This window comes from Thalassolituus sp. ST750PaO-4 (genome assembly GCF_020320405.1).
GTDB classification, from domain to species: Bacteria; Pseudomonadota; Gammaproteobacteria; order Pseudomonadales; family Oceanobacteraceae; genus Venatoribacter; species Venatoribacter alkanivorans.
The window spans coordinates 748,639-806,309 of sequence record NZ_JABVCB010000007.1 but is presented as its reverse complement, the minus strand read 5'-3'; the positions used below and the strand labels follow the sequence as shown (position 1 = coordinate 806,309).

Genomic DNA, 57,671 nt, shown 5'->3' with positions numbered 1-57,671 from the left:
GTCAGACCACCGGCAAGAATAATTGGTTTGGTTTGCTGATCAGGTACCAGCGCCCAATCGAAGGTTTCGCCGGTACCGCCGGGAACACCCGGCTTATAGCTGTCTAGCAGAATTGCCAGTGCGCCTGGGAAGCGCAGGCACGCCTCCACCACATCCGACGCTTGCCGGACACGGAGGGCTTTGATGTAGGGACGATTGAATTGACTGCAGAAGTCATGTTCTTCATCACCGTGGAATTGAAGTAGGTCGATTCTAACGCTATCCAGAACCTTTTGCACCTCAGCAGCATCCGGATTCACAAATAACGCCGTCACAGTAACAAAAGCCGGAACCGCTGCCACCACCGCCTGCGCCATGGCGATATCCACCGCGCGCGGGCTGGGCGCATAAAAAACCAGACCAATGGCGTCAGCCCCTGCTGCAACAGCGGCAGCGGCATCTTCGGCACGGGTCAGACCACAGATTTTAATTCGGGTGCGGCGATAGGAGGCAGACATAACGACTTCCGGACGATAAAGCCGGCATGATAGCAAGGCAGGCGCTGACATTCACCACGCCAGCATTGCCCAGAAAGAGGATCAGGTGCGATTCAGACCAGACTCAGAACCGGCTCAAGCAGAACCGGACCATAAGGCTTACAGGGAATATCAAACTGTTCCGGATAATCCACACCGACAAAGTACAGCCCTTCTCCGGGAGCGGTCACACCGGCCTGCTTGCGGTCGCGGGTAGCCAGCACTTCAGCCATCCACTCCACCGGCTTATGCCCCTCCCCGATTGGCAGCAGGACACCAACAATATTGCGCACCATATGATAAAGGAACGCACTGGACTCCAGCTCCAGCATGATGATATTACCCCAGCGCTTCACCTGAATATGATGCATGGTTTTGACCGGTGATTTCGCCTGACAATCTTTGGCACGGAAGGCCGAGAAGTCGTGCTCACCAATCAATGCCTGCGCCGCTTCGTGCATACGTTCCGCATCCAGCGGGTAACGCCACCAGGTCAGCTGATCGTGCTGCAGCGCCTGCTTGGTCGGAGAATTATTAATCAGGTAGCGATAACGGCGGGCGCGGGCTTTGAAACGTGCGTGAAATTCTCCATCAATCGGAGACACCCACTGCAATGCAACACCGTCCGGCAGATTGGTGTTAACCCCCATCAGCCAGCTGTATTCCGTACGCACTGCATGACTGTCGAAATGAATCACCTGACGGGTTGCATGCACACCGGCATCGGTGCGCCCCGCACAGACAATCTCAATCGGGTGGTTAGCAACTTTCGAAATGGCCGCTTCAAGAGCGGCCTGAATGGTGGGTTCGTTGTGGTGTTTTTGCTTCTGCCAACCGTGGAAACGGGCACCGTTATATTCCACGATGGCAGCGTAACGCTGCACACCGGAGGTAAAACCAGACATTAAAAGACTCTATCAGGCCAGATTATCCATCAGACTGCGGGCATCCGCCTTCTGCTGATCCGAGCCTTCCTGAACCACTTCCTGCAGCAGCTCACGGGCACCATCAAAGTCTTCCATGTCGATATAAGCGCGGGCCAGATCCAGCTTGGTTGCACACTCATCGGTGCCAGCCAGGAAGTCGAATTCATCATCCGCAGCCGCCAGCTCATCCAGATCGATGTCACCATCGACACTGATATCGAGATTATCCGGGATACTTGGATCAACACGTTCGTCCTGCGCATCCAGCTGATCATCCACAACCGGGACATCATCAGCATCAAATCCGTCCAACTCAGAATCCAGCTCAGCCAGATCAGCAGAGAAATCCATCGCTTCTTCAGGCTCTGCGGTTTCGGCCGCCAGAGCATTCAGCTCGTCATCGGAGTCGCAGGTATCGAACGAGAAATCATCCTCATCAGCTTCCGCGACTGGCGCAGCTGTCATCTCACCCAGCTCCTGCTCCAGAGCTTTCAGATCATCATCACCATCAGCCTGGGCAAAGCCGGTATTCTCTTCCATATCGAAGGAAAGATCGGACAACTCACCAGAACCTGCAGCATCACCATCCAGCAGGCTTTCCAGATCGGAAAGGTCTGAATCAGCAGCCACCGGAGCAGAATCATCACTGTCAAAATCAAGAGCAAAATCGTCTTCAGCACTGTCTTGCGCAACCGCCGCAGGTTCTGCAGCATCATCTGCCGACAACGAGCCAAGATCGAACTCTAACGAGTCACCCTCATTATCTGCAGCAACAGAAGCCACTTCAGGTTCATCTGCAGCAGGTGTTTCTGCATCGAAATCACCAAGATCGAACTCAAGACTATCGTCCGCGGCAGCAGGCTCAGCAGCGATATCGAAATCGTCCTCGCCTTCAGCTGACTCCGCTTCCAGTTCAGACACGGATTCGTCCAGGTCAAATTCGAGCCCATCATCCAGATCCAGCGTAGGAACTTCTTCCAGACCTGATTCAGCTTCGCCAAGATCCAGGACCGCATCGGCATTGTCTTCCGGCATATTCTCGGAAAGATCCAGTGCATCACCAAAATCAAGGGCATCAGCGAAGTCATCACCCATAGAATCATCCAGGGCCGGAATATCATCATCCAAAGACAAACCTGAATCAGCAGCCGCACCTGCAGCCAGCGCGCTGACAGCAGCAGCCGGTGCAATTGGCGAAGACAGACGATTGCGCAGCTGTTCAGCCTGCTGAGATGCCGCACGGTCGCCCAACTGGTTCAGGCCAGCTTCAGCAACAGCAAAAGCTTCCGCCTCATCCATTTCGACATAGACTTCCAGCAATTTCAGACGCAGGTCAGAACGGCTTGGTTCTTTTTCGATAGCATCAGACAGCAGATCAACCGCCTGCTCAAACTTGCCGTAGGCAATATAGATATCGGATTCGCTGATGACATCTTCAGTCTGAGCAACCGTTTCAAAATGATCGTCGTGGTGCTGGGCATCATCCAGATCATCACCCAGATCGATATCTGCGTGGTCTGCATCCAGATCAACATCCCCGGCAGCCAGTTCATCATCATCGAAATCGAAATCGTCGAGGCTTGATGGATCAGCATCCACATCGGCAAACGCCAGCTCTTCATCAGTAAATTCTTCTTCCTGCTTCGCAGCCTTACGCTGTTTCAGAGTACGGGCAATCAGCAGACCAAGCATAACCAGCACACCAAAACCGGCCAGCGGATACTGCAGATTATTAAGCATCTGATCCAGTAAGGTTGGCTGCGGACGCTGTTGTTCTTCCTGCTGTGCCAGCATGGCAGCAATACGTTCACGGCGAGCTTTCTCTTCTGCAGCTTTCGCAGCCACATCGGCTTCAGATACAGCCTCAGCTCCATCTGCCACAGCAGCGTCGGCAGGCTGGGAATAGTTGAAATCAACAGACTCACCGGCAGGCGCCGCTTCCGGCTCTGCAGCCGGAGCCGTTTCCGCCACTTCAGCAACCGGCTCAGCTACAACGGTTTCCGCCTGCTCTGCTCCGCCGACCTGCATGGTTGCCAGTTGATCGTCTTTCAGTGAAATCAGACGCTGCAGGGTATTGATCTGCTCTTCCAGAGACTCCAGGCGCTCACGCAATTCCTGATTCTCACGGCGGCTTTTATCAACATTTTCCAGCGCAATGGCGAGATCATTTTCCAGTGCCTGCTGACGGCCACTGCCCGCGCCCTGACCAGCGTCACCACTGGCTCCAGCCGATTCAGCATTGTCACTCTGAGCCGACAACAGGCGGACTTCGCCACCGTCTTTTGCTGTTGCTGCTGCCACTGCAGTACCCGCGCGACCTGTCGCATCAATCTGCGCAGCACCGGTATTCAGTGCACGATTCTGACGATCGACTTCAGCAACGGCCTGACCGAAAGACACACGTTTGATAGATTCTGCATCCGGAATACGCAACACCTGATGCGTTTTCAGGCGGTTAATATTACCAGCGATAAAAGCATTCGGATTTTCATTCTGAATCGCCACCATCATCTGCTGCGGCGTTACGCCACTGGCAGGACGGGTTTCAAGAGCAATCTGCCATAAGGTGTCGTTTGGCTGAACTTTATACGTGCCAGGAGCGGCAGGTTCACTTTCCCAGCGATTCACTGCGACTGGCTGTGCCGGAGCAGCAATCGTTGTGGTTTCAGCAGGAGCACTGACCACAGAACTCTGACCTGCTGGAGTTGTTACCAGCGGCTGAATAGATTCTTCCTGGAAGGTTGGTGGATCCAGCAACAGGGTGTACTCGCGCAGTACACGACCCGATGGCCAGTTCAGCTCAACCAGAAAGTTAAGAAAAGGTTCGTTAACCGGCTCACGTGAGGTCAATACCACACGGTCACCTTCAACTTTGAATGTGATTTTGGTCAGGAAATATAAACGGTCAACGCCTGCGCGTTCAAAGTCACTGGCTGATGCCAGAGCCGGTTTAATTTCCCATTGCGATAAGCCATCGGTTTCAACCAGCTCGATTTCTGCCTGCAGAGGCTGATTCAGTGCCGACTTGAGAGTCAGTTCTCCCAAACCCAACGCCAGTAGCTGAGATGAGGCCGTCAATCCTCCGACCAGCATTAAGGTGTTCGCAAGTAGGCGCTTCATTGGTGCTTCCTTGTTGTCATACGGCGATTATTCGCCCCGTATAGTATCGAAAAACAATTTCGTCGAGATATTCCTGACCCAGCTTACTTATAGATTCCGTTCATAAGCGGCATAAGTATCAAATATAAAACGGGATTACGCAATCTTTTGGCCTCTGGCACCAAAACAAATACGATAGGAAAGAACGAGTTAGGTCACACTTTAGAGAAAATAAATGAAAAAACGGGGCCAGAGCCCCGTTTTTAATCAGCCAAATCAGGCACTCTTCAACAGAATGCGCAACATTCTGCGAAGTGGCTCAGCCGCGCCCCACAGCAACTGATCACCCACGGTAAAGGCTGAAATATATTCAGGCCCCATGGTCAGCTTGCGGATACGACCAACCGGAATACTCAGCGTACCGGTCACTTTAGCTGGCGTAAGTTCCTGCATACTGGCTTCACGCTCGTTCGGAATAACCTTCACCCACTCATTATGAGCCGCCAGAATCTGTTCGATTTCAGCAACCGGCAAATCCTGCTTGAGTTTGATGGTAATCGCCTGGCTGTGGCAACGCATCGCACCCACACGAACGCATAAACCATCAACCGGAACAGGCGCAGCGGTTGTGCCCATAATTTTGTTGGCTTCAACCTGCGCCTTCCATTCTTCACGGCTCTGACCGGACTCCAGCTGTGAATCGATGTACGGAATCAGACTGCCCGCCAGCGGCGCACCGAACTGCGCTTTCGGATATTCATCACTGCGGATAAATTCAGCAACCTGCTGATCAATTTCCAGAATGGCCGAAGCCGGGTTATCCAGTTTATCTTTCACATTAGCGTGAATAGCGCCCATCTGACTGATCAGCTCGCGCATATTCTGCGCACCGGCACCCGAGGCTGCCTGATAGGTCTGCGGAGCAACCCACTCCACCAGCCCTTTTTCAAACAGACCGCCCAACGCCAGCAGCATCAGGCTGACGGTACAGTTACCGCCAACATAGGTTTTGATGCCGGTTTTGATGCCGTTTTCAATCACATTCAGATTGACCGGATCAAGTACGATAATGGCGTCATCCGCCATGCGCAGCGAAGAGGCTGCATCAATCCAGTAACCATCCCAGCCCGCAGCACGCAGTTTCGGATAAACTTCCTTGGTGTAATCACCACCCTGACAGGTAATGATCACGTCAAGAGTTTTTAACGTATCAACATCGAATGCGTCTTCCAGCAGACCGCAATCTTTTCCGCCAAATTGCGGCGCGGCCTGCCCTTTTTGCGAGGTGGTAAAAAACACCGGCTGAATCAGGTCAAAGTCACCTTCTTCCTGCATACGTTGCATCAGCACGGAACCCACCATGCCGCGCCAGCCTACCAAACCTACTTTTTGCAAAGCCATTTTTAAACCTCTTGCAGGGCAGCTACCACTGCCTCACCCATTTCTTTGGTACTTACTTTGGTCATGCCTGCGGAGAAAATATCACCGGTACGCAGACCTTTATCGAGTACTTTACTCACTGCCAGTTCAATAGCATCGGCCGCTTCAGCCTGATTCAGAGAATAACGCAGCATCATCGCCGCGGACAGAATCGTCGCCAGCGGGTTAGCGATTCCCTGGCCAGCAATATCCGGAGCAGAACCATGACAAGGCTCATACATACCCTTGTTGTTCTTATCCAGAGACGCCGAAGGCAACATGCCGATCGAACCCGTCAGCATCGCTGCCGCATCCGACAGAATATCACCAAACATGTTGCCGGTGACCATCACATCGAACTGTTTTGGTGCACGCACCAGCTGCATGGCTGCGTTATCAACGTACATATGTGACAGCTCGACATCCGGATAGTCTTTTGCCACTTCGTTCATAACTTCGCGCCACAGCACGGTTACTTCCAGCACGTTGGCTTTATCGACAGAGCACAGTTTTTTACCGCGTTTCTGCGCCGATTCAAACGCGACCTTAGCGATACGGCGGATTTCCGATTCGTTGTACACGTAGGTGTTGTAACCTTCGCGCTCACCGTTTTCCAGCGTGCGGATACCGCGTGGTTTACCGAAGTAAATACCACCGGTCAGTTCACGCACGATCAGAATATCCAGACCGGAAACCACTTCAGGCTTCAGCGATGAAGCATCCGCCAGCTGCGGATACAGAATCGCCGGACGCAGGTTACCGAACAGTTCCAGCCCCGAACGCAGGCCCAGCAGGCCTTTTTCCGGACGCAGCTCACGGTCTTCAAGGTTATCCCACTTAGGACCACCCACCGCCCCCAACAGAATCGCATCTGCGGCGCGGGCTTTATCCATGGTCACATCCGGCAGCGGCGTACCGAACTCATCATAAGCGGCACCGCCCACCAGCGCGTGTTCCATATTCAGGCCCAGATCAAAACGCTGATTAACAACATCCAGCACCTTAACCGCTTCAGCAACAATTTCAGGACCAATGCCGTCGCCCGGCAGAATCAGAATATTTTTAGACATGTCATTTTCCAGAATCAGAAGCCGGGCACTTGCGCACCCGGCAGATAATCAATTTCAGTTTCAGGCACCAAACAGCCAGGGAGCCTGTTGACGACGGTTCTGCTCATAGGCACGGATGTCATCCGCATCCTGCAGCGTCAGGCCAATATCATCCAGACCATTGAGCAGACAGTGTTTACGGAAGGCATCCACCTCGAACGGAATCTCTTCGCCATCCGGGGTAATCACTTTCTGCTGCGCCAGATCGATGGTCAGCTCGTAACCTTCATTCACCGCGACAGCTTTGAATAAACGGTCGACCGTTGCGTCATCAAGTACGATCGGCAACAGGCCATTTTTAAAGCTGTTATTGAAGAAAATATCGGCATAGCTCGGTGCAATAATCGCACGGAAACCGAAGTCTTCCAGCGCCCAGGGAGCGTGTTCACGACTGGAGCCACAACCAAAGTTTTCCCGTGCCAGCAGCACAGACGCACCCTGATAACGCGGCTGATTAAGCACGAAATCCGGATTCAGCGGACGACCGGAGTTATCCGCATCCGGCTGACCTTCGTCCAGATAGCGCAGCTCATCAAACAGATTCGGGCCAAAGCCGCTGCGTTTAATCGACTTCAGAAACTGCTTGGGAATGATCATATCGGTATCGATATTGGCACGATCCATCGGGGCAGCAATACCCTTATGTACGGTAAATGGTTTCATCTTTGCTCCCCTTATAACTCACGCACATCAACAAAGTGACCGGCAATCGCGGCCGCCGCGGCCATCGCCGGACTCACCAGATGAGTACGGCCACCATAGCCCTGACGACCTTCGAAGTTACGGTTCGAAGTAGACGCACAATGCTCACCGTTGCCCAGCTTGTCGGCGTTCATTGCCAGACACATGGAACAACCCGGCTCACGCCATTCGAAACCGGCTTCGATAAAGACTTTATCCAGACCTTCGGCTTCAGCCTGTGCCTTCACCAGACCAGATCCCGGAACCACCAGCGCCTGCTTCACACTGCCAGCCACTTTACGGCCTTTGGCCACATCGGCGGCGGCACGCAGATCTTCGATACGGGAGTTGGTGCAGGAACCGATAAAGACCCGGTCGAGTTTAATATCGGTGATTTTCTGACCCGGTGTCAGACCCATATACTGATACGCACGCTCAAAACCGGAGCGTTGAACCTCATCTGCAGCATCGTCCAGAGTCGGCACAGTACCGTCGATGGTGGTGACCATTTCCGGCGATGTACCCCAGGTAACCTGTGGCTTGATATCTTCCGCACGGATTTCGACCACCTTGTCGAATACCGCGTCATCATCGGATACCAGATCTTTCCAGGCGGCCAGTGCCATCTCCCACTGCTCGCCTTTCGGCGCGTAAGGGCGGCCTTTTACGTATTCAGCGGTAATGTCATCAAAGCCAACCATGCCGACACGGGCACCGGCTTCAATGGCCATGTTACACATGGTCATACGGGCTTCCATACTCAGCGAGCGGATGGCAGAACCACCGAACTCCATCGCCGTGCCATTACCACCAGCAGTACCGATCACACCAATGATGTGCAGCACAACGTCTTTACCGGTGATACCGGCACCCAGTTCACCGTCGACGCGGATCAACAGGTTTTTCATTTTGCGCTGAATCAGACACTGGGTCGCCAGCACGTGCTCAACTTCAGAGGTACCAATACCGTGCGCCAGTGCGGCAAAAGCACCGTGAGTCGCGGTATGGGAATCACCACAGACAACGGTCATACCCGGCAGCGTCGCACCCTGCTCTGGCCCAACCACGTGCACGATGCCCTGACGTTTGTCAGCCATTTTGAATTCGGTGATGCCGAACTCATCGCAGTTTTCGTCCAGTGTTTTCACCTGAATACGGGAGACCGGGTCCTGAATACCGGCAATGCCGGATTCACGCTCAGCCGAGGTAGTCGGTACGTTGTGATCAGGAGTCGCCAGGTTGGCGTCCAGGCGCCATGGCTTACGCCCGGCAATACGCAGGCCCTCAAACGCCTGTGGCGAGGTTACTTCGTGCAGCAACTGACGGTCGATATAGATTAACGCGGTGCCGTCATCACGTTCTTTAACAACGTGCTGCTCCCACAATTTGTCATACAGGGTTTTCCCAGCCATCGGGATGTCCTCTCTCATCAGGGATGTTTTTGGTATTGCCTAAGGATACGCCTTCTGTTAAACAACTCAAATTCATATTATTTCTAGTTTGAATTCCAATTAGGAATTCGAACAGAGCCTACTGCGGACAAAATTTATGGATACCCAGGCACTCAAAGCCTTTCTTGCCGTTGCAGAACAACGTTCGTTCTCGCTCGCCGCCGAACAACTGCACCTGACCCAGTCAGCGGTCAGCAAACGTATCCAGCTACTGGAGCAGCAACTGGGTAACGCTCTGTTTGACCGCCATAACCGCACCATCAGCCTGACCGAAGCCGGTCATGCGCTGCAGCCCAAAGCCCGGCAGATTCTCGACCTGGTGGCCGACACCGAGCTGCGGCTGATGAATCTGGGCGGCGAAGTCAGTGGCGTCTTATCCCTGGCGACCAGCCATCATATCGGCCTGCACCGCTTACCACCGGTACTACGGGAATTTGTCAGCCGCTATCCGTCCGCCCAGTTAAACCTGAGTTTTATGGGCTCGGAACGGGCCTACCAGGCGGTCAACCTGCGTCAGGTCGAGCTGGCCCTGACCACACTGGAAGCCAACAATGATCAGGTTCCGGAGGGTATTGAAGCCCTGCCGCTGTGGCAGGATGACATGGTATGTGTGTGTGCTCCCGGCCACCCGCTGGCAGCCATTGCACAGCTCAGCCTGCAGGATCTGGCACAGGCACCAGCAATTTTACCGGAGCCGGATACCATTACCTTCCAGCTGCTTGAGCGGGTGTTCCGTCAGGCCGGGCTTAATCTGCATGCACCCATGCCAACCAACTATCTGGAGACCATTAAAATGATGGTTTCTGTCGGCATGGGCTGGAGTCTGCTGCCGCACAGCATGCTCGACGAACAACTGGTACGGCTGCCCTGGCCTTCTGCACCTATCCGGCGCCAGCTTGGACTGATCCATCTGCGTCACCGCACCCTCAGTAACGCTGCCCGGGCTTTCATAGACATATTGTCACCTCCGGCAAATGACGAGCTGCAAACACAACACAATATGACCCAAAACAAGGCCGGTGTAAGCGCAAAGCGCTAGTGTTAGGGTATTCCTGTGCCGGACACATTATTTTAAGGAGAAAGTCATGCTGGATATCAATCACATCCTGGTCGTATTGGACAGCGAGCACCCGGAGCAAATTGCGCTTGATCGTGCGCTGTGGCTGGCACGGTCTCTGGAAGCGGACCTGACCCTGCTGACCAGTACTTACGAAGCTTACTGTGAAGATCATTCATCCCTTGATCAGGAAACCCGTACCCGGGTGAAGCAGGCCCTGCTGGATAAATCGGAAAAGTGGATCAACAGCTTCCTGCCTGAAGCTGAAAACAGCATTTCAATCAGTACCGAGGTGCACTGGCAAAAGCATCTGCACGATGCCGTCATCGAGTCCATGCGCCATAAAGATTTCGATCTGGTGATTAAAGGTACACAGCCGCACAACCTGCTTGACCGGATATTCACCCACACCGACTGGAATCTGCTACGCCACTGCCCCGCACCGGTGATGCTGGTAAAATCCGCCAAACCCTGGGCACAGAACCGCGTTCTGGCGTCCGTTGATGCGACCTCCGGCGATACCGGACACCAGATCATCAACGATAATATTCTGTCTTTTGCCGAGCACCTGTCCGATCATTTTGATACCGACCTGCACCTCGCCAACTCATACCCGCTGGTTGCAGTAGCCTTTGCCATGGTGCCCGAAGTTACCGCGCCGGATGACATCCAGAAGTACATTACTGAACAACACGAAGAAGCCTGTACTGCACTGGCGCGCAAATACAATATTCAGCCCGACCATGTGCATATTGGTGAAGGTGATGCTGACAGCGTGATCGCTGGTATTGCCAAAGACATCGATGCCGACGTCGTGGTCGTTGGCACAGTGGGGCGCGAAGGCATTGCCGGTGTATTAATCGGCAACACCGCTGAATTACTGGTCGATAAAGTAGCCTGTGATGTAATTGTCATAAAACCATCCGATGGTGTTAAGCCAGACGCAGACTAAGGACGTGACTATGACCGCTGATCTGATCAGGGAAGAAATATTAACGGCGACCGCCAACCATCCGCACATGCGCCGCTTATTTGAGCGGTCGCTGCTGCGCCCGGCACTGCCAACAGCGGTAGTACACCCGGTCACAGAGGACTCATTAAAAGGCGCCCTCGCGGCTCACCGCCTGGGCATGATGCAGGCCATTCTCGTCGGCCCGGAGCATAAAATCCGTGAGTGCGCAGCCCAGAATGATATCGACCTGTCTGATATTGATATCCGCGACACCGAACACAGCCATGAAGCTGCAGAAGTAGCCGTCAGCCTGGTGCGCAGCGGAGAAGTCCGCGCATTAATGAAGGGCAGCCTGTCGACCGACGAATTACTGGGTGCGGTATTACACAAAACCACGGGGATTCGCAGTGAGCGCCGTATCAGCCATGTGTATTATCTGGATGTGCCGTCTTACCCCAAAGCACTGTTTATCAGCGATGCGGCTATTAATATTCATCCGGACTTGCGGGCGAAAAAAGACATCGTCTGCAATGCCATTCAGATGGCTCAGGCAATGGGCATCAGCCTGCCTAAGGTTGCGATTTTAAGTGCCGTCGAAAAAATCAATCCGGATATCCCCAGCACACTGGATGCTGCGGCACTGTGTAAAATGGCCGACCGCAAACAAATTGTCGGCGGGTTATTAGACGGGCCCCTGGCCTTTGACAATGCCATCAACCTTGAGGCTGCCAACAGCAAGGGCATTGACTCACCCGTTGCTGGCGATGCCGATATTTTAATTGCACCAGACCTGGAGTCCGGCAACATTCTGGCCAAGCAATTAATTTATTTAGGCAATGCTCAGGCAGCCGGAATATTAATGGGAGCACGTGTGCCTATTATGCTGACCAGCCGTGCAGAGAAAATGGCCGGCCGCCTTTTATCCTGTGCGCTGGCACAGGCAGCCGCCCTGCCATTGGTATAGCGCTATCGCTATACTGCCGGGCAACTCAACAGGTTTTATACGATGAAAACACTTTTGATTGTTGCCCACACACCATCCCCCAATACTGAGCGATTATTGCAGGCCTGCAAGACCGGCTTTAAATCAGCAGAAACTGAGAACAGCCAGTTAATCATAAGAACAGCTTTTAAAGCCAACGCGCCCGACACTCTGCAGGCCGACGCTGTTCTTCTGATAACGCCGGAAAATCTCGGCTATATGAGCGGCGCATTAAAGGATTATTTTGATCGTATTTATTATCCTTGTCTGGAAAAAACACAGGGGACACCCTGCGCAGCCATTATCCGCGCGGGGCATGATGGCACAGGAACAAAACGCGCACTGGAAAGTATCACTACCGGCCTGCGCTGGCGCTGGGTCCAGGAGCCACTGATTTTACGCGGTGACTGGCAGGAAGACTTTTTACAACAGTGTGAGGAGTTATGCGCCGCCATAGCCGCCGGGCTCGACAGCGGAATAATCTGAGGAGTTATTAGCGCAAAGCAAAAGCCTGAGGTTCTTCGCTGTAGTTATCCATAAAAGCGATAAAGTCACTGGCAGCCATCGGCTTGGAAATATAGAAACCCTGCAAGGTATCGCAATGCTGTTCCAGCAGAATCTGCCACTGACTGGCCGTCTCCACCCCTTCCGCAACGACCTCCAGATGTAATCGTTTACCCATTGCGATGACCGCACTGGTCAATGCACGATCATGCAGATCGGTGGCAATCTGATCGACAAAAGAGCGGTCTATTTTAATTTCCGTGACCGGTAACTTATGGATATAGGACAGCGACGAATAACCAGTACCGAAATCATCAACCGACACACCGACACCCAGCGCACGCAACTGTGAAACCTGCTGAGCTGCCCGCTCAAAATCATTAAGGACGGCGGTTTCGGTTATTTCCAGCACTAATTGCTGTGGCGCCAGATCATAGCGCCGGATTAATTCAGTCACCTCAGTAATCATCGCAGGGTCAAGCAAGTGCTCCGGAGATAAATTAATGGATATGCGCAATGGCCGGGAAAACTGCTGGGAAATCTGATGAATAAACGCACAGGCTTCTGCCATTACAAAGCGATCTATCTGGCGTACCGCCCCGATAGCTTCCGCGACAGGGATAAATTCAGCCGGACTGACATTGCCCAGAGATTTATTCTTCCAGCGTACCAGAGCCTCAGCACCGATTAATGCTCCGGTGCGGCAATCAACCTGAGGCTGGTAGTGCACCTGCATTTCGTTGCGCTGCCAGCAACCATCCAGCTGACGTTCCAGTTCTTTGCTGCGCCGGCTTAACGCAGCAATATCGTCAGAATAATGAACAATACAGTTACGCCCATCACCTTTCGCCTGATATAAAGCGGCATTGGCTTTACCCAGCAGATCATTAGGATCGATAGCATCCCGGGGGAAATTGGCCACGCCGATACTGGCAGAAACCGAAATAACCCGGTTATGAATTTCGAATTCCTCTTCCAGCGCGGCCTTGATCGCCTGCGTCAGAACATCCCGGCCACGGAAGCTCAGTTCATTACGGAATACGACCAAAAATTCATCGCCCCCCTGCCGTGCCAACCAGTCCCCCGGAGACAAAATACTCTGCAAACGCTGAGGAACCAGTTTTAACAATGCATCGCCGATGGCATGACCATGCTGATCATTAATGCGATTAAAATAATCGAGATCGATAATTAACAGAGAAAACGCGACTTCCGGATCGTCGAGCATGCTTTCTTTCATCAGATGAAGCAGACGCGCACGGTTCAATAACCCGGTCAGCGGATCATGATGAGCCTGAAACAGAAGATTATGCTGATAAAGTTGCTGCTGACGAAGCACAATGCGGTGCACGCCAATACTGCCTAACAGCAAAGCAAGAAAAGCGAGCAGCGCAGGCTCAATACGGTCACGCCAGGCTTGCCAGAGCGAAGACTGCGGCCGCACCACAAGATTAAAAAGGTCATCCCCGATACGGGAATAATGGACACGATAGGTCAGACGACTGCGATCCTGCTTCCAGTCATGAACCAGCCAGCCTTCATCAGACTTCGAGTCTGTGATCTGCTGCATAAGCTCCTGCATGAATGCACGCCCGGCATGACTGTCATAAGCATTAAAGACCGGCACCGCATAACGCGGCACACCATCAGAACTGACGATAACAACCGATGTATCCGTTCCCAGATCGACTCCATCCCAACGAGCCAACCGGTCTTGCAGGCGAACAAGCCCTGTCAGTACGGCTAAAACCTCGCCGTGATAACTGTCGCGAACAGCATAAAACAGCGGCAACATCCATTCGCGACTGCTGTTTTGCCAGACTGGCGGGCCGGTAACAACATCTTCGGAATCCAGCGCTTTACGGAATAAACGGGAAGACTGCTGTTGCAGATTGGGCAGAGTTACAGGATTGGCGTGAGATTCGCGCGGCGTTGTGTACAGAACCATTTGACCATCACTGCGGGCCAAACCAAGACTGACGACACCAGGCATAAAAAAAGCGACTTTTTCCAGCGTATCGCGCCCGGCATCAGGTTGCTGCAGCGCATTCAGAGCCAGCAACTCCTGCCCCAGAAGATTAAAGGATTCACGTCGGGCGATCATAACGGAGCGTGCATTCTGCAGAGCAACACGATTAATGTGCGCAATTTCGTTGTCAAACACACTGCGGCTGACAAACCAGCTCTGCACGGCAAAAGTCAGCAGCAGCAACGTCAGAACAAAAATTGCCAGGGGTAAAACCCAGCCAGAGGCGCGGAAATTTAAGATATTCAGCAAAAGCTAACCCCACCCCTCAAGAACAATGATTTATTAAACAGACGATTCCCAGATAACCACAAAGGTTAGCAGGTGAAGTTACAACTCGACACATGCAAATGGTAACAATTGGCAACAGTTATAGATTCCTCTGTAGCCGGCAGATAAAAACCAGGAACGGATATCGCCGAGAGGAAGCCGCACGTAATAACGGCACAAGGACAGAACGAAGGAAACGGGCACAAACAGCGGGCAAAAAAAACCGGGCTGGAATCGGCCCGGTAAACACCATAATAATCAGAGAGAGAGCAAACTGGCTTTCGCCTGCTCATTCTATGACTGAGCGACCTGACATTAGTTCTCCGGCCGCAGTCCTTTTTTCAGAAGAATCTGTTCAATCTCTCCCAGACAGGCCGGATCATCGATGGTTGACGGTGTCTGGTATTCCTCGTTATTAGCGATATTGCGCAGTACTTTACGCAAAATTTTGCCGGAACGGGTTTTAGGCAAACGCTGCACCACAACCGCATCACGGAAACTGGCCACCGCACCAATCCGGTCACGGACGCGCTGCACCAGCTCAAGCTTCAGCGTTTCTTCATCAATATCAACACCGTCTTTCAGCAGCACCAGCCCCAGAGGCTCTTCACCTTTAAGATCACTGTGACGGCCGATGACCGCACATTCAGCGACCGCCGCATGCCCGGCAACCACTTCTTCCATTTCACCGGTCGACAGACGATGACCGGCAACATTGATGATGTCGTCAGTACGCCCAAGTACAAACAGATAGTTATCATCATCCAGATAACCGCCATCACCGGTAATGTAATACCCTTTGTAAGTACCCAGATAACCGGCGACAAAACGCTCGTGATTGCCCCAGATAGTCGGCAGGCATCCGGGCGGCAATGGCAATTTGATCGCAATACTGCCCTGCTCATTGGCAGCAACCGGACGCCCCTTCGGATCTAAAATCTGCACATTAAATCCGGGTGACGGGCGTGTAACAGAACCCGCTTTCACTTTGGCTGGTTCAAGCCCCATATGATTACCGGCAATCGCCCAGCCGGTTTCGGTCTGCCACCAGTGATCCACAATCGGACGTTTAATATGCTGATCCACCCACTCATAAGTCGGAGGATCTAAACGCTCACCGGCCATAAAAATGGTTGTAAGCTTACTGAGGTCGTATTTTTCCGCCTGCAGGCATTGCGGATCTTCTTTGCGGATCGCGCGGAACGCTGTAGGTGCAGCAAACAATCCTTTGACACCGTACTCGGCACACACCCGCCAGAAAGCACCGGCATCCGGTGTACGTACCGGCTTGCCTTCATAAAAGACCGTAGTGCAGCCTGCAATTAACGGCGCATAAACAATATAAGAATGGCCAACCACCCAGCCGACATCGGAAGCGGCCCAGAACACATCCCCCGGATGCATATCGTAAACAACACTCATGCTGTAACTCATAGCCACCGCATGACCACCATTGTCGCGCACAACTCCCTTAGGCTTTCCGGTGGTACCGGAGGTATAAAGAATGTACAGAGGATCAAGCGCCGACACCGGCGTGCAATCAGCAGGCTGAGCGGCAGCCACGGCCTGTTGCCAGTCAATATCACGCCCTGCGGTCAGCTCACAGCGCTGTTGTTCACGCTGAAAAATGACACAGCGCTCAGGCTTATGCGCCGCCATATCAATGGCAGCATCCAGGATCGGTTTGTATTCAATAATACGGTCGACTTCGATACCACAGGACGCTGACATAATGACCTTAGGTACGGCATCATCAATCCGCACTGCCAGCTCATTCGGAGCAAAGCCACCAAATACCACCGAATGCACAGCACCAATGCGGGCACAGGCCAGCATGGCGATCGCAGCCTCCGGAATCATCGGCATATACACGATCACGCAATCGCCTTTACCAACGCCCTGGCTGACCAGCATACCGGCACAGCGCGCGACGGCTTCGGTCAGCTGGCTGTAAGTATAGGTACGTTTATTTCCGGTCACAGGGGAATCATAGATAAGAGCAAGCTGGTCTCCACGTCCCTGCAGAACGTGATAATCCAGCGCCAGATAGGCGGTATTGAGCTGTCCGTCAGCAAACCAGCGATCAATACCATGTTCATCTTTGCTGAGAATGGCCTTGGGTTCTTTAAACCACTGAATCCGTTGTGACTGTTTTTGCCAGAAGGCTTCAGGCTGTTCGATCGAAGCCTGATATTCCTGTTGGTAACCCATAAAAAATTCCTCCTGTGTGAATGAATACACCTTAGGGGATGTGTGGTTACCGCGACTATTCGACCAAGGGTCATAACACCAAGGTCTAGCCGGCACCGGCCCGAACCTTCATGCGCACTGGTAGTCAGGCACAAAAAAACCCGCCGCAGCGGGTTCTTTTTTATAGCGGTAACACTTACCAGCCGGTTACTTCTTTCAGCGTCTTACCGATATCGGCCAGACTCTGGCAGGTAGCAACACCAGCGTCCTGCAGTGCCGCAAATTTATCGGCCGCAGTACCTTTACCACCGGAGATGATCGCGCCGGCATGACCCATACGCTTACCCGGAGGTGCAGTAACACCCGCGATGTAAGAAACAACAGGCTTGGTCACATTAGCTTTAATGAAAGCCGCTGCTTCCTCTTCTGCAGTACCGCCGATTTCACCGATCATGACGATGGCTTCAGTTGCCGGATCTTCCTGGAACATTTTCAGGATGTCGATAAAGTTGGAGCCCGGAATCGGGTCGCCACCAATACCAACACAGGTAGACTGGCCAAAGCCGTAATCAGTGGTCTGCTTAACCGCTTCATAGGTCAGAGTACCGGAACGGGAAACAATACCGACTTTACCTGGCAGGTGGATGTGACCCGGCATAATACCGATCTTACATTCTCCCGGAGTGATAACACCCGGACAGTTAGGTCCGATCAGGCGAACGCCCAGCTCGTCACACTTAACTTTCGCATCCAGCATATCCAGTGTAGGAATACCTTCAGTAATACAAACGATCAGCTTGATGCCGGCATTAGCGGCTTCAAGGATAGAGTCTTTACAGAAAGGAGCTGGTACGTAAATAACAGAAGCTTCAGCACCGGTTGCAGCAACCGCGTCTTTAACGGTATTGAATACCGGCAGACCCAGGTGTTCAGTGCCACCTTTACCCGGAGTTACACCACCAACCATTTTGGTGCCGTATGCAATCGCCTGTTCAGAGTGGAAAGTACCCTGAGCACCGGTAAAGCCCTGGCAGATCACTTTGGTGTCTTTATTGATTAAAATGCTCATGATTACCCCTTAATTGCCAGCTGCAGCTGCGACCACTTTCTGGGCTGCGCCAGTCAGGTCGGTATCCGCGATAATGTTCAGGCCGCTTTCAGTCAGAACCTTGGCGCCCACTTCAGCGTTGTTACCTTGCAGGCGAACAACCACAGGAACCTTAACACCGACTTCTTTTACAGCGCCGATCACGCCTTCAGCAATCATGTCGCAACGCACGATACCACCAAAAATATTGATGAATACGGCTTTTACTTTTTCGTCAGACAGAATGATTTTGAATGCTTCAACCACACGTTCTTTGGTTGCACCGCCACCTACGTCGAGGAAGTTAGCTGGCTGACCACCGTGCAGTTTCACGATATCCATAGTACCCATCGCCAGACCGGCACCGTTCACCATGCAGCCGATGTTGCCATCCAGTGCTACGTAGTTCAGTTCCCACTCAGCAGCGTGAGCTTCACGTGCATCTTCCTGGGAAGGATCATGCATTTCCTGCAGATCTTTATGACGGTAAACCGCGTTGCTGTCGATGTTGATCTTGGCATCCAGGCAGTGCAGATTGCCTTCGGTGGTGATAACCAGCGGGTTGATTTCCAGCAGCGCCAGATCTTTATCAACAAACAGTTTGGCCAGGCCCAGGAAGATATTGGTGAACTGCTTCACCTGATCACCTTTCAGACCCAGCTGGAATGCCAGTTCACGACCCTGATATGGCTGCGCGCCTACCAGTGGATCAATCGTGGCTTTCAGAATTTTTTCCGGAGTTTCTTCCGCTACCTTTTCAATTTCCACACCGCCCTCAGTTGAGGCCATAAATACCACACGGCGTGAAGAACGGTCGACGACCGCACCCAGATACAGTTCCTGAGCGATATCGGTGCAGCTCTCAACCAGAATACGGCTGACCGGCTGACCCTTTTCATCAGTCTGGTAAGTTACCAGGTTTTTACCCAGCCACTTGTTGGCAAACTCAGAGATTTCTTCTTTGGAAGAAACCAGCTTCACACCACCGGCCTTACCACGGCCACCGGCATGTACCTGAGCTTTAACAACCCAGCGGTCACCGCCAATGGTGTCGGCCGCTGCTGCAGCTTCTTCTGCAGTTTTGGCTGCCACACCTTTCGATACTGGCAGACCATACTGAGCAAAAAGCTGTTTACCCTGATATTCGTGAAGGTTCATCGCTTTCGTCCTGTTTCTCTTATTGAGTCGGGGGTTACCCAACAGCCTGTGTTAACCGGGCAGCCAATCGTGTCGGCAGTACTTATTCAGCACTCTCGCCCGGCCATAAAGCGAGGCCCGGAACTCCGGGCCAACGTATTACTTTTTCGCTTTGGTCTTACGATTCGCTTTGTGAATCGCATTATTGTTAACGGCCAAAGCTGCTTCATGCACCGCTTCAGAAACGGTTGGGTGTGCAAACACCATCATGCCCACATCTTCAGCGCTTGAACCAAACTCCATTGCCACAACAATCTGCTGACACAGATCACCGGCATTCGGGCCAATCACACTGGCACCAAGAATACGGTCAGTTTCTGCATGGGCGATGATTTTCACAAAACCATCGGTATCCGCAGCGGCCATTGCACGGCCATTAGCTGCAAACGGGAACATACCAACGTTGTATGGTTCACCATCTGCTTTAATTTGCTCTTCTGTTTTACCAACCCAGGCAATTTCCGGGTGGGTGTAAATGACAGAAGGAATCACATCGTAATTCAGCTGTGCTTTATGACCGGCGATACGCTCGGCAACCATCACACCTTCCTCAGATGCTTTGTGTGCCAGCATAGGACCACGCACCACATCACCAACAGCCCAAACGCCAGGAGCATCAGTGCTGCAGGTTTCGTCGACGTGAATGAAACCACGCTCGTCCATATTCACACCGCAGTCGCCACTCATCAGGCCTTCGGTGTAAGGACGACGACCAACCGCAACGATCAGCTTGTCGAAGACTTCTTTCTTCTCACCTTCGGCATCCTGATAGGTCACAGTTACCTGCTTACCTTTTACCTCAGTACCGGTGACACGGGCACCCAGACGAATGGTCATACCCTGTTTGGTGAACAGTTTCTGCGCTTCTTTGGCAACGGTCTGGTCAACCAGATGCAGGAATTTGTCCTGCGCTTCCAGTACAACCACTTCCGCACCCAGACGGCCCCAGACACTGCCCAGCTCCAGACCAATGACACCTGCGCCAATAACGCCCAGACGTTTTGGCACTTCGCTGAATTCCAGCGCGCCGGTGGAATCGACAATAACGCCTTCGGTCAGTGGTGCTGGCGGAATATTCACCGGCACAGAACCTGTGGCAATGATCACATGCTCAGCTTCGAGGATTTCAGCAGTTCCGGCGTGACTGGTAAATTCGACCTTTTTACCAGCCAGCAATTTACCGGTGCCTTCAAATGGCGTTACACCATTGGCTTTGAACAGCGTCGCAACACCCATAGTCAGGTTTTTAACGATCTGATCTTTGCGCTTCAGCATCGCGGCGATATCGATATTGACTTCGCCAACGCTGATGCCATGCAGAGACAGTTTCTCTTTGGCGTCTTCGTACTTGTGCGAAGTATCCAGCAAGGCTTTGGAAGGAATACAGCCCACATTCAGGCAGGTTCCGCCAAACACAGCCTTACCATCTTTGCTCAGCCATTTATCGATACAGGCAGTGTTCAGGCCCAGTTGTGCACAACGGATAGCTGCGACATAACCGGCAGGACCACCACCGATAACGACGACATCAAACTTCTTACTCATCTTTATTTCCTTAACTATCCGATTAAATGTCTAACAGCAGACGGGCAGGATCTTCCAGAAGATCTTTGATCGCCACCAGGAACTGCACAGCCTCTTTACCATCGATCATACGGTGATCGTATGACAGTGCGAGGTACATCATTGGCAGAATCACAACCTGACCGTTCACAGCCATCGGGCGTTCCTGAATCTTGTGCATGCCCATAATGGCCGTTTGCGGTGGATTCAGAATTGGTGTGGACATCAGAGAACCGAAAGTACCGCCATTGGTAATAGTGAAAGTACCGCCCTGCATTTCATCAATGCCCAGCTTGCCGTCACGGGCACGGCCGGCGTAATCGCCGATGGTGCTTTCAATTTCAGCCAGACCCATGCCATCGGTATCACGCAGAATAGGTACAACCAGACCACGCTCGGTAGAAACCGCAACACCGATATCCTGATAGCCATGGTAAACCATGTCATTACCATCAATAGAGGCATTCACTGCCGGGAAGCGTTTCAGTGCTTCTGTTGCCGCCTTCACAAAGAACGACATAAAGCCCAGTTTAACGCCGTGTACTTTCTCAAACTGATCTTTGTACTTGGCACGCAGATCCATAACCGGCTTCATGTTGACTTCGTTATAGGTCGTCAGCATTGCGGCATTCTGTTGTGCTTCAACCAGGCGGCGGGCAATAGTGGCACGCAGACGGGTCATAGGCACGCGCTTCTCAATACGGTCGCCTTCCGGAATCACCGGAGCTTTGGCCGCTGGTGCAGCCGCTTTGGCCGGAGCCGCCGCTGGTGCTGATTTCGGAGCCGACTTCAGATGGTTAACCACATCTTCTTTGGTCACACGACCATCTTTACCGGTCGCGGCAATCGCCGAAGCAGCTACGCCGTTTTCTTCCGCAATTTTACGGGCCGCAGGGCTCATAATTACGTCGCCGGCAGCAGCAGGCTCAGCTGCCGCAGGTGCTGAAGCTTCTGCCGCAGGAGCAGCCGCAACTTCACCAGCAACGAAGACCGCAAGAACTTCGTCACTCAGTACAACATCACCCTCTTCTTTGAGCACATTTTTCAGTGTGCCATCTGCCGGAGCAACAACCTCCAGCACGACTTTATCGGTTTCAATATCCACCAACAGCTCATCACGCTGCACAGGTTCACCAGGCTTCTTATGCCAGGTAGCAACCGTGCCGTCAGCGACAGACTCAGGAAAAGTGGGTGCCTTAATTTCAATGCTCATTATGTTTTCCTTAATATTCCTGCGGTTACCTAGCCCTGGAGTCCCAGAGCGTCACGAATTAATTTTTCTTGCTGTTCAAGGTGCAGTGCCATATAGCCTGCAGCCGGAGAAGCGGAAGCGGCACGGCCGGCATACTGCAAATGCAGATCCGGATTCAGCTGCGACAACGCACGGCGCATATGGTGCTGACTGCTGTACCAGGCGCCCATGTTCATTGGCTCTTCCTGAGTCCAGACAACTTCTTCGACATTGCTGTATTTAGACAGCACTTTGGCAAGCTGCTTGGCCGGGAACGGATACAACTGTTCTATACGAACAATGGCAACATCCTTAATCTCTTCCGCACGGCGACGTTCCAGCAGGTCGTAATAAACCTTACCTGAACACAGAAGCACCCGGCGTACTGCCGCTGCTTCCAGCTCATCAACCTCATCAATCACTGTGTAGAAGCGACCGCCTGCCAGCTCTTCCAGAGTACTGATAGCCAGTTTATGACGCAGCAGACTCTTCGGTGACATAACCACCAGCGGCTTACGCAGCGGACGAATCACCTGACGACGCAACATGTGGTAAACCTGAGCCGGGGTGGACGGCACACAGATCTGTACGTTGTGTTCAGCACAGAGCTGCAGATAACGCTCCAGACGGGCTGAAGAGTGCTCTGGTCCCTGACCTTCATAGCCATGCGGCAGCAGCATAGTCAGACCGCACAGGCGACCCCACTTGTGTTCACCGGAAGAAATAAACTGGTCGAATACGACCTGCGCACCGTTGGCGAAATCACCGAACTGGGCTTCCCAGATAACCAGTGCTCCCGGAGTGGTCGTGGCGTAGCCATATTCAAACGCCAGTACCGCCTCTTCTGACAACAGAGAGTCGTACAGATCAAAGGCTGGCTGTCCTTCTTTAACATGCTTAAGCGGAATGTAGCTGGAGCCGTCTTTCTGGTTATGCAGAACCGCATGACGGTGAGAGAAGGTTCCACGCCCTACGTCCTGACCAGTGATACGGATCTGATGACCTTCATGCAACAAGGTTGCATAAGCCATGGTTTCCGCAAAGCCCCAGTTAATTGGCATAGCGCCCGCAGCCATACGACCACGGTCTTCAAGAATTTTGCCGACCTGACGCTGCACCGAGAAACCTTCCGGTACTTCCAGCAGTTTATTCGCCAGTTCCTGCAGCTGTTTCAGATCAAAGCGGGTATCCGCACGCGCGGTCCACTCATGTCCGAGGTACGGAGTCCAGTCAACGAACAGTTCGGTATTCGGCTCTTTTACCAGACTCTTGGCAACGTGATGACCGTTATCCAGCGCCTTACGGTAGTCCTCTTCCAGCTCTTTACTGCTTTCTGCGGTCAGAACGCCTGCGGCAATCAGCTTATCGGAATAGAGTTCACGGGTGGTCTTCTGCGCTTTGATTTTTGCATACATCAAAGGCTGAGTGCCGGACGGTTCATCCGCTTCGTTATGACCACGACGGCGGTAACACACGAGGTCAATCACCACGTCTTTCTTGAATTCATTGCGGTAATCAACGGCCAGCTGAGTAACGAACAATACGGCTTCCGGATCATCGCCATTAACATGCAGAATCGGCGCTTCAACAATTTTGGCAACATCGGTGCAGTATTCGGTCGAGCGAACGTCTTCGCGCTTGGACGTGGTGAAACCAACCTGGTTGTTAATCACAATATGAATGGTGCCGCCGGTTTTGTAAGCGCGGGTCTGTGACATCTGGAAGGTTTCCATCACCACACCCTGACCTGCAAACGCGGAGTCACCGTGCATAATAACCGGAACAACTTTTTCACCGGTCTGATCATTACGACGATCCTGACGGGCACGTACCGAACCTTCAACCACCGGAGAAACAATCTCCAGGTGAGATGGGTTGAAAGCAAGCGCGAGGTGAACTTCACCACCGGATGTCATTACGTTGGATGAGAAGCCCTGGTGATACTTCACGTCACCGTGGGATTCGTAATGCACCTTACCGTCGAATTCATCAAACAGATCGGAAGTCTTTTTACCCAGGGTATTAATCAGCGTATTCAGTCGGCCACGGTGTGCCATACCGATAACAATTTCTTTGGCGCCGTAGGTACCACTGCGCTGGATCAGTTCGTCCATCAGCGGAATAAGACTTTCACCACCTTCCAGACCAAAACGCTTAACCCCCGGATAACGGGAACCCAGATATTTTTCCAGACCTTCGGCAGCCGTTAAACGCTCGAGCAGATGGAGTTTAACTTCACTGCCGAATTTAGGATGGGCGCGAACACTTTCCAGTCGTTGCTGAAACCAGCGCTGTTCTGCGGTGTTCACGATGTGCATATATTCGGCACCGACGGTACCGCAATAGGTCATATCCAGCGCCGCAAGAATATCATTCAGCGAGGCTTCATCCTGACCAATAAACAAAGAGCCGGTCTGGAAAACAGTATCCAGATCGGCCCGGGATAAACCATGAAATGCAAGATCAAGATCCGGGACTTTCTGACGTTCCATCAGATCGAGCGGATCCAGCTTGGCATGCTGATGACCACGACCGCGGTAGGCATTGATTAACTGCAATACCTGAACCTGCTTACGTTCATGATCAGAGCTGACAGCTCCCTGGGATACAGGACGGGAACGACGCTGATTTTTGGAAAGAAGAAGAAACTGTTCCCGAATGGGCTTATGGGGAGTATCTACGGAAGTGTTTTCGTCGACGCGTGGTAACTGATCAAAATAATTGCGCCACTCTTCGGGAACCTCATTGGGGTCTCTGAGGTAGGTTTCGAAGAGCTCCTCCATATAAGCAACATTACCTCCCGCTAATTGAGAGGTGCTCCAAAGTTGCTCCATTGTCTGCTCGTGCATGTACGACCACCCTGTTTTTGAATAAACGAGGGAAATCACCCACAGAGTGTACGCACCGACTCTAGCGCTAGGCAGGATAGAGGGCCGACCGGATAGATCGCAAGGCCTCTGAGGTGAACCGGGGATTCCCCGCTCCCTCAACTAAAAATTCAGCTTAGTTAAAAATAGAACTTTGTGAGGTCTATTTTTGAAAAATTGTCAACGTAAGCGGGCTGTGTGTCCAGCCCACTTACGTCTAATACCACCGGTCGTCAGTGGTGCTTTTCCTATAATTGCTGGGATAACAGCATATTACGGATATGCCCAATGGCGCGCGTTGGATTCAATCCTTTCGGGCACACATTGACACAATTCATGATGCCACGGCAACGGAATACGCTGAATGGATCACTCAATTCCGCCAATCGTTCCTGTGTCATGGTATCGCGACTGTCCGCCAGGAAGCGGTAAGCCTGCAACAGACCTGCCGGACCAACGAATTTGTCCGGATTCCACCAGAAAGACGGGCAGGAAGTAGAACAGCATGCACAGAGAATACACTCGTACAGACCATCCAGTTTTTCACGCTCTTCAGGGCTCTGCAAACGTTCGATAGCCGGAGCTGGTGTGTTGTTCACCAGGTAAGGCTTGATCTTTTCGTACTGCTTGTAGAACAGCGCCATGTCGATGACCAGGTCACGGATCACTGGCATACCTGGCAGAGGACGCAGCACCAGCTTATCCATTTTGCCTTTGGTTGCTTCAGAAATCGGTGTGATACAAGCCAGACCGTTTTTACCGTTGATGTTCATACCATCAGAACCACACACACCTTCACGGCATGAGCGGCGGTAAGCCAGAGTCGGGTCCTGCTCTTTAACCAGAGCCAGCACATCCAGAATCATCACGTCCTTATTGCCAGGTACGTTAATTTCGTAATCCTGCATGTAAGGAGCCTGATCTTTCTCCGGATTGTAGCGATATACACTCACTAACATTTCAATACTCCCCTATTAATAAGTACGGACTTTCGGAGGGAACGCTGCCACAGTTTTAGGAGCAAAGTTCACAGCACGCTTGCCGATGGTCTTGGTTTGCGGGAAGTACAATGAGTGGCACAGCCAGTTCTCATCGTCACGTTCAGTAAAGTCGTTACGGGCATGAGCACCACGTGACTCTTTACGCTCAATTGCAGCAACTGCTGTGGCGTAAGCGGTCTCGAACAGGTTATCCAGTTCCAGCGCTTCGATACGGGCAGTGTTGAATGGACCGCTCTTATCTTCGAGCATGGTGTTCTTAACGCGCTCACCAATTTCGTCGAGCATCGCCAGACCTTTTTCCATGCTTGGGCCTTCACGGAATACACCGAAGTACAGCTGCATGGTTTTCTGCAGATCTGCACGAACAGCAGCCACAGACTCACCGGTAGTCGAGTTATTCAGACGATTCAGACGGGCCATGGCACGTTCGATATCCTCTTCAGAAGCATCAACTGCCTCAAAGCCATCCTTAAAGCTCTTCTCAACCTGCAAACCCACAGCACGACCGAATACCACCAGGTCAAGCAGTGAGTTACCACCCAGACGGTTGGCACCATGCACGGATACACAAGCGATTTCGCCGGCAGCATACAGACCTTCAACAACAACATCGTTGCCGTTTTCGTCCTGGGTCAATGCCTGACCACCGATATTGGTTGGAATACCGCCCATCATATAGTGACAGGTTGGAACAACCGGAATCGGCTCTTTTACCGGGTCAGCATGTGCAAAGGTACGGGACAGTTCAAGAATACCTGGCAGCTTGGCATTCAGGGTTTCTTCACCCAGATGATCCAGCTTCAGGAACACATGATCACCGTCTTCACCACAACCACGGCCTTCCAGAATTTCCAGAACCATAGAACGGGCAACAACGTCACGACCTGCAAGGTCTTTGGCGTTAGGGGCATAACGCTCCATGAAGCGCTCACCGTCTTTGTTTACCAGGTAGCCACCCTCACCACGACAGCCTTCTGTTACCAGAACGCCCGCGCCGGCAATACCGGTTGGGTGGAACTGCCACATTTCCATATCCTGCATCGGCACACCGGCACGGATTGCCATACCAACACCGTCACCGGTATTGATCAGAGCATTGGTTGTGGACTGATAAATACGACCGGCACCGCCGGTAGCAAGAACAGTTGCCTTGGCTTTCAGATACAGGGTTTCACCGCTTTCGATATCAATCGCGATAACACCAGCAACCTGACCTTTGGCATTTTTCACCAGATCAACGGCATACCATTCATTAAGGAAGGTAGTACCGCCCTTCAGGTTACCCTGATACAGAGCATGCAACAGAGCGTGACCGGTACGGTCAGCCGCCGCACAGGTACGGGCTGCCTGAGTCGGGTTATCCGGACCTTTGGACTGGCCACCGAACGGGCGCTGATAAATACGGCCTTCTTCAGTACGGGAGAATGGCAGACCCATATGCTCCAGTTCGAAAACAGCCTGCGGACCTACTGAACACATATATTCAATAGCATCCTGATCACCGATATAGTCTGAACCTTTAACGGTGTCATACATGTGCCAGCGCCAATCATCATTAGGATCCGCTGACGCAATCGCACAGGTGATACCACCCTGCGCTGAAACAGTGTGCGAACGGGTTGGGAAAACCTTGGTCACACATGCGGTCTTGATGCCGGCTTCGGTCAACTGCAGCGCAGCACGCATACCCGCGCCACCACCACCGATTACGATAGCATCGAAGGACATGGTTCTGATTTTAGACATGACTTACACACTCCAGAGAATGTCGATACCCCAAACCAGGTAAACGAACAGGAATCCTGCGCATACCAGCTGGAACGCAAAACGGATTGCGGCGGCTTTGAGATAGTCAGTTGAAATGGTCCACATACCTACCCAGGCATGTGCACAGATTGAGATCAGGGCGGCCAGACTGAATACTTTCATCCAGATGCAGGCAAACAGGCCCTGCCATTGTCCGTATTGCATATCCGGAGAGGCAATCACAAAGCCCAGCAGGAACAGAGTGTAGAGCGCCAGGATAACAGCGGTAACGCGCTGAACAACCCAGTCGTACAGACCACTGCGGCCCAAATTGGTGACACTTGTTACCATACCCAAACTCCCGCCAGAATGATTACGATCACGCCACATACCAAGGTAATGATGGCACCGGTACGACCGCCTTCTTTGGTTTCACCAATTCCCATATCCATCAACAGGTGCTTAACACCCGCTACCAAGTGGTAACCCAATGCAGACAAAATGCCCCAGGTGATGAATTTAACCAAACCGTTATCAAACACCGATTTCAGTTCAGCAAAGCTTTCTGCTGACTCCAGGGATGCCGCCAGCGCGCACAGCATAAAAGCCACAGCGAAGAACAGAATAAAACCGGAGATACGATGAATGATGGAGGCTTTGCCGGGAAGTGGGAGCTCAATAGTAGTCAGATCTAAATTTGTAGGTCTATTGCTATTCACGGCTCTTACACTCTCATATGGGCTTAACAGCTCCGCACGAAGCAGGCGTTAAGCGCAGGCTCAAGAAGATACCTGATTCCTTGTACAAGATTTGCACAAGTTTCAGGTCGCGACAAATTATAGTCACCCACCCGTTGATTTACAAACAGTCTGCGCCGCTATCGCACAGGCAGTACACAAATGCAGCAGATCAGGTGACATTACCGCAGCAGGACTATACTAGACGCGGCTGCTTATGGCTGCTCGACCGCTGGGTAATTGACAAACGGAGTTCAGAACCTATAGTTGTGCCCTTTCTTTTTAGGTCCGCCTTATATTTAAGGCTAAATTTTGAACAGCAGGAGGCCTATCCATGGCTGACAAAAAAGCAACACTGAAAGTTGACGGCATAGAAGAAACTCTGGAACTTCCGGTTTACGAAGGCTCTATGGGACCTGATGTTGTCGACGTTCGCAGCCTCTCTGGCAAAGGCCTGTTTACCTACGATCCGGGTTTCATGTCGACCGCCGCAACTGAGTCAAAAATTACCTATATCGACGGCGCTGCCGGTGTTCTGCTGCACCGTGGCTACCCGATCGATCAACTGGCGGAAAAATCTGATTATTTAGAAACCTGCTATCTGCTGCTGCACGGCGAACTGCCAAACGCGCAGGAAAAAGAAACCTTCGTTAATACCATTAAGAACCACACTATGGTGCACGAGCAGCTGAGCCACTTCTTCAATGGTTTCCGCCGCGACGCTCACCCGATGGCGGTAATGTGTGGTGTTGTTGGCGCCCTGTCAGCCTTCTACCATGACTCACTGGACATCCATGATCAGCACCACCGCGAAGTTTCTGCGCACCGTCTGATTGCGAAAATGCCAACTTTGGCAGCTATGGTTTACAAATATTCCATCGGTCAGCCATTCATGTACCCACGTAATGAACTGAGCTACTCCGAAAACTTCCTGCACATGATGTTCAACACTCCGTGTGACGAGAAGAAAATCAGCCCTGTTCTGGCCAAGGCTATGGACCGCATCTTCCTGCTGCACGCCGACCATGAACAGAATGCCTCGACTTCTACTGTACGTCTGGCCGGTTCTACCGGTGCCAACCCATTCGCCTGTATCGCATCCGGCATCGCGGCACTGTGGGGCCCTGCTCACGGTGGCGCCAACGAAGCTGTACTGAACATGCTGACTGAAATCGGTGACGAGTCCAACATCGATAAGTTCATCGCCAAAGCGAAAGATAAAGAAGATCCATTCCGTCTGATGGGCTTCGGTCACCGCGTTTACAAGAACTTCGATCCACGCGCCAAGGTTATGAAACAGACCTGTGATGAAGTTCTGGCTGAACTGGGTATGGAAGATGATCCACTGCTGAAAATCGCCATGAAGCTGGAGAAAATCGCAACCGAAGACGAATACTTCGTGAAGCGTGGCCTGTACCCGAACGTAGATTTCTACTCTGGCATCATCCTGAAAGCGATTGGCATCCCAACCGAGATGTTCACAGTAATCTTCGCCACCGGCCGTACCCCAGGCTGGATTGCACACTGGAACGAGATGATCAGCAGCGATTACCGCATTGGTCGTCCACGCCAGCTGTACACTGGCCACCCAAAACGCGACTACCCGGGCTAACCGGTTAGTTGTATAAAAAGCCGCTCACTGAGCGGCTTTTTTTATTTCTGCTACAGGAGACTTCAATGGCAACACTGGCATTTATCGGACTTGGCAACATGGGTTATCCAATGGCTGGCCATCTTGCCAACAATGGCCACTCTGTCAGAGTGTACAACCGCACCCCTGCCCGCACAGCGCAATGGCTGAGCGAATACAACGGTGAGGGCTTTGATAACATCAGCAACGCCGTCCACCATTGCGACGCCGTCATTCTTTGCGTCGGCCGCGATGATGATGTACGCGACATTCTGACCGGCCAGCACAACGCCATCGCGGCGATGAATCGCGGCACATTAATCATTGATCACACCACCACCTCAGCCCTTCTGGCGGAAGAGATGGCATCAGCCGCCAAAAACGCAGGACTGCGCTTCTGCGATGCGCCGGTATCCGGCGGTCAGCAAGGTGCCATCAATGGTCAGCTGAGTCTGATGGTCGGCTGCGAGGTCAGTGATTTCAGCGACATTCGGACCATTACCACACCATATACCCGTGCCATTGAGCGCATGGGAGAGATTGGCAGCGGCCAGAAAACCAAAATGGTCAATCAGATCTGCGTTGCCGGACTGATACAAGCGCTTGCCGAAGGACTGCATTTCGCCGAAAAAGCGGGTTTAGATCGTGACAAAGTAATGGGTGTGATTTCTCAGGGCGCTGCCGGCAGCTGGCAGATGAGCAACCGTAATCAAACAATGATTGCAGGCGAGTACCAGCATGGCTTTGCCATCGACTGGATGCGTAAAGATCTGGATATCTGCCTCGAAGAAGCCCTGCGCAACAACACCGACCTTCCTGTAACCAGACTGGTAAATGACTATTACCGGGAACTGCAGTCAATGGGAGCCGGCAGGCTCGATACCTCGGCCCTGCTGCTGCGACTGCAGAACAAAGACGAAAACTGATCCGCAGGCAACCTTCAGATTCTCATCTATGCTTGAAGCAGTCGCTGCAATGAGAATCTGAATGAGCCAACAACAACGCCACACTCTGGGCGGGTACGGAAAAACCGCTGACCATGAAGTTGACTGGAGCCAGGTAGGTGAAACCCTGACCATGCTGGCTCTTGCTATCGCTCAGATAGACACCTCACTGCATGAGGGAAATCAGTCTATCAATAAGCTGACCAGCAGCTTTACCGCCATGGCGGATAACTCACAGAAACTGGTGCAACTGGCCGCTGCTCATAAAGATGACCTGCCACAAAAGACCGGTGAAATTGCCAGTGAGCTGCAACAGGAAATTCAGCAGGCCATCATTGCCTTCCAGTTTTATGACCGCCTGACCCAACGTCTTGAGCATGTAGGCGACAGTCTTGAACGGATGGGGCATTTAATCGGCAATGCCGAACAACGCTATAAAGCCGGTGCCTGGAACAGCTTACAGCAGCACATAAAAAGCAATTACACGATGGAAGCCGAGCGCATTATGTTTGAACACATCATGGCTGGCCATTCCGTTGCCGAAGCACTTGAAATCTATCGTCACCATTTTGACAAACAGGCTCAGGATACTTTCGGCACTAACGACGATATTGAATTTTTCTGATCCGGTAACAGATCCGGTAACACCGGGCACTTATTAAACAAAGTGCTCGGTTAACTCATCTCCGACACAAAGCTGATGAATGTCAGACACCAGGGCATTCTGACCAAAGAGTATTTTCCCATCGATACGACACAGCTCTTTTAACGCATCCAGCACATCAGCTTCACGCTCCAGAGTATCCATACTCCGGGTTGGTATAACGCAGCGCTGACAAGGCTTACAAATAGCCAGCTGACCGTCTTTATGTTTCAGCATCTGCCAGCGACGCTCAGCAAAAACAGCACTGCCATTCACCACCACATTTGGCCGGAAACGCTCCATCTGAATGTCACGCCCGACCCGCTCAGACAGTGCTCCGAGACTGCTTTCCGTGGTAACCAATACAGGAAATCCATCCGCAAAGCTGACCCACTGTCCGGGCTCAGCATAACGCAGATCCACCTGACGCTGACTGTCAGCCGGCAAACGGACCAGACGGCAGTCGATACCCAGAGCAGAAGAAAACCAGGCCGCAGCATCATCACCACAATCCTCTGCCGGCAGAGAATCATTCCAGACAGTCACTGTTTTGCGCAAAGCCCCCTGCTCTGCCAGCGGTACCCGTAATGTCGCCTGGCCGTCCACATCCACCCGCAATACGGTTTCTTCCAGCACAGGACGAATGCGGGCCATCTTCGGCTGCTGACGCTGCGTGATAAAACCACCCTGCTCATCCACCAATAAAAAACGGCGATCACCAACCGGGCCATGACGATCAAACACAAGCCGTTCAACCTCTACCGGCGCACAGGATTTAATCGGGTAAATAAATAAACGGGAAATGTGCGGCATACGCCCTCCTTGTTCAGGGCACTCTAATAGATAGCCCGACAACAAACAACATACTCAATACAACATACAGACCGGTCAGACAGACAACCAAAAATAAAAAAGCGCCGTAAGGCGCTTCCTGTTAGCAGAGTAAATATCAATCAGCTCTGGGCGGCATTTTCATTTTTTCCCGCATCAGACGCTGAACCTCTTTTGCCATTGCTTCCGGTGCAAATTTTGACAGAAAACCATTACACCCGACTTTTTCAACCATGGCCTTATTGAAATTCCCCGATAACGACGTATGCAGAATAATAAAGGTATCTTTCAATTCAGTATCACGGCGAATTTCGGTGGTCAGCATATAACCGTCCATTTCCGGCATTTCTGCGTCAGTAATAATCATCACCAGATTATTACTGACGTCCCGCCCTTCTTCTTTCCAGTGCATCAATAACTGATAAGCTTCAAGGCCATTATTCGCCTCAATAATGTTCAGCCCCATGGGTTCCAGAACCTGACGCATCTGCTGAATAGCCACATGTGAATCATCAACGATCAGAATGTCTTTGCCCCGCACTTTTTCCAGCAGCTCATCATCGTAAGCATCGGCCGACAACACAGAGTTGTACGGTGCAATTTCGGCGAGAACCTTTTCCACATCGATAATTTCGACAATACGATCATCGATGCGGGTAATAGCCGTCAGATAATGCTGCCTCCCGGCTCCGCCCGGAGGTGGCAAAATTTCGCTCCAGTTCATATTGACGATCCGGTCAACCCCTCCGACCAGAAATGCCTGCACCGTCATGTTGTACTCAGTCACAATAATAGTGGCATCTTCTTCGTTCAGCTTCAGCGGCCCCATCTGAATGGCATGACGCAGATCGACAACAGGTACCGTCTGACCACGCAAATGCGTTACGCCGCGCACCACCGGGTGACGGTCAGGAATACGGGTCAGGTGCGGCATCCGCATGACTTCCTGTACCTTGAACACGTTGATAGCAAACTGTTGGCTGCCACCCAGATTAAACAACAACAACTCCAGGCGGTTTTGGCCCACCAACTTGGTACGGGCATCAACACTGCTCAGAACCCCGCTCATATAACACTCCAATAACCGTTCTTTACCAAAGTGTAGCCAAGAGCCGCAAAAACGCATGAAAATACTGTCTACACTGGAGGGGATGAATCAGGGAAAATATATGGACAAAACAGACCCACCACTGCTGGCGCGACAGCCGATTCTGGACACCAGCCTGAATGTGGTTGGTTATGAGCTTCTGTGCCGGCCTCTGCCGGAAGACACTCTGGCCTGGCAGAATGAGCATGGTGACCGGGCAACCAGTGAAGTCCTGATCAGTGCATTCAATGATATCGGTATCGATCTGGTCACAGGCGGGCTGCCTGCGTTTATCAACTTCACCAGTCGCTGGCTGCATAACCCTCCCATTATGCCGGCCAACAGCCTTGTGGCGGAGCTGCTGGAGTACATTCCGGCAAGCGAAGAGAACCTGACAGCCCTGCGTAAGCTGAAAAAACTACGCTACCGGATTGCGCTGGATGACTATCAGGGAGACGAAGCCCAGGCAGCCCTTTTTCCGTTGATTGATATTGTGAAAGTCGACATACGCCGCCTGCCGGATATCAGGCAGCTGCCAGCGCTGATTGACAAATATAAGCACCACAACCTGCAATGGCTGGCTGAAAAAGTAGAAACCAGAGAAGAGTACCGGCTGTGCCGGGATGCAGGCTGCACCTTGTTTCAGGGATACTTTTTCAGTCATCCCGATAATGTCTATGGCAAACGGCTGCCGGACAATCAGATGGCCGTATTGCAACTTCTGCAGATCCTTAACGACCCTGACAGCAAAATTGAAGACGTCTCCACCATCCTTCAGACCGACCCGCAACTCAGTTATAAACTGCTGCAGATGGTTAACTCCGCTGCCGTTGGTTTTGCCCGTGAAATCACTTCAATTTCCCGCGCCATTGTCATCGTTGGCCTCGATCGCCTGCGGGCCTGGTCTAATCTGATTGCCCTTGGCCGCCTGCAGGAAAAACCTGCGGTATTACGGGAGCAGGCAGTAGTAAGGGCTCTGCTGTGCAAAGCCCTGGTCTTTGCCTGGCCCAATCTGGATGATGAAACCGCGTTTACCCTTGGTCTGTTTTCCCTGCTGGATGCATTCCTTGACCGACCACTGGCAGAAATCTGCCAGCGCCTCCGCCTGCCTGCAGACCTGACATCAGCCCTGACAGACCACTCCGGTGATTATGGTTTTATTCTTTCAACGACAATATGCATGGAACAGGGGCGCTGGGAATCTATCGACTGGAACGTGTTGCAGGGACTGGGGATCAGCCCTGCACAAACGGAGTTACACTATCTGAATGCCCTACAAACAGCGAATACGCTCATGCAGTCTGTCTGACTGCTTACTGCGGATAGCCTGTTATTTCACGAATACTCTGATACAAAGGCTTCATACGTTTATACATTTTGCGGTAAACCTCTTTGTATAAACGGTCATACAGTCTTACCGTTTTGAATTCGGGCTCAAATAGCTGCCCGACACGGGTCATTTTCATGATGGCCGTACGGTAATCAGGATAGATCCCCAAGCCCACGGCACAGTTAATGGCAGCGCCCAGCCCTGAGGTTTCACTGGTATGCGGACGCTCGGCAGTCATACCAAAAATATCCGCCGTCAGCTGCATCGCCGCATCACTCTGCGAGCCTCCCCCTGATACCCGCAAACGGGTAATCGGCACCCGGCTGCGTTTTTCAATCTGCTCTTTACCCTGACGTAATTCATAGGCCAGACCTTCGAGAATGGCGCGGTAAATATGGGCGCGCTTATGCACATCGCCAAAGCCAATTAAGGCGCCCTTGCCTTCCGGCCCTGGCTGACGCACACCCGGCGACCAGTAAGGCTGCATCATCAGCCCCATAGAACCCGCCGGTACCTGGTTAACCAGCTCATCAAATAACTGCTCAGGCTCTACACCACGTTCGGCCGCCAGCCGCTGCTCATTATGTGCCAGCTCTTCCTTGAACCAGCTCACCATCCAGAAACCGCGGTAAATCATCATTTCGGTATTGTAATGACCCGGAACGGCAGCGGTATAAGGCGGAATAAACGGAATGGTTTCGATGTACTTTGCCGTTGTCGTATTAATGGTGGCGGTCGTGCCATAACTCAGACAACCGATATGCGCATCAAGCCCACCAGCACCCATTACTTCACAAGCTTTATCCGAGGCTGCCGCAATCATCGGCAACCCGGCCGGCAACCCGGTCAGCGCCGCTGCGGCTGCAGAAACCTGTCCTAACTGCTCCCCCGGAGATACCAGATCCGGCATCATCCCGCGGGTAGCAGACAGCAGTTTCCATTTCAGGTCGGAAGGCTTTGCCCATTGCTGACGCTTATAGTCGTAGGGTAGATAACCAACGATGGAACCGGTCGAATCTTTTAATTCACCACTCAGGCAATACGTCAGCCAGGCCGATAAATTCACGTAATAACGGGTTTTTGCCCAAACATCCGGTTCGTGCTGGGCAATCCAGTTATCCCGTGCTTTTGCACGCATCTCACGGATTAAATGACTCAGCCCCAATGTTTTAATCAGTACCCCCCAGATGCCACCAACCGGTGTTTCTACCGCCGCCTGGCGCTGATCCATCCAGACAATGGCCGGACGTAAAGGCTGGAAATTCTCATCAAGATTGATCATGGTGTAGCGCTGCGTTGTCAGTGACACGCCGCGAATCTGATCCGGAGTTACCTTACCCTGCGCCCATAAGCGCCGGAAGGCTTCCTGAAGGTTTTCCCAATAGTAACCAGCATCCTGTTCAGCCCAGCCCGGATGACGGGAAAAGTACGGCTCAATGGTAACTTTGCTTTTGGCAACCTCATTACCCTGCTGATCAAATACCAGCACGCGTACACTTTGGGTGCCATTATCAATTGCCAGTAAATATTCCGCATTTGCCATACTGCTGAGCTGCCTGATTCTTTTTATCGTTGTGATAAAACGCCATAACAGCCTGCCCGCAAAGGCAGTCTGTTATGGCGCTTATATTATTTAGGAACGCTGTAATGCTTATTCCAGATTGCTTTATAACGCTCAAGCTCTTCCTGAAAGTGAGCATTATCCCAACCCAGCTCTTCGGCACAGACCGCACGGATTTTATCGGTAAATCCAAGTCCGCCCTGCTCCAGCAGCAAACCGAGACGGGTACGGCGCAGCAGTAAATCATCCAGATGTTTAACCGACTCATTCGCCGCCGACCAGCGCAGCTCAGCCCAAAGAGTACGGCTGCCGGGAATCACATCCAGCTCACCTTCTTTGGCCAGATTTAACAGCGCATCCAGATCCATACCAAAATGGCCACTCAGACGTTTCTGCAGATATCCTGGCAGAGCCTGATATTTTTTATGCTCAGAAACTGCCGGCGTAAAAATCTGCGCACCGAATTCACCGGAGGGAAAACGCTTAATGTATTTACGTGCCGCTTCGAGTGCATCCAGAGCAATCAGACGGAAAGTGGTTAATTTTCCACCACTGACACTGACCAGACCTTTATCATCCCAGACACTGTGATCACGCTTTTCTTTCGATGGATTTAAAGCACCGGAAGACACCAGTGGGCGCACGCCGGCCCAGCTGGAAATAATATCTTTTTCGGCAAGATCGGCTTTCGGAAACTGATGACGGGCGACTTTTAATAAATAATCCAACTCTGCCCGGGTCATACTGGCTTCGCTGTTATCGATGCCGTTATTGTCCAGATCAGTGGTACCAATCACGGTACGGCCTTCCCACGGGAAAATAAAAATCGGGCGTTTATCATCCGGGTGCATCGCCGTAAATGACTGCGCAACCGGCAAACGCCAGGCCGGTACAACAATATGACTACCACGCGCCGGACGGATTTTTTTCTCGTCGGTCATCTGACCACGCAGTTCATCCGCCCAGGCACCGGTGGCATTAATCACGACATCAGCCTTAACATCATAACTTTCACCTGTGAGCACATCTTCCACACGGGCACCCACAACCTGCTCACCATCTTTCAGCAGTTGTTTAACACCAACGTAGTTAAGCACCACAGCACCGTCTTTCTGCGCTTCGCGCAACACGCGGACCACCAGACGGGCATCATCGGTGACCGCATCCGCAAACTGAGTACCGCCAATTAACTCGTGCTCATTCAGCAGTGGACTCAGGTATTCGAAGTCGTCGCGTTTGAAATAATGACGGTAGCGTTTGCCAGCAAAAAAATCATAGATGCGCAGCAGCGTATTAAATACAAAAGGTCCGGGAAAACCGCCCTTATAATGCGCCATAAGGTAGCCCATCTGATCGACAAGTCCCGGTGCTTCCGTCATTAGACGCTCGCGTTCCTGCACCGAATGCATGGTGGTTTTCACATCACCAGCGGCGATATAGCGCAGACCGCCATGCACCATTTTGGATGACCGGCTGGACGTACCCCAGGCAAAATCCTGGCGTTCAAGCAGCAGTACTTTCAGACCACGGCGCGCCGCTTCGCGGGCTATTCCCGCACCCGTGATGCCGCCACCGGCAACGATCACATCCCAGTGCTGCGGAGCACTCTTTAACTGCTCCAGCTGATGCTCACGCTGCCCTGGTACCCATGCTGTCTGCCACATACTGCTCTTTTATCCTGTCCGGCGGTTGCTGATTATCGTTTTGATGAGAATGTAGTTATTAAGTTTTTACACTGATCAGGAAGACTGCTGTTCCAGTAACGGTTCAGCCTGCTCCTGTTGTGTCTTTTTTACGGTGTTTCCTGCGGCATTGCCGCTATTATTTTTTTCCAGCAAAGTGCCCGGATTAAGTCGCTGTTGCGGGTCAAAATCCTGTACCAGCGTATTCAGCACGCGCATACCCAGCGCACCTTTTTCCGCTGGCAGATACGGCGCATGATCTTTACCGACACCATGCTGATGTGAAATCGTCGCACGGCCACGGGCAATCACCGAAGATGCCTTGTGCTTCAGTTTGCGCCAGCGCTCCAGGGTTTCTTCGTAGCTGTCAGCGCAGCGGAAGAAGTACGTGGTGTAAATACTAGAGCCCTGAGTGTACATGTGCGAAAGGTGGGTAAACACCATCACTTCTTCACCATCGCTGCGCAGCGCAGTTTCCAGTGCGCTTTCCACATCGGCCATTAACTGATCGATATTATCCCAGTCGGTCGAAGTTTCCAGCGTGTCTACAGCAATACCGCGCGTCCAGGTGGTTTCACGCAGATACGGAAATTTAAAGCGGCCATGAGACCAGATGCTGCCCATAATATTAGCCAGAGGCCCACCAACACCACCGTGAGCTTTTAATACTTTACGGATCTGTTTCAGCGACGTCTTGTTCTGATATTTAGTGCCGGTGACACCATAGGTCAGCATGCAGCGCTCATCGCCCATTCCCATAAAACGCAGGAAACGGTCCAGCAATTTAAACTGCTTTTCCTGAGTGCCCAGATGCAGATGCGCTTTGGCTTCTTTGGCATTACTCACGCGCATCATCGACATCGGTACTTTATTCTGCACCAGTTCACGCACTGCCGTTTTCGCAGCCTGCCAGTTAGGCATAAAGACCACGAAGAATTTTTCCTCTTCCGCCATCCGCGTCACACGCACCTTCACTTCGGTAAAGATGCCCATGCGCCCTTCCATGCCCATGGTAATTTCACGCATATCCGGACCGGCGGACGATGCCGGAATGGTCGGAATATCCATAGTTCCCAGCAGAGTTTCCATGCGTCCACCAGCAAACATTTGCTCGATACGACCGTAACGCAGCGACTGCTGACCACTGGAGCGGGAAGCAATCCAGCCACCAATGGTTGAAAGCTCCCAGGATTGAGGAAAGTGCCCCAGCGTGTAACCACGGGCACGCAGCTGGCTTTCAACCAGAGGCCCCGGCGTACCGGCACCAAAAGTGGCGATCTGGCTTTCTTCGTTCAGCTCCATCAACTGGTTCATACGCCCCAGATCGATGGTCAGGATCGCGCGCTGGCTGGCCAGCGGCGTAATATGCCCGGCCACTGAGGTACCGCCACCATAGGGAATAACTTCCACATCGTACTCAACGGCATAATCCAGCAGTTCACGTACCTGAGAGCTGGTTTCCGGATAGGCAACCCCGTCAGGAAAAACCCCGAAGTCCCCACTGCGCATGGCCAGCCAATCCGGAAAACTTTGTCCACGGGCATGGCGTACACGGTCTTCAGCCGCCGTTACCACCAGAGGATGGGCCGCCAGACGGGAAGCAGGAACCTGCGCCATCACCGACTCCAGCGTGGCATCGGTCAGAGCCTTGGTTTCTCCGATGACGGAATGAATCAGGCGCTCGCCGTGTGCCGGCACCTCTTTGATATAACTCTCATCACCCCAACCATTCCAGCGACGACCCATGTTGTAATCCTCAAATGTCCGTTAGACCCAATTCGCAGAGAGCGCTAAGATACAGCGAAGGCTGAACGCTGGCACTGACAGTTTGAGACAGAGACGTAGTATATTCAGCCAGCGCAACGACAAACCCAATGCCAGACTCCACGCGGTTATAACAACAACATGATGCACATCGGATGAACTCTCAAGATTTATTAGGTACCGCTTCATCTGCAGCCATCCGCCAGTATCTGCGCGCAGCGCAGGACTACGGAATAGAACCCGTACAGGCTCTGGATGCCGTCAACATGCCCCATGGCATAATGGATAACAGCATCAGCCGCACCCACGGCCGTGCCTTCCAGAGCCTGATCCGCTGGCTGATCGAGCAGACCCGCGACCCATTGTTCGGCTTAAAAAGCTCACGTTATGTGCAGCCCGGCTCTTACAGCCTGGTTGGCTACATGGCGATGAACTGTCGCACCGCACGCGAGGCGCTGCACATCACACCGGAATACGAAGCCATCGTTGGCGACATGGGTGTTACCAAAATCGAAAAATACGGCCCACACCTGGCGATGCGCTGGGTCTGCCAATACGACGATCCGGTTGTACGCCCACACATGATCGACAACGTGCTTGGCAGCTGGCTGGTGTTTGCCCGCTGGCTGGCCGATATGCAGGACGGCAAACCCGAATGCGTCCTGTTCGAGCGTAACAAGCCCGCCCCCGCCCTGTTGGCTGTTTATGAAGACATTTTTCAGGCCCCACTGGAATTTGGCAGCGATCGCAGTGCGCTGATTTTCCCGGAACCCATTCTTGATACACCTCTGCGCCAGCCCGACCCGACATTACTGGCTACGCTGGAGCAGCAGGCTGCCGCTGTTATGGCCGAACTGCAGGAAAAGCACCCGATTGTGATGCAGACCCGTTCACTGCTGCGCAGCCTGATGGAGGAAGACCTACCGCGGCGCGACAAAGTCGCCGCCGAACTCGGCATGACCGAGCGCACACTGCAGCGCCGCTTACAGGAGGCCGGTACCGGCTACCAGCAACTGCTCGATGACTTACGTCGCGAAGTGGCAACCAACTGGCTGCGTACCACCAATATTCCGGTGAACGATATCGCCGCCCGCCTGGGCTTCAGCGAGGCCCGCTCGTTCCACCGCCGCTTCAAGGCCTGGACAGGCATGACCCCAGGCGAGTACCGGGGCAAATAACCCGGCCACCCTTCCCGTTCCTGACGTAAAAAATCTATTGAACAGCGTTCAGAACAATCTTATATTGAACGCCGTTCAAAATCATTCAGGTGACTCATCATGGCCCGCCGCCAGGATCACACCCCCGTACAGCTGCAACAACTGACCATGGAAACGGTGCTCAATCTGCTGCAGCAGCAGCCGGCCAACAGCCTCAGCCTGCGCCAGATTGCACGCGAGGTCGGCTATTCCCCCGGCACGCTGATCAACCAATTCGGCAGTTATGGGTTGTTGCTGCTGGCCGCCAACGCCCGCACTCTGGATCAGATATACCGTGAATTATGCGCCGCTATAGAGCAGGCAGACTCACCACAACAAGCGCTGGAAGCCTGTGCCATGAGTTATTTCAACTTCGCCAGCCAGCACCCGCATCAATGGCGACTCCTGTTTGAGCATCAGTTACCGGAACAGGAAAACCTGCCCGACTGGCAGCAACAACGCATCGATAACGTATTCACTCTGCTGCAACAGCAGCTCACCATACTCAAACCCGGCACCACGGCAGCCGACTGCGCTCAAAGCGCACGGACGATCTGGGCAAGCGTTCACGGCATCTGCGTGCTGGCACTGGATGATAAATTATTTACTCCGGGCAATATCAATGGCCACAGCATGATTCTCTCTCTGCTGCACCATTATTTACCCGGCTGGATTAACGATAAGGAAGACCGTCATGTATAACCAACAGGCCATACAAGGAAATCAGCCATGAGTCAGCACAGTCAGTTTACCCTGCTCGGCAAACGCCGCTTTCTGCCGTATTTTATTACCCAGGCACTGGGCGCGTTTAACGATAATTTATACAAAAATGCGCTGTTATTGCTGATCGCTTTCAGCGGCATTATCGCCGAAGAAGATTCCGCACTGTACACCAACCTTGCCGCCGGGCTGTTTATCCTGCCGTTTTTTCTGTTCTCGCCAATCGCCGGCCAGATCGCCGATAAAATGGAAAAATCGCGTTTAATCCGCAGCGTTAAATTACTCGAAGTCGCCATCATGCTGATTGCTGCTGCCGGCATTATTACCAACAATATGCTGCTGATGATGACCCTGTTGTTTTTGATGGGTCTGCAATCGGCATTGTTTGGCCCGGTAAAATTCGCCTTACTGCCACAACAGCTGCACAAAGACGAACTGGTGGGAGGTAATGCTCTGGTCGAAATGGGCACTTTTCTGGCCATTTTAGGCGGTACCATCACCGCCGGTTTATTATTCGATTTAAGCGCTGCCAAATACTGGATTGCTGCGGGTGTTATCTTTTTTGCCGTGCTGGGTTATTTCAGCAGTCGCTTTATTCCAACCGCTGAAGCCGGTGATCCACAGCTGACCATCAACTGGAATCCGCTTACCGAGCTGGTAAATACGTTACGTAATGCCCGCCAGCAACGCGCCGTGTATTTATCAATTATGGCCATCAGCTGGTTCTGGTTTTTAGGCGCCAGTTACCTGACCCAGTTTCCGAATCTGGCCCGTGACCACTTAGGCGGCAACCCGCAAATCGTTACCCTGCTGTTAACTCTGTTCTCCGTCGGCGTGGCCGCAGGCTCGCTGCTGTGCGAAAAACTATCCGGCCATAAAATCGAGCTTGGTATAGTACCGATCGGCTCACTGGGCATGAGTATTTTTGGTGTTGACCTGTACTTTGCCATCAGCAGTCTGAATATCAGTTCCGACCTCAGCGCTCTGGCGTTCGTACAGAATGCCGACCACTGGCGCATGATGGCGGATATCGCACTGATCAGTTTGTTTGGCGGTTTATATGTTGTACCACTGCAGGCTTTAATTCAGCAGCGCAGTGACGAAAAAATGCGCGCCCAGACCATTGCAGCCAACAACGTGATGAACGCACTTTTTATGGTTGGCAGTGCCGCTTTCGGCATCATCAGCCTGGTGGTCATGAAGTTATCCATCGCCGAATATTTCTGCGTGATTGCCATCATGAATATTGTTGTAGTCGGCTACGTCTACTCACAGGTACCCGAATTTGCCCTGCGCTTTGTTATCTGGATGTTGTCGCACACCATGTACCGCGTAAGCCATAAAGGCATTCAGAATATTCCAGAAGAAGGCCCGGTCGTATTAGTCTGCAATCACGTCAGCTATGTCGATGCATTACTGATTGCCGGAGCCTGTCCGCGCCCTATCCGCTTTGTAATGGATCGCAGCATTTCAGAAATGCCTGGTCTGAAATGGTTTTTCCGTCTCGCCAAAACCATTCCCATCTGTTCGCCCAAAGCCAACAACGAGGTCTATGAAACCGCGTTCCGCCGCATTAAAGAAGAATTAGCCGATGGCCAGGTGGTGTGCATTTTTCCGGAAGGAAAACTGACGCAAACCGGAGAAATCGACACCTTCCGCGCCGGCATCGAACGTATTATTGCAGAAACGCCCGTACCGGTTATTCCGATGGCACTGGACGGTTTATGGGGCAGTTTTTTCAGCCATAAAGATGGGCTGGCACTCACCAAAACGCCACGCCGCTTCTGGTCACGGGTGGGCTTAACCGTTGGCCAGCCACAGGCACCGGACAACATTAAGGCCATTTCGCTGGAGCAGGATGTAAAAGCACTACTGAAAGCCGGCTGATAACCAGCGTAAAACCATAAAAAACGGGCGCTCTGGCGCCCGTTTTTTATTACCCGGCGTTAACCGCCATCAGCCGGCTGAGCGCAGGCGCTCAAGCAAATGATCAAACACCCGTTGCGGGCTGATTTCACGGTAACAAGGCGGCTGAATATCGCCGGGCTCATTTTTCAGGCAGGTTTTCGACAGACAGGGAGCACAATCGCTGTAACCGCTGCGCATGACTTCAACCTGTGGGCCTAATACGCCGGTCAGGGTTGAATCGGTGGCGCCATAAATCGCCACGGAAGGCACTTCCAGCGCGGCAACCACATGGGATAAACCGGTATCCACGCCAACCACGGCCTGCGCATGGGCCAGATAAGCATTGAGCGCATTGAGGCCCATTTTCGGCAGCACCTCAACACCATCCAGCCCGGCAGCAATACGTTCGGCGCGCTGCTGCTCTTCATCATTGCCCCAGGGCAGAACGACTTTACGGCCACTGGCCGCTACCATGGCTGCCAGCTCACGCCAGTAAGCTTCCGGCCAGAGTTTGGTGATCCAGGTCGTGCCATGCAGAAACAACCAGTAATCACCGTCAACCGCCGGCCGCTGCCAGCGTGTGCGGTCAACGCCGTAACTCAGCCCATCCGGCACTTCATAACCCAGCACCTGGGCAAACAGCTGGCGCACCCGTGGAATGGCGTGCTGACCTTTGGCTACATTCTGAGGAAACTGATAGGCCAGCGCCGCCAGCGGCTCACGGCAACTGTGCTTATCCAGACCAAAGCGCGGGCCACAGGCCATACGGGTAAATACCGCACTTTTAATCAGGCCCTGAGCATCCAGCACCACGTCGTATTCGGTGGCACGCAGATCACGCCAGAAGGCTTTCATCTCAGCCCGATTGGCTTTATCACGCAGATTTTTACGCCAGCGCCGCCAGGCCACCGGGATGACTTTTTTGACCGCCGGATGCCAGGTCGGAATTGCAGCAAAAGCTTCTTCTACCACCCAGTCGACTTCCAGTCCGGGAATCGCCCGCCAGGCATCTTCCAGCGCCGGCAGGGTATGGAACACATCCCCCAGCGATGAGGTTTTAATCAGCAGGACTTTCACGGCAATTCTCCATCACAGAAACGGCTGCCCGGCCAGGGCCCTGGGCTTATTCTTTTTCGGGAGCGCACTTTATACCAAGCCAGCGGTGATTCAAACGACCGCACAGTAAAACCCCGCCCTCCTTGCTTGACAATACACCGGGCGACGGCAACCATGCCCGCCTTTACCAGGCGCTAAGGTGTATTGTGTTCAAATCGTGGAAATTCTGGCTGGGGCTGACCTTATTACTGGCATTGATCTGGCTGGTTGAGCGCAGTTATGGCTGGAGCGCCGTTGTGCAGAGCTGGCAGAGCATCGCCCCGCAACAGGTTGCCATCGCCATGCTGCTGATGCTGCTGAGTTATCTGCTGCGCGCACTGCGCTTCTACGACTTTTTCTGGCAGCAATGCCGCGGCCAGTTTATCCGCCTGACACGCATCACCGTGTTGCATAACTTCTTCAATAATATGCTGCCAATGCGCAGCGGCGAAACGGCCTTCCCTCTGCTGATGAAACAGCACTTCGATGTGCCCTATCGTCACAGCGGCCCGGCATTATTGTGGCTGCGTCTGCTCGATCTGTACGCCCTGCTGGTGCTCGCCGCGCTGTCGCTGCACACACAACTTGATGTCAGCAACAGCGTCAAACTGCTGCTGGCAGCCGCCCTGCTGACGGCACCGCTGCTGGTATTGCCTCTGCAAAATGCTCTCAACCGTTTTCTTCTGGCGCACCCCAGCAAACTGGCCAACCGTGGCGCCGAGCTGATGCACGCCCTGCCCAAATCGCCCTGGAGCTTCGCTCGCGCGCTGTTCTGGACCCTGATCAACTGGGCACTGAAGCTGGCGGTCTATGCCTGGCTTTTGGCGCAGTTTCTGGATCTGCCTTACAGCCAGAGCTGGATGGGCGCGACCACCGGCGAGCTGAGCAGTGTTTTACCGATTCATGGTGTGGCCGGCGCCGGCACCTACGAAGCCGGTGTACTCGCGGGCCTCTTACCCTGGGGGATTGATCACGCCAAAGCACTGGCCGCCGCGGTGAACCTGCACCTGTTTGTACTCGGCAGCACGCTGCTGCTGACTGCTCTGATTACGCTTCTGACCCAGCGTCTGAAGATGCCGGCAACGGCTAACAACAACGGATAAAGCTCCAGCCGACATAAAGTTCGGCAGCTATAGCACTGTGGGATGGCACACTGAGTTTTTGCCAGCAGCAGTGCTCGTTATTTTCCTGTCATCCCCTTTTGGGTATGATCGCGGTTCTTTTTACATCGCGCGCTGTGGCTGTACCGGTTTTGGCGTTATCAAACCGGCTCATGGCGCCCGCAATTCCTTTTTACAGAGTGGTAATGACCTTGACTGAGGCAAATACATCCGCGGCAAACAAGAAGCCTTCACTGTCTGTAGTGATCCCCATGTACAACGAGATCGAAAACGTTGGCCCTATGGTCGCGCGCGTGCATGAAGGACTTGCCAGCTATAACGGCGACTGGGAGCTTCTGGTCGTTGATGATGGCAGTACCGACGGCACGCCTCAGGCTCTGAAAAAAGAATCCGAAAAATACGGCAGCCACGTGCGCGTGGTTGAGCTGCGCCGTAACTTCGGCCAGACCGCCGCAATGCAGGCCGGTATTGATGAAGCCCGTGGCTATCTGATCGCAACCCTCGATGGCGATCTGCAGAATGACCCGGCCGATATTCCGCGCATGGTCGACCATCTGCTGGAGAATGATCTGGATCTGCTCACCGGCTGGCGTAAAAACCGCAAGGACGATCTGGTGCTGCGTAAGATTCCATCGCGTATCGCCAATCGTCTGATTGGTAAAATCACTGGTGTGCGCATCAACGATTACGGCTGCTCGCTGAAAATTTACAAGTCTTCGGTCATCAAACAGGTTCGTCTGTATGGTGAAATGCACCGCTTTATTCCGGCCTGGGTGGCTGCGGTTGTGCCGCCGAGCCGTATCGGCGAGATTGTGGTAACCCACAATGCACGGGTTGCCGGTGAGTCCAAATACGGTATTTCGCGCACTTTCCGCGTGATCCTCGACCTGTTGTCGGTGTACTTCTTTATGCGTTACCGCGCCCGTCCGGGCCACTTTTTTGGCTCAATCGGTCTGGCGCTGGGCTCGATGGGTGGTCTGATGATGACCTACCTGGCTTTTGTGAAATTTATTCTGGGTGAAGACATCGGCAACCGCCCGCTGTTTTTAATTGCCGTGGTCTGTGTGATTGCCGCCCTGCAATTTCTCACCACCGGCGTATTGTCTGAGCTGATTTCACGTACTTACTTTGAATCATCCCAGCGCCAGCAGTATGTGATCTACCATCCTGCGGCCGATGCCGACAAAGGCGAACCTGGCTGGAATCAGGAACGAAACACAGCAACCGCTGCAACCACTACCCCGACAGAGGCCAACCCCTCAGGTGGTGACGATCAGCATGCCAGCTAAGTTGCATTACCGCCTGCCAGGCCTGCAGATGCCGCTGTGGCTGCTGCTGGCTCTGGTGGGGTTTTTCTTTGCCAACCTCAATGGGTATCTGCTGTTTGATCATGACGAGGGCGCCTTCAGCGAGGCGACCCGCGGCATGTTTGAACGCGGCGATTTCATTACCACCTGGCTTAACGACCGGGTGCGTTTCGACAAACCAATCCTGATTTATTGGCTGCAGGCCGCGTCTATCTCGGTATTCGGCACTGAAGTCTGGGCTTTCCGCCTGCCATCGGCGCTGGCCGGTCTGGGCTGGACACTGGCCATATTCGCTTTTGTACGCCGCCATCTGGATGAAAAAACAGCCATCATTGCAGCGCTGATCGCTGCCGCCAGCCTGGGCATTAATATGATCGCCCACGTTGCCACCGCCGATGCCTTACTCAACGCCCTGCTGGCCACCACGCTGCTGCTGATGTACAGCTACAGCCGCCAACCCGCCAACAGCCTGCTGGTTGCAATTTACGCACTGATGGCACTGGGCGTACTGACCAAAGGGCCGGTGGCCGTTGCCATTCCCTTTATGGTGGCCGCACTGTTTTACCTGAGCCAGGGCCTCCGGGCAGAATTTCTGCGCGCAATATTCTTTATTCCCGGCTGGATTCTGTTTGTCGCCATCGCCGCCCCCTGGTACATCCTTGAGTATCAGGCACAGGGACAGGCCTTTATTGATGGCTTCTTCCTCAAGCACAACGTCAACCGCTTCAATAATGCGATGGAAGGTCACGACGGCGGCTTCCTGTTCTACCCGCTGGTGCTGCCTTTTGTGCTGGCACCGTTCGGTGCCCTGCTGCTGCGCGTTGTTCCGTCTGTGCGTAATATCCTGCCGGGCAAAGACCCGCTGGATGCTTTCCTGTGGATCTGGTTTCTGGTGGTGCTGGTGTTATTCAGTCTGGCCAGCACCAAGCTGCCGCATTACATCCTGTACGGCTGCACACCGCTGGTGATCCTGATGGCGCGCTACCACGCCTGGCTGCAGAACCGCTGGTTCGCCCTGCTGTTCCCGGCCCTGTTGTTTGGTGTGATGGTCGCATTCCCGCTGCTGATTCCGGTGGCCGAACAACGCCTGACCAACCCGATTGAAATTGCCGTCGCCCAGCGCGCCGGACATTACTTTAATCAGGACTTCGCCATTCTGGCTGCGCTGGCCGGCATCGTCAGCCTGACCCTGATTCTGTGGCGCCGCTATCCGTTATGGAGCCGCCTGGTCATGGTTGGCGGAATCCAGACTCTGTTCGTCTGGTTTATTTTTGTGCCTGCATTCAGTGAAGCGCAGCAACGCCCGGTCTGGGAAGCGGCACAGTTTGCCAAGACGCTGGATGGGCCGGTCTACACCCAGTCCATCGATATGCCGAGCTTTAACGTTTATCTGAATAAGGTGACGCACCGCCGCCCACTGGACATTGGCGAGGTCGGTTTTGGCCGTGAAGACCGCCTGGCCAGTGACAGCGAATATTATGATGTACTGTTCCAGTCGGGTCCGATTCAGATTGTGCGCCGCATCGCTGCTCCAGCTCCAACCCCAGCCCCAGCCCCTGCTGCGGAGCAGCCATGACGCAGCAACAGACTCTGGGCAGCACCCCGTTACTGACTCTGGCAGCACTGATGCTCAGCGCAGCCTTATTGTTGTGGCTGAGCAATGCTAACCAGACCCTGTTTTTACAGTGGAATCACGCCGGCGGCATGCTGCCTGACTGGCTGTGGGCCAACCTGACACTGGTCGCCGACACACTGTTTGCCGTTGCCGTGCTGCTGATTGCCGCCTGCTACCGGCCATTATTACTGACCCAGTCGCTGGTACTGCTGATTCTGGGCGCGGTTTTCGTGCATTTTTTCAAGAATACGCTGGACGTTGCCCGCCCGGCTGCCGTGCTCAGCCATGACAGCTTCACCATTATTGGTGCCGTTCTGAAAGGACACAGCTTCCCCTCAGGCCATTCCTTTACCGCGCTGAGCTGTGCCGGCCTGTTATGGCTGAACAACAAGCGCCTGAGTGCTGGTCTGTTGATTCTGCTGTTGGGATTGGCGGCCGCCCTGAGCCGCGCGATGGTCGGCGCCCACTGGCCGCTGGATATTCTGGTAGGTGGTGCTTTCGGCCTGCTGTTCGCCTGCCTGAGCGTTGCCCTGGTCAATCGCTTCCAGTGGCTACAGGCCCATGGCTGGAAATTACTCAGTGCCCTGTTGCTGACACTGGCTTCGGGCTACCTGGCCTTTCATGAAGATGGTTATCCGTATACCGATCCGCTGGCGATTGCCGCCAGTCTGGTTGCAGTCATCACCGCGCTGGTCAAAATCTGGTTGCCGTTTGTGCGCCTGTTGCGACAGCAAGACACCGGAAACTGAAGAGTCGGGGGGCGTTAACGTCCCCGGCTTACCGCATTCTGCTGATATCAGGCGCCAAACAAGTCAAAGGTAATACCGCCGTCATCGGACTGATCGAGCCACCCTTTGGGCTTGGAAAAGGTCTGCTCCATCTGTGCCGCCACGGCATCCGTGATTTTCCGCGTCGGTTTTTCCCCTAACATAGCCTGCATGCGATCCTCGTCCTGCCCCAGACAAGCAGCCATGGTCTCCACATCCAATGCATTCTCCAACATCAACTCCTGCGCCCGGCTCCAGCGCACATCTTGATCAGCCATCACTAATACAACCCTTTTTCTTTTGATTAAAGACTATTGGTTAACAATATTTTTCTTTATGCCTTTTTGACGACTGCTATATAGTGGTGGCCGCCAAAGGATTGAAATATTACCTCAATATTTCTGTCATAGGCTGTACAGGATTTCATTTCGTTAATAAGAATCAGAGTATCAGTTATGCGTCGAGTTGTGGTTACAGGTTTAGGAATCGTAGGTTGTCTGGGTAATAACAAAGATGAGGTACTGGCATCCCTGCGGGCACAGCGCTCTGGTATCAGCTATATGCCGGAATACGCCGAACTCGGCTTCCGCAGCCACGTCGCCGGCAAACCGCACATTGATCTGGATGAGGTCATCGATCGCAAGCTGAAGCGCTTTATGGGTGACTCCGCAGCTTATTCTTATTTATCCATGCGCGAAGCCATTGAAGATTCCGGCCTGACCGCTGAGATGGTCAGCAATCCCCGTACCGGTCTGGTTGCCGGCTCCGGCGGTGCGTCTTCCAGCGATATCGTTGAATCCGTCGACATTCTGCGCGAAAAAGGCATCCGTAAGGTCGGCCCATACCGCGTAACCCGCACCATGGGCAGCACAGTATCTGCCAACCTGGCGACGCCGTTCTCTATTAAAGGTGTGAACTACTCCATGACCTCCGCCTGTGCCACCAGTGCACACTGCATCGGTCATGCGATGGAACTGATTCAGTGGGGCAAGCAGGACATCGTTTTCGCCGGTGGCGGCGAAGAAGAACACTGGTCTCTGACCATGCAGTTTGATGCCATGGGCGCTCTGTCGAGCAAATACAACGACGCTGCGGAGACTGCATCCCGCCCTTACGATGCCACCCGTGACGGTTTCGTCATCGCTGGCGGCGGCGGCATGCTGGTACTGGAAGAATACGAACACGCCGTTGCCCGTGGCGCGACTATTTACGCTGAACTGATCGGCTATGCGGCCACTTCCGACGGTGCTGACATGGTTGCGCCGTCCGGCGAAGGTGCCGTGCGCTGCATGCAGGATGCTCTGGCAATGGCAGGCAACCCTACCATTGATTATCTGAACACCCACGGCACCAGCACGCCAGCGGGTGACATTACCGAACTGCGCGCCGTAGGCCAGGCCTTCGGCGACAAAGTACCGCCAATCAGCTCAACCAAATCTCTGACCGGTCACTCTCTGGGTGCCGCCGGGGTACAGGAGGCGATCTACAGCCTGCTGATGCTGAAGCACGGTTTTATTACCGGCAGTGCCAACATCACCGAAAAAGACGAAGGCGCAGCTGGTTTCCCCATCGTGACCGAAAACCGCGACGCTGCGCTTAAAACCGTGATGTCGAACAGCTTTGGCTTCGGTGGGACCAACGCGACCCTGATTTTTCAGTCCCTCTGAAAAAACGTGTACTGAGTCGCTTTTACTGGTTATTAGTGATATTCAAGAAAGACTTTTTAGGTTTTACTAATGCCCCCTGTTAATCCGCACACGGTCAGTTTTCTGGCTGTGGCGGTAGTTTTACAGAGGCATGATGGGCTGGTTCCGCGACATCCGATTCAGGCCGGCCCGATTGAATATCGGCACATTATGGAATGTAGTAACGATGACAGAGCAACAGGTTTCAACAGGAAACGCCATATCCAAACATATCGACCAGCTGTTCCAGAAAGCAGAACAGCTGTCTGCCGACTTTTCCCTGTTTCCGGAATACGAAGACAACGCCGTTGATCAGAGCGTTAAAGGGCTGATCTCTCCGGAACGCTGCGAGGCCGAACTTGAGCGCCTGCGTGGCCTGAATATTGACAATTATATTGAACAGATCGTCGCGCCCAGCGAAAGCAACAGCCGCATGGGCGCTAAAGCTGTGGTTCAGCATCTGGTGCTGCGTGTTATCACCGAAGTAGAAGACGGCCCGCTGTACTGCGCCGAGGCCGATATGGACTTTGGTGGTCATGTACGCCGCGTTGGTTTTATCTGCCAGAACCGTGAACACGCCAACGGTGCGTGGCAGCCACAGCATCACAACCGTGCTGCACAGCAGGCCCGTGCCTTTGCCCGTCGCGCCATGCCGATTGTTACCTTTATCGACACCCCCGGAGCCGATGCCGGTGAAGCCGCGAATGCCGGCAACCAGGCACACAGCATTTCCCACCTGATTACCGAAATGGCCAACAATGATGTGCCAACCCTCGGTATTATCTGGGGTGCCGGTTATTCCGGCGGTGCAATCCCGCTGGCAACCACCAATATTCTGCTCAGCGTGCGTGATGGTATTTTCAACACCATTCAGCCGCAGGGTCTGGCGTCCATTGCACGTAAATACAACCTGTCCTGGCAGGAATGTGCCAAGTACGTTGGCGTATCCGGCTTTGAATTGCGTGAAGCCGGGATTATCGATGGCATCATCGATTACGCCCCGACCGATGCTGACGAAAAGCGTTTCAATCTGCATCAGGCCATTACCACCGGTATCGAATCCATCGAAGCCAGTGCCGCCGAGTTTGCCCGTCACAGCAAATATCTGATGGACCATTATCAGCGCAGTGTTGAACGCTTCCTTAAGCCGTCTGAGAAACTGGAAAAGCTGCAGAAAGACTCTAACTTCTTCCTTGCCCAGACTCCGACCGAGCATATCAACCTGTTCGGCCTGACCTATCGCTACACCCGCTACCTCACCCTGCGCCGCCGTATTCATTCCACAACACTGGAAAACTACGGTCGCCTGGCAGAAAAAGAAGTACCGGAAGGCCAGCTGCAGTCCCGTCTGCAGCGTGAATCCAAGCGCAAATTCCAGAACTGGCTGCAGGCACCGGAAAAAATCGTCTACGACGACAACCTGCACAAAAGCTGGAAAAACTTCTGGAGTAAGTACGAAGACCGTGACGAGAGCCGCAGCACCATCGCCCGTCTGTTCTTCGGTGAGCCCAAGAACAATTACTTAAAAGCCAAGCAGGAACTGTGCTTTAACCTCGGTTTGTATCTGTTTAACCGCTGGAAATCCGATGCTTCGGTTAATTTCCAGGGACTGATGGATTACCTTGAAGACTACAAGCAGAGCCGTTTCCTGCTGCGCGCCAATGACATCCTCGATGCCGTTGCCGTGGCTGAGTTCGTAGAAAAGAACCCGCATCCGCTGGCCGCTTACATTCGCGAGCAACTGCCGCACGAAACCCGTCAGGAACTGACTCAGGGCCTGGCCAAGGAAAAGTCCAAGGGAGCACTGAAGCAGTCACTGGCAACCGCTCTGAACAGTATCCTCAAAGATGAGCTGATTCCGGATCATATCCGCGCGGATTTAAAACTCTCCACCCGTACCGAAGCACTGGCCAACAGTATTGCCAGCATCAAAGTGGAAGCCAACCGTCGCATCATTGAAGAAGCACTGGCCCCTTACATTCAGTTCCGTCAGGAAAACATTCAGAACCCGGCACACCCGGACATCACCATTCTGGATGCCATTCTGCACGACGAACTGCGTTACGAGTTCAGCCAGGTGTGTCAGAACATGCTGGTGTTTGGTCAGCTGTACGACAACTTCATCAACAATCTGGTCGGCGTGGCAAAAGAAGCCAACGAAGACCGTTCGTTGTCACGCGACTCGGTGAAAACCCTACTGGAGAAATCTCTGGCCGAAGCCACCGAAGGCGACAGTTATACCGCCCAGGAGCGCGAATCCTTTAACCACTGGCTGAGCTACTTTATCAAGAGTAATCAGCGTGGCGACTTCCTGAAGTCGGTTGAGGAATGGAAAAAACTGGCCTTCCCGCGCCTGTCCGACACCCTGTTTGTGGTGATCACCTTTATTTTCGAAAAACTGCTGCCGGAATATCATGAAGCCGAGCAGGATGGTAAGACCTATAACGGCCGTATCAACCCGGTCTCTATCGGTCGCCGTAAGGATTTCTGGAACCGTCTGACCATGGCTTACCACGATCTGCTGATTCAGCAGGTTCTGGACGATACCAAACGTCAGAAGAAGACCTCAGCACAGGCCATCATTGACCGCTTCTTCAACGATTTTGAAGAACTGAATGCCAGCCTGATGTCCGCCGATCCGGTGGCCTTCCCAGGCTTCCGCAGCTCAATCGAAGGTGCGCTGAAGAAAGACATCAAGCCCTGCGGTGTGATCACAGGTATCGGTACCATCAAAATCGGTGAGCGTGAACAACAGGTCGGTGCGCTGGTTTCCAACCTCGACTTCCAGGCCGGCGCCTTCGATATGGCCTCCGCTGAGAAGTTCTGTAAGCTGATGGTGGAATGTGCGCGTCTGCAATTGCCGATCGTGTGCTTTGTTTCCTCCGGCGGTATGCAGACCAAAGAAGGTGCGGCTGCCCTGTTCTCTATGGCCGTGGTTAACGACCGTATCACCCGTTTCGTACGCGATAACGATCTGCCGATCGTGATCTTCGGTTTCGGTGACTGTACCGGTGGTGCGCAGGCGAGTTTTGTGACTCACCCGCTGGCGCAGACCTACTACTTCTCCGGCACCAATATGCCGTTTGCCGGCCAGATCGTGGTGCCAAGCTATCTGCCAAGTACCTGTACCCTGTCGAACTACCTGTCGGTATCGCCTAAGTCGATGGACGGTCTGGTCAGCCACCCGTTCTTTGATGATCTGGACGACCGCCTGCGTGCCATCGACCCGGATATGCCGGTTGCCCGCTTCAGCGTCGATGACGTTCTCGACCGCGTGCTGCAGGGCTATGTCACGGCGGAGCGCATGGCTCCGGATACCGGCGCCAATGCCAGCAAACTGAAAAAATACGGCAAAATCGACAAGGTGCTGATCCACGCCCGTGGCTGTACTGCGGTGAAACTGATCCGCAAGGCACAGGAAAACGATATCAAGGTTATCCTGATTGCATCCGACCCGGATATGGAATCAGTACCGGTCGATATGCTCGGGCCTGAAGACCGCGTGGTCTGTATCGGTGGTAATACTCCGGACGAAAGCTATCTGAACGCCAAATCGGTACTGCGTATCGCCCACCACGAAAACGTGGATGCGCTGCACCCGGGTATCGGCTTCCTGTCGGAAAGCAGCCAGTTTGCCGCCCTCTGTGGTAACCACGACATTAACTTTGTCGGACCGCCGGTTTCCTCGATGGAAACCATGGGCAACAAGTCCAACGCCATTAACACTGCGATGCGTGTGAATGTGCCTGTTGTACCGGGTTCCCACGGCATTCTGACCAGTTCTGCCAATGCCGCTGCGGTAGCCGATGAAATCGGTTATCCGGTGCTGCTGAAAGCGGTACACGGTGGTGGCGGTAAAGGCATTCAGGTGGTGCATTCGCCGGATAAGATCCACGCCCTGTTCCACCAGATTTCTACTGAGGCCAAAGCTGCTTTCGGTAACGGCGACGTGTATCTGGAAAAATACGTAACCTCCCTGCGTCATATCGAAGTACAGGTATTACGTGACAGCCATGGCAACACCAAGATTCTCGGTCTGCGTGACTGCTCGGTGCAGCGTAACAACCAGAAAATCTTCGAGGAATCCGGTTCCACCATGCTGCCGCGTGATCTGGAACAGGCGGCCTACGATTTTGCTGCCAAACTGGCGGATGCGGTGAAATACGTCGGTGCCGGTACGGTTGAATTTATTTTCGACCTGCATGCCAACACCATCTACTTCATGGAGATGAACACCCGTCTGCAGGTAGAGCACCCGGTAACTGAGCTGGTGTCGGGTATTGATATCGTCAGCACTCAGTTCCGCATCGCCGAAGGCGACAGCATCGCGGACCTGAAACCGGTATCCAAAGGTTATGCCATTGAAGTGCGCGTGAACGCTGAGAAAGCCGTGCGTAAAGGTGACGATGTTGAATTCGTACCAACGCCTGGGCTTATCCGTGACTGCGTGCTGCCGGAAGAAGACTATATCGAGCTAATCGCTATGGCTGCTCCTGGCAAACAGGTATCGCCGTTCTACGACAGCATGGTGGTGCAGATTATCTGTTACGGTAAAGACCGCAACGACACCATCACTAAAATGCGCGAATATCTGGAGCGTGTACGCATTACCGGCGTCTGCACCAATATCCCGCTGCTCAAGCGCGTGCTGGACGACAAAGTCTTCCAGGACGGTGTCTACGACACCACCTATCTGCCGCAATTCCTTGACCGTATCGACGTTGATGCGCTGATCAAAGATATTGAAGACGCGGCCGATATGAGCGCCAACGCGGTGGATGCGGCGGCACTGAAGATCGAAGGTTCCGACGAGCTGAAAGTACTGTCGCCATCGACCAGTATTTTCTATGGATCGTCATCGCCAAGTGAACCGGCCTTTGTCAAAGAAGGCGATATCATCGGTGTTGATCAGACCCTGTGTCTGATGGAAGCCATGAAGATGTTCACACCGCTGAGCCTGAAACAGTTCAACCGTGCCGGTACCGAACTCTACCCTGCCGGGCAGAAATTCAAGGTAACGCGCATTATGAACAGCGATGGTCAGCAGGTTAACCAGGGCGACTTACTGTTCGTGGTTAAACCGGTCAGCAGCAGCGAAAACGCAGCCTGACAGGTTCATACTGAGTAATAAAAAAGCGCCTGCGGGCGCTTTTTTTATTGGCAGAGTTTCCAACATTGTTTACTGGCTATCTGCTTGCTGGCGGCATGAATAAACGAGAATTACACGGGTTTTACACTGCCAATATTGTTCATAAAGGCCATCCCCTTCATGCTACGCAGCGAAATTTCTGCCGTCCGGTAAACACCGGAAGATTTTTATCCCCGCTATGTAAGGACAATGTCATGACACGCAATCATCTGCTGCCTGTGAAAGCCCTGCTGGTCAGTGCCTCTGTTTTATTATTCGGCTGTGTCGCCACCGACCAGGAAGCGGAAAACCGTCTTTCCCACACGACCCTGCATCAGGGGTTGCAGACCATTGGCAGCGGCAGCGAAATTAAAACCATCCGTATACTGAATAATGCCGATGATTATCGTGAAGTGCTGGCAGACTACTCCGCAGAAAGCAGCAAAGATGTTGATTTTAACCAGTACCAGATTGTGCTGATTGACCTCGGCATCCGCCCGAATGGCGGTTACGGTATCCGTATCGATGACGTGCTGGAGCAGGCTGATCATGTGGTGGTTGAATTTACTCAGCTGACCCCCGGAAAAGGTTGCAACTATGACGGCGCACAAACCAATCCATACCGCTTTGAAGCGATTAAAAGCCTGAAAGAAATCGTTACTCAGGAAGCTATTGCCGCCGCGACCTGCAGCCAATAACCTGTAGCATCATTCTCCGGACAGATCAGGGGCCTCCCGTGCTGCGCAAAATACTGTACGTATTATTCATCCTTTTAATTCTGGCCTTAATCGCAGCGCGCATTATCGTGCCTGGCCAGGTAGAAAAAGGCATGAACAGCGTAAAAAGCCACAAACCCTGGCCTGTCTCTGCGGAAGCCCGTGCACTGCATCAGACGCTGCTGATTGGTGACTGGCATGCCGATTCCCTGCTGTGGGACAGAAACCTGCTGCAACGCAGCGATTACGGTCAGGTTGACATTCCCCGGCTGCGTGAGGGCAATGTTGCCCTGCAGGTATTTACCGCAGTTACCAAAAGTCCCAGCGGTCA

At 53.0% G+C, this 57,671-nt stretch carries 44 protein-coding genes (2 of these 44 only partly in view); 19 read left to right on the top strand and 25 right to left on the bottom strand.

What is annotated here, in order from left to right; translation table 11 throughout:
* From HUF18_RS09320 to leuC, 7 genes are all read right to left on the bottom strand, one after another.
* Positions 1 to 497, bottom strand: partial view of a phosphoribosylanthranilate isomerase gene (locus tag HUF18_RS09320; protein ID WP_225691994.1) — the 5' portion only. 151 nt of this gene lie to the left of the window's left edge; 497 of the gene's 648 nt are visible here — the first part of the coding sequence; it begins with the start codon at positions 495 to 497; its stop codon lies beyond the left edge, outside the window.
* Positions 498 to 589: 92 nt separating this feature from the next.
* The gene (truA, locus tag HUF18_RS09315; RefSeq protein ID WP_225691993.1) at positions 590 to 1,420 is read right to left on the bottom strand and encodes a tRNA pseudouridine(38-40) synthase TruA; all 831 of its coding nucleotides are present in this window, start codon (positions 1,418 to 1,420) and stop codon (positions 590 to 592) included.
* Between the two features lie 12 nt (positions 1,421 to 1,432).
* Complete coding sequence (locus HUF18_RS09310; protein WP_225691992.1) at positions 1,433 to 4,561, bottom strand: FimV/HubP family polar landmark protein; 3,129 nt, start codon at positions 4,559 to 4,561, stop codon at positions 1,433 to 1,435.
* Between the two features lie 255 nt (positions 4,562 to 4,816).
* On the bottom strand, positions 4,817 to 5,941 hold the full coding sequence (gene asd / locus HUF18_RS09305) for an aspartate-semialdehyde dehydrogenase (protein ID WP_225691991.1): 1,125 nt from the start codon (positions 5,939 to 5,941) through the stop codon (positions 4,817 to 4,819).
* A gap of 2 nt (positions 5,942 to 5,943) precedes the next feature.
* Positions 5,944 to 7,029: a 3-isopropylmalate dehydrogenase gene (gene leuB / locus HUF18_RS09300; protein ID WP_145468884.1), complete on the bottom strand. Its 1,086-nt coding sequence runs from the start codon at positions 7,027 to 7,029 to the stop codon at positions 5,944 to 5,946.
* Between the two features lie 60 nt (positions 7,030 to 7,089).
* Positions 7,090 to 7,731 (bottom strand): 3-isopropylmalate dehydratase small subunit, encoded by a 642-nt coding sequence (gene leuD, locus HUF18_RS09295; protein WP_225691990.1) that lies wholly within the window; start codon positions 7,729 to 7,731, stop codon positions 7,090 to 7,092.
* Between the two features lie 11 nt (positions 7,732 to 7,742).
* Positions 7,743 to 9,161, bottom strand: coding sequence for a 3-isopropylmalate dehydratase large subunit (gene leuC, locus HUF18_RS09290; RefSeq protein ID WP_225691989.1), 1,419 nt, complete (start codon positions 9,159 to 9,161; stop codon positions 7,743 to 7,745).
* Between the two features lie 136 nt (positions 9,162 to 9,297).
* On the opposite strand from leuC, the gene HUF18_RS09285 reads away from it, so the two are divergent.
* Genes HUF18_RS09285 through HUF18_RS09270 form a run of 4 tightly spaced genes read left to right on the top strand, consistent with a single transcriptional unit; the run spans position 9,298 to position 12,677 of the window.
* Positions 9,298 to 10,239 (top strand): LysR family transcriptional regulator, encoded by a 942-nt coding sequence (locus HUF18_RS09285; RefSeq protein ID WP_225691988.1) that lies wholly within the window; start codon positions 9,298 to 9,300, stop codon positions 10,237 to 10,239.
* Between the two features lie 46 nt (positions 10,240 to 10,285).
* Positions 10,286 to 11,209 (top strand): universal stress protein UspE, encoded by a 924-nt coding sequence (uspE, locus tag HUF18_RS09280; protein ID WP_225691987.1) that lies wholly within the window; start codon positions 10,286 to 10,288, stop codon positions 11,207 to 11,209.
* Between the two features lie 10 nt (positions 11,210 to 11,219).
* Positions 11,220 to 12,173 carry a bifunctional enoyl-CoA hydratase/phosphate acetyltransferase gene (locus tag HUF18_RS09275; RefSeq protein ID WP_145468889.1) on the top strand — a complete coding sequence of 318 codons (954 nt, stop codon included), beginning with the start codon at positions 11,220 to 11,222 and terminating at the stop codon, positions 12,171 to 12,173.
* Between the two features lie 42 nt (positions 12,174 to 12,215).
* A complete protein-coding gene (locus HUF18_RS09270) occupies positions 12,216 to 12,677 on the top strand; it encodes a flavodoxin family protein (protein ID WP_145468890.1) in 462 nt (153 codons plus the stop codon).
* Between the two features lie 7 nt (positions 12,678 to 12,684).
* On the opposite strand, the gene HUF18_RS09265 is transcribed toward HUF18_RS09270, so the two are convergent.
* The 11 genes from HUF18_RS09265 to sdhC all read right to left on the bottom strand — a co-directional run bounded on the left by HUF18_RS09265 (position 12,685) and on the right by sdhC (position 28,592).
* A complete protein-coding gene (locus HUF18_RS09265) occupies positions 12,685 to 14,973 on the bottom strand; it encodes a bifunctional diguanylate cyclase/phosphodiesterase (protein WP_225691986.1) in 2,289 nt (762 codons plus the stop codon).
* Positions 14,974 to 15,306: 333 nt separating this feature from the next.
* The gene (locus HUF18_RS09260; protein ID WP_225691985.1) at positions 15,307 to 17,202 is read right to left on the bottom strand and encodes a propionyl-CoA synthetase; all 1,896 of its coding nucleotides are present in this window, start codon (positions 17,200 to 17,202) and stop codon (positions 15,307 to 15,309) included.
* A gap of 175 nt (positions 17,203 to 17,377) precedes the next feature.
* The gene (gene sucD / locus HUF18_RS09255) at positions 17,378 to 18,250 is read right to left on the bottom strand and encodes a succinate--CoA ligase subunit alpha (protein WP_225691984.1); all 873 of its coding nucleotides are present in this window, start codon (positions 18,248 to 18,250) and stop codon (positions 17,378 to 17,380) included.
* 9 nt (positions 18,251 to 18,259) lie between these two features.
* Complete coding sequence (sucC, locus tag HUF18_RS09250; protein WP_225691983.1) at positions 18,260 to 19,426, bottom strand: ADP-forming succinate--CoA ligase subunit beta; 1,167 nt, start codon at positions 19,424 to 19,426, stop codon at positions 18,260 to 18,262.
* A 138-nt stretch (positions 19,427 to 19,564) separates the two neighbouring features.
* Positions 19,565 to 21,010: a dihydrolipoyl dehydrogenase gene (gene lpdA, locus HUF18_RS09245; RefSeq protein WP_225691982.1), complete on the bottom strand. Its 1,446-nt coding sequence runs from the start codon at positions 21,008 to 21,010 to the stop codon at positions 19,565 to 19,567.
* 22 nt (positions 21,011 to 21,032) lie between these two features.
* On the bottom strand, positions 21,033 to 22,241 hold the full coding sequence (odhB, locus tag HUF18_RS09240) for a 2-oxoglutarate dehydrogenase complex dihydrolipoyllysine-residue succinyltransferase (protein WP_145468896.1): 1,209 nt from the start codon (positions 22,239 to 22,241) through the stop codon (positions 21,033 to 21,035).
* 29 nt (positions 22,242 to 22,270) lie between these two features.
* Positions 22,271 to 25,108 (bottom strand): 2-oxoglutarate dehydrogenase E1 component, encoded by a 2,838-nt coding sequence (locus HUF18_RS09235; RefSeq protein WP_225691981.1) that lies wholly within the window; start codon positions 25,106 to 25,108, stop codon positions 22,271 to 22,273.
* Positions 25,109 to 25,374: 266 nt separating this feature from the next.
* Complete coding sequence (locus tag HUF18_RS09230) at positions 25,375 to 26,085, bottom strand: succinate dehydrogenase iron-sulfur subunit (RefSeq protein ID WP_145468898.1); 711 nt, start codon at positions 26,083 to 26,085, stop codon at positions 25,375 to 25,377.
* A 15-nt stretch (positions 26,086 to 26,100) separates the two neighbouring features.
* Complete coding sequence (gene sdhA, locus HUF18_RS09225) at positions 26,101 to 27,873, bottom strand: succinate dehydrogenase flavoprotein subunit (protein WP_145468899.1); 1,773 nt, start codon at positions 27,871 to 27,873, stop codon at positions 26,101 to 26,103.
* Positions 27,874 to 27,876: 3 nt separating this feature from the next.
* The gene (sdhD, locus tag HUF18_RS09220; protein WP_225691980.1) at positions 27,877 to 28,224 is read right to left on the bottom strand and encodes a succinate dehydrogenase, hydrophobic membrane anchor protein; all 348 of its coding nucleotides are present in this window, start codon (positions 28,222 to 28,224) and stop codon (positions 27,877 to 27,879) included.
* Positions 28,218 to 28,592: a succinate dehydrogenase, cytochrome b556 subunit gene (gene sdhC / locus HUF18_RS09215; protein ID WP_145468901.1), complete on the bottom strand. Its 375-nt coding sequence runs from the start codon at positions 28,590 to 28,592 to the stop codon at positions 28,218 to 28,220. The genes sdhD and sdhC overlap by 7 nt, the downstream gene beginning before the upstream one ends.
* Before the next feature lie 352 nt (positions 28,593 to 28,944).
* Between sdhC and gltA the strand changes: the two genes are divergently transcribed.
* The 3 genes from gltA to HUF18_RS09200 all read left to right on the top strand — a co-directional run bounded on the left by gltA (position 28,945) and on the right by HUF18_RS09200 (position 31,809).
* Positions 28,945 to 30,222 carry a citrate synthase gene (gltA, locus tag HUF18_RS09210; protein ID WP_145468902.1) on the top strand — a complete coding sequence of 426 codons (1,278 nt, stop codon included), beginning with the start codon at positions 28,945 to 28,947 and terminating at the stop codon, positions 30,220 to 30,222.
* A gap of 8 nt (positions 30,223 to 30,230) precedes the next feature.
* Positions 30,231 to 31,166: an NAD(P)-dependent oxidoreductase gene (locus HUF18_RS09205; protein ID WP_342453567.1), complete on the top strand. Its 936-nt coding sequence runs from the start codon at positions 30,231 to 30,233 to the stop codon at positions 31,164 to 31,166.
* Between the two features lie 61 nt (positions 31,167 to 31,227).
* Complete coding sequence (locus HUF18_RS09200; RefSeq protein WP_225691978.1) at positions 31,228 to 31,809, top strand: hypothetical protein; 582 nt, start codon at positions 31,228 to 31,230, stop codon at positions 31,807 to 31,809.
* 33 nt (positions 31,810 to 31,842) lie between these two features.
* On the opposite strand, the gene HUF18_RS09195 is transcribed toward HUF18_RS09200, so the two are convergent.
* Both HUF18_RS09195 and HUF18_RS09190 read right to left on the bottom strand, forming a co-directional pair.
* Positions 31,843 to 32,640 carry an MOSC domain-containing protein gene (locus HUF18_RS09195; protein WP_225691977.1) on the bottom strand — a complete coding sequence of 266 codons (798 nt, stop codon included), beginning with the start codon at positions 32,638 to 32,640 and terminating at the stop codon, positions 31,843 to 31,845.
* 136 nt (positions 32,641 to 32,776) lie between these two features.
* The gene (locus HUF18_RS09190) at positions 32,777 to 33,727 is read right to left on the bottom strand and encodes a chemotaxis protein CheV (RefSeq protein WP_145468906.1); all 951 of its coding nucleotides are present in this window, start codon (positions 33,725 to 33,727) and stop codon (positions 32,777 to 32,779) included.
* A 55-nt stretch (positions 33,728 to 33,782) separates the two neighbouring features.
* On the opposite strand from HUF18_RS09190, the gene HUF18_RS09185 reads away from it, so the two are divergent.
* Entirely contained in the window at positions 33,783 to 35,054 is a 1,272-nt protein-coding gene (locus HUF18_RS09185) for an EAL and HDOD domain-containing protein (protein WP_225691976.1), read from the top strand.
* Positions 35,055 to 35,058: 4 nt separating this feature from the next.
* Here HUF18_RS09185 and HUF18_RS09180 read toward each other — a convergent pair whose 3' ends face one another.
* From HUF18_RS09180 to HUF18_RS09170, 3 genes are all read right to left on the bottom strand, one after another.
* A complete protein-coding gene (locus HUF18_RS09180; RefSeq protein WP_225691975.1) occupies positions 35,059 to 36,618 on the bottom strand; it encodes an FGGY-family carbohydrate kinase in 1,560 nt (519 codons plus the stop codon).
* A gap of 86 nt (positions 36,619 to 36,704) precedes the next feature.
* On the bottom strand, positions 36,705 to 38,300 hold the full coding sequence (locus HUF18_RS09175; RefSeq protein ID WP_225691974.1) for a glycerol-3-phosphate dehydrogenase/oxidase: 1,596 nt from the start codon (positions 38,298 to 38,300) through the stop codon (positions 36,705 to 36,707).
* A gap of 75 nt (positions 38,301 to 38,375) precedes the next feature.
* Entirely contained in the window at positions 38,376 to 40,064 is a 1,689-nt protein-coding gene (locus HUF18_RS09170) for an FAD-binding oxidoreductase (RefSeq protein WP_225691973.1), read from the bottom strand.
* Positions 40,065 to 40,237: 173 nt separating this feature from the next.
* Between HUF18_RS09170 and HUF18_RS09165 the strand changes: the two genes are divergently transcribed.
* The 3 genes from HUF18_RS09165 (at position 40,238) to HUF18_RS09155 (ending at position 43,885) form a co-directional block, all read left to right on the top strand.
* Complete coding sequence (locus HUF18_RS09165) at positions 40,238 to 41,260, top strand: AraC family transcriptional regulator (protein ID WP_225691972.1); 1,023 nt, start codon at positions 40,238 to 40,240, stop codon at positions 41,258 to 41,260.
* A gap of 99 nt (positions 41,261 to 41,359) precedes the next feature.
* The gene (locus tag HUF18_RS09160) at positions 41,360 to 41,980 is read left to right on the top strand and encodes a TetR/AcrR family transcriptional regulator (protein WP_225691971.1); all 621 of its coding nucleotides are present in this window, start codon (positions 41,360 to 41,362) and stop codon (positions 41,978 to 41,980) included.
* Positions 41,981 to 42,007: 27 nt separating this feature from the next.
* Entirely contained in the window at positions 42,008 to 43,885 is a 1,878-nt protein-coding gene (locus HUF18_RS09155; RefSeq protein ID WP_225691970.1) for an MFS transporter, read from the top strand.
* A 69-nt stretch (positions 43,886 to 43,954) separates the two neighbouring features.
* Here HUF18_RS09155 and waaC read toward each other — a convergent pair whose 3' ends face one another.
* Positions 43,955 to 44,983, bottom strand: a complete 1,029-nt coding sequence (gene waaC / locus HUF18_RS09150) for a lipopolysaccharide heptosyltransferase I (protein WP_225691969.1) — start codon at positions 44,981 to 44,983, stop codon at positions 43,955 to 43,957.
* 185 nt (positions 44,984 to 45,168) lie between these two features.
* Between waaC and HUF18_RS09145 the strand changes: the two genes are divergently transcribed.
* From HUF18_RS09145 to HUF18_RS09130, 4 genes are all read left to right on the top strand, one after another.
* Positions 45,169 to 46,104, top strand: coding sequence for a lysylphosphatidylglycerol synthase domain-containing protein (locus HUF18_RS09145; protein WP_225691968.1), 936 nt, complete (start codon positions 45,169 to 45,171; stop codon positions 46,102 to 46,104).
* Positions 46,105 to 46,373: 269 nt separating this feature from the next.
* Positions 46,374 to 47,411, top strand: coding sequence for a glycosyltransferase family 2 protein (locus tag HUF18_RS09140; RefSeq protein ID WP_230332003.1), 1,038 nt, complete (start codon positions 46,374 to 46,376; stop codon positions 47,409 to 47,411).
* Positions 47,401 to 49,005 (top strand): ArnT family glycosyltransferase, encoded by a 1,605-nt coding sequence (locus HUF18_RS09135; RefSeq protein WP_225691966.1) that lies wholly within the window; start codon positions 47,401 to 47,403, stop codon positions 49,003 to 49,005. The genes HUF18_RS09140 and HUF18_RS09135 overlap by 11 nt, the downstream gene beginning before the upstream one ends.
* Positions 49,002 to 49,793, top strand: a complete 792-nt coding sequence (locus HUF18_RS09130) for a phosphatase PAP2 family protein (protein ID WP_225691965.1) — start codon at positions 49,002 to 49,004, stop codon at positions 49,791 to 49,793. Before HUF18_RS09135 ends, HUF18_RS09130 begins: the two co-directional genes overlap by 4 nt.
* 47 nt (positions 49,794 to 49,840) lie before the next feature.
* Here the strand turns inward: HUF18_RS09130 and HUF18_RS09125 are convergent, their stop codons facing one another.
* Positions 49,841 to 50,089 carry a hypothetical protein gene (locus HUF18_RS09125; protein WP_145468918.1) on the bottom strand — a complete coding sequence of 83 codons (249 nt, stop codon included), beginning with the start codon at positions 50,087 to 50,089 and terminating at the stop codon, positions 49,841 to 49,843.
* Between the two features lie 177 nt (positions 50,090 to 50,266).
* Here HUF18_RS09125 and fabB point away from each other — a divergent pair, with 177 nt between their 5' ends.
* From fabB to HUF18_RS09105, 4 genes are all read left to right on the top strand, one after another.
* Positions 50,267 to 51,478 carry a beta-ketoacyl-ACP synthase I gene (fabB, locus tag HUF18_RS09120; RefSeq protein WP_145468919.1) on the top strand — a complete coding sequence of 404 codons (1,212 nt, stop codon included), beginning with the start codon at positions 50,267 to 50,269 and terminating at the stop codon, positions 51,476 to 51,478.
* 205 nt (positions 51,479 to 51,683) lie between these two features.
* Positions 51,684 to 56,606 carry an ATP-binding protein gene (locus HUF18_RS09115; RefSeq protein WP_225691964.1) on the top strand — a complete coding sequence of 1,641 codons (4,923 nt, stop codon included), beginning with the start codon at positions 51,684 to 51,686 and terminating at the stop codon, positions 56,604 to 56,606.
* 233 nt (positions 56,607 to 56,839) lie between these two features.
* The gene (locus tag HUF18_RS09110) at positions 56,840 to 57,322 is read left to right on the top strand and encodes a protease complex subunit PrcB family protein (RefSeq protein ID WP_225691963.1); all 483 of its coding nucleotides are present in this window, start codon (positions 56,840 to 56,842) and stop codon (positions 57,320 to 57,322) included.
* A 38-nt stretch (positions 57,323 to 57,360) separates the two neighbouring features.
* Positions 57,361 to 57,671, top strand: the beginning of a protein-coding gene (locus tag HUF18_RS09105; RefSeq protein WP_225691962.1) for a dipeptidase. Its footprint extends 856 nt past the window's final position; the window shows 311 of its 1,167 coding nt (coding positions 1–311); its start codon is at positions 57,361 to 57,363; the stop codon falls past the right edge of the window.

What these genes read in the sequence shown, in the direction of transcription:
- truA (WP_225691993.1), bottom strand. Translation starts at nt 1,420, where the DNA reads ATGTCTGGTTTTACCTCCGGTGTGCAGCGTTACGCTGCCATCGTGGAA.
- HUF18_RS09310 (WP_225691992.1), bottom strand. Translation starts at nt 4,561, where the DNA reads ATGAAGCGCCTACTTGCGAACACCTTAATGCTGGTCGGAGGATTGACG.
- asd (WP_225691991.1), bottom strand. Translation starts at nt 5,941, where the DNA reads ATGGCTTTGCAAAAAGTAGGTTTGGTAGGCTGGCGCGGCATGGTGGGT.
- leuB (WP_145468884.1), bottom strand. Translation starts at nt 7,029, where the DNA reads ATGTCTAAAAATATTCTGATTCTGCCGGGCGACGGCATTGGTCCTGAA.
- leuD (WP_225691990.1), bottom strand. Translation starts at nt 7,731, where the DNA reads ATGAAACCATTTACCGTACATAAGGGTATTGCTGCCCCGATGGATCGT.
- leuC (WP_225691989.1), bottom strand. Translation starts at nt 9,161, where the DNA reads ATGGCTGGGAAAACCCTGTATGACAAATTGTGGGAGCAGCACGTTGTT.
- HUF18_RS09285 (WP_225691988.1), top strand. Translation starts at nt 9,298, where the DNA reads ATGGATACCCAGGCACTCAAAGCCTTTCTTGCCGTTGCAGAACAACGT.
- uspE (WP_225691987.1), top strand. Translation starts at nt 10,286, where the DNA reads ATGCTGGATATCAATCACATCCTGGTCGTATTGGACAGCGAGCACCCG.
- HUF18_RS09275 (WP_145468889.1), top strand. Translation starts at nt 11,220, where the DNA reads ATGACCGCTGATCTGATCAGGGAAGAAATATTAACGGCGACCGCCAAC.
- HUF18_RS09270 (WP_145468890.1), top strand. Translation starts at nt 12,216, where the DNA reads ATGAAAACACTTTTGATTGTTGCCCACACACCATCCCCCAATACTGAG.
- HUF18_RS09260 (WP_225691985.1), bottom strand. Translation starts at nt 17,202, where the DNA reads ATGGGTTACCAACAGGAATATCAGGCTTCGATCGAACAGCCTGAAGCC.
- sucD (WP_225691984.1), bottom strand. Translation starts at nt 18,250, where the DNA reads ATGAGCATTTTAATCAATAAAGACACCAAAGTGATCTGCCAGGGCTTT.
- sucC (WP_225691983.1), bottom strand. Translation starts at nt 19,426, where the DNA reads ATGAACCTTCACGAATATCAGGGTAAACAGCTTTTTGCTCAGTATGGT.
- lpdA (WP_225691982.1), bottom strand. Translation starts at nt 21,010, where the DNA reads ATGAGTAAGAAGTTTGATGTCGTCGTTATCGGTGGTGGTCCTGCCGGT.
- odhB (WP_145468896.1), bottom strand. Translation starts at nt 22,241, where the DNA reads ATGAGCATTGAAATTAAGGCACCCACTTTTCCTGAGTCTGTCGCTGAC.
- HUF18_RS09235 (WP_225691981.1), bottom strand. Translation starts at nt 25,108, where the DNA reads ATGCACGAGCAGACAATGGAGCAACTTTGGAGCACCTCTCAATTAGCG.
- HUF18_RS09230 (WP_145468898.1), bottom strand. Translation starts at nt 26,085, where the DNA reads ATGTTAGTGAGTGTATATCGCTACAATCCGGAGAAAGATCAGGCTCCT.
- sdhA (WP_145468899.1), bottom strand. Translation starts at nt 27,873, where the DNA reads ATGTCTAAAATCAGAACCATGTCCTTCGATGCTATCGTAATCGGTGGT.
- sdhD (WP_225691980.1), bottom strand. Translation starts at nt 28,224, where the DNA reads ATGGTAACAAGTGTCACCAATTTGGGCCGCAGTGGTCTGTACGACTGG.
- gltA (WP_145468902.1), top strand. Translation starts at nt 28,945, where the DNA reads ATGGCTGACAAAAAAGCAACACTGAAAGTTGACGGCATAGAAGAAACT.
- HUF18_RS09200 (WP_225691978.1), top strand. Translation starts at nt 31,228, where the DNA reads ATGAGCCAACAACAACGCCACACTCTGGGCGGGTACGGAAAAACCGCT.
- HUF18_RS09195 (WP_225691977.1), bottom strand. Translation starts at nt 32,640, where the DNA reads ATGCCGCACATTTCCCGTTTATTTATTTACCCGATTAAATCCTGTGCG.
- HUF18_RS09190 (WP_145468906.1), bottom strand. Translation starts at nt 33,727, where the DNA reads ATGAGCGGGGTTCTGAGCAGTGTTGATGCCCGTACCAAGTTGGTGGGC.
- HUF18_RS09185 (WP_225691976.1), top strand. Translation starts at nt 33,783, where the DNA reads ATGAAAATACTGTCTACACTGGAGGGGATGAATCAGGGAAAATATATG.
- HUF18_RS09180 (WP_225691975.1), bottom strand. Translation starts at nt 36,618, where the DNA reads ATGGCAAATGCGGAATATTTACTGGCAATTGATAATGGCACCCAAAGT.
- HUF18_RS09175 (WP_225691974.1), bottom strand. Translation starts at nt 38,300, where the DNA reads ATGTGGCAGACAGCATGGGTACCAGGGCAGCGTGAGCATCAGCTGGAG.
- HUF18_RS09170 (WP_225691973.1), bottom strand. Translation starts at nt 40,064, where the DNA reads ATGGGTCGTCGCTGGAATGGTTGGGGTGATGAGAGTTATATCAAAGAG.
- HUF18_RS09165 (WP_225691972.1), top strand. Translation starts at nt 40,238, where the DNA reads ATGAACTCTCAAGATTTATTAGGTACCGCTTCATCTGCAGCCATCCGC.
- HUF18_RS09160 (WP_225691971.1), top strand. Translation starts at nt 41,360, where the DNA reads ATGGCCCGCCGCCAGGATCACACCCCCGTACAGCTGCAACAACTGACC.
- HUF18_RS09155 (WP_225691970.1), top strand. Translation starts at nt 42,008, where the DNA reads ATGAGTCAGCACAGTCAGTTTACCCTGCTCGGCAAACGCCGCTTTCTG.
- HUF18_RS09140 (WP_230332003.1), top strand. Translation starts at nt 46,374, where the DNA reads ATGTACAACGAGATCGAAAACGTTGGCCCTATGGTCGCGCGCGTGCAT.
- HUF18_RS09135 (WP_225691966.1), top strand. Translation starts at nt 47,401, where the DNA reads ATGCCAGCTAAGTTGCATTACCGCCTGCCAGGCCTGCAGATGCCGCTG.
- HUF18_RS09130 (WP_225691965.1), top strand. Translation starts at nt 49,002, where the DNA reads ATGACGCAGCAACAGACTCTGGGCAGCACCCCGTTACTGACTCTGGCA.
- HUF18_RS09125 (WP_145468918.1), bottom strand. Translation starts at nt 50,089, where the DNA reads ATGGCTGATCAAGATGTGCGCTGGAGCCGGGCGCAGGAGTTGATGTTG.
- fabB (WP_145468919.1), top strand. Translation starts at nt 50,267, where the DNA reads ATGCGTCGAGTTGTGGTTACAGGTTTAGGAATCGTAGGTTGTCTGGGT.
- HUF18_RS09115 (WP_225691964.1), top strand. Translation starts at nt 51,684, where the DNA reads ATGACAGAGCAACAGGTTTCAACAGGAAACGCCATATCCAAACATATC.
- HUF18_RS09110 (WP_225691963.1), top strand. Translation starts at nt 56,840, where the DNA reads ATGACACGCAATCATCTGCTGCCTGTGAAAGCCCTGCTGGTCAGTGCC.